This is a genomic window from Synechococcus sp. Minos11, assembly GCF_014279855.1.
Lineage (GTDB): Bacteria > Cyanobacteriota > Cyanobacteriia > PCC-6307 > Cyanobiaceae > RCC307.
This window is the reverse complement of sequence record NZ_CP047953.1, coordinates 1,833,699-1,885,582: the sequence shown is the minus strand read 5'-3', so window position 1 is coordinate 1,885,582 and position 51,884 is coordinate 1,833,699. Positions and strand designations below refer to the sequence as shown.

The following is a 51,884-nucleotide window of genomic DNA, read 5'->3' as shown; positions in this document are numbered from 1 at the left end:
CCATCGCGGCCGGTGCTGATGGTGGGGATGGAGTTGGAGCGGGTTAGGGGCACCTTGACCAGGTGCTTTTTGCCATCGGCAACCCCCTTTTTGACCGCACCGATGACATCACCGGCTTTGCCGACGCCGACGCCGACTTGGCCCTTTTCGTTGCCAACGACAACGATGGCCCGGAAGCTCATCTTCTTGCCGCCTTTGACGGTCTTGGAAACCCGGCGGATCTGAATCACGCGTTCCTGCCACTCGGAGTCACGCTCGTCGCGACCGCGGCCGCGACGGTCTCCACGACCACGGCGATCACCGCCGCGGCCACCACCGCCACCACGGCGTTCACCTTGGCCTTGGCCCTGCCCTTCAGCAGCGGCTGGAACATCGGCGGCGCCTGGGACGTCCTGGCCGGGAGTCTGGTTAGTTGCTTGAGTCATGGTTGCTCGGGATCAGAACTGCAGGCCCGCTTCCCGGGCAGCTTCGGCCAGGGCCTTGACCCGACCGTGGTACAGGTTGCCGCCGCGGTCGAAGACCACCTGTTGGATGCCTTTGGCGATGGCGCGCTTGGCGACCAACTGACCGACTGCGGTTGAAGCATCGCAGTTGGCACCATTGTTGAGGCTGGTGCGCAGGTCTTTATCGAGGCTGGAAGCTGCCGCCAGGGTGTGCTGGGCGGCATCGTCGATGACCTGGGCGTAGATGTGCTCGTTGGAGCGATACACAGCCAAGCGTGGACGCTCGGGTGTGCCCTCGAGGTGACGGCGCAGGCGCCGGTGGCGCTTCTGGGTTTGTTCCTTGCGTGGAGTGGACATAGCGGAATAGCGGTGGGCTGAAGGGCGGCCTTATTTCTTGCCGGTCTTTCCGGCCTTGCGGAGGATGCGTTCCCCCTGGTACTTGATCCCTTTGCCCTTGTAGGGCTCGGGCGGACGGATGCCGCGCACCTTGGCGGCTTCATTGCCCACCAACTCCTTGTCGGCCCCGCTCACGGTGACCAAGGTGTTGTTCTCTACCGCAAAGGTGACGCCTTCGGGGGCATCCATCTCAACGGGATGGCTGTAGCCGGCGCTCACCACCAGCTTCTTGCCCTTGACCTGGGCGCGGTAACCCACGCCAATGATCTCCAGCTTTTTACTGAAACCCTTGGAGACCCCTTCGACCATGTTGGCCACCAGGGTGCGGCACAGGCCGTGGCGCTCACGGGAACGGCGGCTGGTGTCGTTGGGGCTAACGGTGACGGCGTTGTCGGCCTGGCTGACGCTGACACCGTCGGGGAGCACTCGCTCGAGTTCACCTTTGGGGCCCTTGACCTTGACGGTCAGACCGCTGATCTCCACCGAGACCTTCTCGGGGATGGGGACCGGATTTTTGCCGATGCGTGACATGGTTCTGACCTCCGATCAGTAGACGTAGCAGAGCACTTCGCCGCCCACGCCTTCTTTGCGGGCGTCGCGGTCGCTCATCACACCTTTGGAGGTGGAGATGATGGCGACTCCGAGGCCGCCGAGCACCTTGGGCAGGTCGCGGCGGTTGGTGTAGATGCGCAAGCCAGGCTTGCTCACCCGTTGCACGGAACGGATGGTGGGCACCTTTTGCTTGCCGCTGTACTTGAGCGACAGCACCAGGTGCTTTTGAACCCCCTCGCCAGCCTCGGAGAACTGATCGATGAAGCCTTCCTGCTCCAGCACCTTGGCGATGCTGCGGTTCATCCGGGAAAGCGGGATGTTGGTGGTTTGGTGACGTTTCTCACACGCATTGCGGATGCGGGTGAGCATGTCGGAAATCGGGTCTGTGTTGGCCATAACGGTGTCCGGAACGTGAGCGATCAGTTGTTGCGGAACGGCATCCCCATCTCGCGAAGCAGGGCTTGCCCCTCTTCGTCGTTACGGGCGGTGGTCACGATGGTGATGTCCATGCCCCGGATGGCGTCGATTTTGTCGAAGGAAATCTCGGGGAAGATGATTTGTTCGCGAACCCCCAGGGTGTAGTTCCCGCGGCCGTCAAAGCTCTTCTCGCTCACACCGCGGAAGTCGCGGATACGAGGCAGGGCGAGGTTGATCAGGCGCTCGAGGAAGGCATACATCCGGTCCCCGCGCAGGGTCACGGCAACGCCGATTGGCATCCCTTGGCGGATCTTGAAGCCGGCGATGGCCTTTTTGGCTCGGGTCACCACGGGCTTTTGGCCAGTGATGGTGGCGATCTCTTCAACGGAAGCTTCTAGAGACTTGGCGTTCTGGGCAGCTTCACCAAGACCACGGTTCACGGTGACTTTCACCACCTTGGGAACCTGGTGCAGGTTGGAGAAGTTGAGATCCTTCAGCAGCTTTGGCTGGATCGCTTCCCGGTAGCGCTTTTTGAGTGACATGGCGGGGGTTGGGGGAAGTGTTTCTGGTCGGTGTCAGAAACGGGGGTGAACAGAGTGATTGGGCTCAGTCGAGCAATTCACCTGTTTTTTTGAGCTTGCGCTTTTTGTTGCCGTCTTTGTCGACAACGATTTCAACGCGGCTGGCCACCTTTTTGTCGGTGGAGTACACCATCACGTTGGAGGCATGCAGTGATGCTTCTTCGGTGACGATGCGGCCGCTCTCGCCTTCTTGGGCGGGCTTGACGTGGCGGGTGCGCAGGTTGACGCCCTGCACCACAACACGGTTTTCCCAGGGCAGGGTGCGCAGCACTTCGCCGGTCTTGCCCTTGTCTTTGCCAGCGATCACCTGAACGGTGTCGCCCTTACGAATCCGCATCTTGGTGCGGGTGGGTGAAGCGGTAGCCATTTCAGATCACCTCCGGAGCGAGGGACACGATCTTGGTGAAGCTGCGCTCGCGCAGCTCACGGGCAACCGGGCCGAAGACCCGAGTGCCGCGGGGATTTTTGTCGTCGTTGATGATCACGGCGGCGTTGTCATCGAAGCGAATGGCATTGCCGGTTTCGCGCCGCATGGTGTGCTTCGTGCGCACCACAACAGCTTTGACGATGTCCGATTTCTTGACGCCCATGTTGGGCATGGCGTCTTTGACGGTCGCCACAATCACGTCGCCGACATGGGCATAACGACGATTGGTGCCGAGGACGCGGATGCACTGGATGCGCTTGGCGCCGCTGTTGTCGGCAACGTTGAGGAAGGTTTCCTGCTGAATCATGGTGTGATCTCCTCAGCTCCCACTCTTGGTGGTCATGATTTCGGCCACTGCCCAGCGCTTGCTGCGACTCAGAGGACGGGTCTCAGTGATTCGGACCCGGTCGCCAACTTGGCAACGGTTGTCCTCGTCGTGGACCTTGTAACGGGTGGTGCGGCTAACCGTCTTCTTGTAGATGGGGTGAGGGAAGCGGTTTTCAACCGCCACCACCACTGTTTTTTCCATCTTGTCGCTGACGACGGTGCCGACCCTTTCTTTGACTGCCATGGTGATTCCTAGGGTCAGTTAGCGGGGGCGGCGGAGCGCTCGCGCTCCTGTTGCACCGTCAGCAGCTGGGCCAGCTTGACGCGGGCATGACGGAAGCGGTGCGGGTTCTCCAGCCGGCTGGTGGCCTGCTGAAAACGCAGATCGAACAGTTCGCGGCGGGTGCCGCTGATCTGTTCATTGATCTCGGTGTCGCTGAGCTTGCGGGTTTCAGCGATGTCAGGAAGGGCCATGGGTCAGGACTCCACTGCTGCGGTTTGCGCGGTGGCCTCGACAGCGGCCTCCTGCTCTTCTTTGACGAGGAATTTCGTCTTGACCGGCAGTTTGTACTGGGCCAGACGCATGGCCTCTTTGGCCAGCTCCTCAGTGATTTCGGGACCGCCGATTTCAAACAGGATGCGACCTGGCTTGATCACCGCGACCCAGAACTCCGGGTTGCCTTTACCGGAACCCATGCGGGTTTCGGCAGCCCGCATGGTGACGGGCTTGTCGGGAAAGATCCGGATCCAGATCTTTCCTCCCCGCTTGGTGTAACGGGTCATGGCTCGGCGGCTGGCCTCGATCTGGCGGGAGGTGATCCAGCCACATTCCTGGGCCTGCAGGGCAAACGTGCCGAAGGCAATGGTGTTGCCCCGGGTGGCGATGCCGCGCATGCGACCTCGCTGTTGTTTGCGGAATTTGACGCGACGTGGACTAAGCATGGTTCAGATCTCCCTCACTCCTCGTTGGAGCGATCTTCGAACTCTTGGGGTCGTCGGCTGGCCCGACGACGGGGCGCAGCGCCCACGGGGGGTTGCTGCTTCTGGCCCGGCAGTACCTCACCTTTGAAGACCCAGACCTTGATGCCCAGCACCCCGTAGGTGGTGCTGGCCACTTTGGTGGCGTAATCAATGTCGGCACGCAGGGTATGGAGCGGTACGCGACCCTCGCGGGTCCATTCCGTCCGGGCGATTTCGGCGCCGTTGAGGCGACCGCCCACCTGGATCTTGAGACCCAGAACGCCGGCCCGTTGGGCCCGCTGAACCGCCATGCGAATGACGCGGCGGAACGCCACGCGCTTTTCCAGTTGCTGGGCGATGTACTCGGCCAGCAGGAAGGCATCGGCATCGACCCGTTCCACCTCAACAACGTTGATGCGGACTTGGCGGCTCTTGTCGCCAAGGGTCTTTTGGATACCGGCGCGAAGCTCTTCGATGCCTGATCCTTGACGGCCAACGAGGACGCCAGGACGGGCGGTTTTGAGCTCGACCTCGAGCTGGTCAGCCTTGCGGGCGATCAGCACACTGCTGATGCCAGCGGAGGCGTACTTCTTGTTGACGAACTTCCGGATCCGTTCGTCCTCTTGAAGCAGGGTTGGATAGGTCCGGGCGGGGGCGTACCAGCGGGAGCGGTGTTCCTGGGTGATCCCCAGGCGCAGGCCGGTCGGGTTGATTTTGTGTCCCATCGGTCGTTAAGCGTCTTGGGGAGTCACACCAATGGAGATGTGACAGGTTTGCTTTTTGATCTGGTAGGCACGGCCCTGAGCGCGAGGGCGGTAGCGCTTCATGGTTGGTCCCATGTCTGCGCTGGCCATGGAGACCACCAGGTTGCTGGGATCGAGTCCCATGTTGTGCTCGGCGTTGGCAACAGCTGAGCGCAGAACCTTGGTGATCGGCCCTGTGGAGCGGTAGGGCATGAACTCGAGCATGATCAGCGCGTCGCGATAGCTGCGACCTCGGATCTGATCGAGCACCCGGCGAACCTTCGAGACCGAGCCGCGAACGAAGCGGCCATGGGCCAGGGCCTGGGGGGATGCGGTGGTAGCCATCTCAGCGTCCTCCTTTCTTGTCTTTGATGTGGCCCTTGAAGGTGCGAGTTGGCGCGAACTCCCCGAGCTTGTGGCCCACCATTTGCTCGGTCACAAAGACCGGAACGTGGGCCTTGCCGTTGTGTACGGCAATGGTGTGGCCGATCATCATCGGCAGGATGGTGGAGGCCCGAGACCAGGTCTTGATCACGGGCTTTTCGCCGGCTGCGTTCAGCTTCTCCACCTTGCGGAGGAGGCTGTCGGCGACGAAAGGTCCTTTTTTGAGTGAGCGTCCCATGGCGGTTTAAGCGATCAGCAAGAGGTGTTGGTTCATCAGGAATCCCGTCCGCCACGGCTCCGCTTGGAGGTCTTGCGACGCTTGCGGAGGACGAACTTGTTGCTGGGCTTGTTGCGCTTGCGGGTCTTGAGGCCCAGGGCGGGTTTGCCCCAGGGAGTCACAGGACCAGAGCGGCCGATGGGAGCGCGACCCTCACCACCACCATGGGGGTGATCGCAGGGGTTCATCACGCTGCCGCGCACCTCGGGGCGGCGACCCAGCCAGCGTTTGCGACCAGCCTTACCCAGGCTGGTGTTGCGGACCTCTGAGTTGCCCACTTCGCCGAGAGTGGCGTAGCACTCGCGGCGTACCAGGCGAACCTCGGTGGAGGGCAGCTTGAGAGCGACGTAGTCCCCCTCTTTCGCCATCACCTGAGCGCTGGCACCAGCGGTGCGAACCATTTGGCCGCCGCGTCCGGCATAGAGCTCAACGTTGTGAACGGCTGAACCCAGCGGAATCGCTGAAAGAGGCAGTGCATTTCCCACCTCGATGGGGGCCTCAGGGCCAGCCACCACTTCCTGTCCCACCTGCACGCCGGCGGGATGAAGGATGTAGCGCTTTTCGCCGTCGGTGTAATAGAGCAGCGCCAGCCGCGCATTGCGATGCGGGTCGTACTGGATGGCAGCCACGCGGGCGACCACACCGTGCTTGTCGCGACGGAAATCAACGATCCGGTAGAGCCGCTTGTGGCCACCACCACGGTGGCGGCAGGTGATTACACCGCGGTTGTTGCGTCCCTTGCGGCGGTGCTTGGCCACCACAAGGCTGCGTTCCGGCTTGCGCCGGGTGACTTCACTGAAGTCGCTGACCACCCGGGTGCGAGTGCCGGGGGTGTAAGGGCGGAAGCTACGAATTCCCATGACTAACGCTCCTTACGACTCAGGGAAAAGCTGGATGCTGTTGCCTTCGGCAAGACGCACCACGGCCTTTTTGACCTGGGAGCGGCGTCCGGCAAAGCGACCGACTCGGCGGGTGCGCCGGGGCGGATTCATGGTGCTAACCCCAATGACCTTGACGTCGAACAGATGCTCAACGGCGGCCTTGATGTCGGGCTTGGCAGCCCGAGGGTCCACCTCAAAGGTGTACTGATTCAGCTCGAGGGCTCGGGTGGCCTTCTCGGTGATCAGGGGCCTGCGGATTACATCCGCCAGGCGAGAGCTGAAACGCTCAGCCATTGCCGTACACCTCCTGGATCTTGGTGAGAGCGTCTTCACTCACCACCAACTTTTGGGCGTTGAGCAGATCGAAAACATTGAGCTGGTCGGCAGCGATCAGCTTGAGCTGCGGCAGGTTGCGGACCGAAAGCCTGACGTTGTCGCTGATGTCAGCGAGCACCATCAGAACCTTGCTGCCAGCGGGAACCCCCCAGCGCTCAAGGGCGGACAGCACCTCCTTGGTTTTGGGCTTGGCGAGCTTGTCGCCAAAGGCCTTCACCACCACCATGTCCTCGCTACGGCTCATCAGAGCCGTGCGCAGGGCTAGACGGCGCTCTTTGCGGTTCATGTCCAGCTCATAGGAGCGGGGCTTGGGACCGAAAACGATGCCGCCGCCGGGACGCAGGGGTGTGCGGATCGAACCCTGACGGGCCCGGCCGGTGCCTTTCTGCTTGTACGGCTTGCGGCCACCACCGCGCACCTCGGAGCGAGTCAGCGTGCTGGCGGTGCCCTGACGGGCGTTCGCCAACTGCCGCACCACGGCGCGATGGATGAGATCAGCAGCCGAAGTTTCCTTGGCCACTTTCAGATCGAGGGAGGCCTTGCCTGCCTCTTTGCCTTGCCAGTCTTGGATGACGCAATTCATGGTTCAGTCCCTCCTCAAGCCGTGGCCTTGGCACCGACCCGCACCGCGGGGCGAATGCTCAATAGGGCCCCCGGTTTGCCGGGCACGGACCCTTTCACCACGAGCAGATTGCGCTCGCTGTCGACCTTCAGCACCACCAGGCCTTTGACCGTGGTTTTGGTGCCGCCATAACGACCAGCCATGCGCTTACCGGGGTAAATGCGGCCGGGGGTGGTGCCGGCGCCGGTCGAACCGGGTTCGCGGTGGTTCTTAGAGCCGTGGGTCATAGGACCGCGGCTGAAGCCGTGACGCTTTTGGTAACCCGAAAAACCACGACCCATGGTGTCGCCGCTGACATCCACTTTCTGGCCGGGCTCAAAGGCATCAACGGTGACGCTGCTGCCGAGCTCGACGCCGTCGGTGGAATCGACGCGGTACTCCTTGAGGTGGCGAAGCAGGTCTTCACCTGACTTCTTGAGGTGACCCTTGGCGGGTTGATTAACGAGCTTTTCGCGCACGTCGCCAAAACCCACCTGAACGGCGCTGTAGCCGTCGTTGGTAGGAGTTTTGACTTGAGTGATGCGGCAAGGGCCCGCTTCGATCACGGTGACCGGAACGGCCCTGCCCTCGTCGTCGAAGAATTGGGACATACCCAATTTCTTCCCGAGAATGCCGATGGACATTGGGGAGGGGAAAGACGCCAGCTGGACAACCCCGCAGCAGCACAAGGCCAACTGGGGGCGGATGACTGAAGCGAAACAACGAGTGTTCCGTTCAGGTTTGGCTGGGACTGATCACCGCTGGTCGTGTGGACTGAGCAGCGCTAGTTTCCCGGCAGCACCTCGCCGTAGCGAGTCGCGGCACTGGCCAAAGGAGAAGTCATCAACCGTGATGACTCCCGGCATTTCCGCTGGAGGCCCGGCTGACGGTCGGGCACAGCAATAAATGCACAAGCAACGACCCTAACCCATCACCCTTCACTGGGACCCTGGGCGCCGTTCCTGCCAAACTTTGCAGAATCTGCCGACCTTGCTTCATGCCCCTGCTGCTCACCGGTCGCGCTTTCCGCCGGGACCTCGAGCGCGAACGGGCCTTGGCGGTTTACGCCCCATTGGAGGGCGGAGCTGAGACACGCTTGCTGCGCCGGCTGCGCGCTGCTGGCTATCGCACAGAGCTGACATCAGCCCGTGGGCTGGGAGACCCCGAAGCGTTTTTGCTCGGGCTTCATGGTGTGCGGCCACCCCATCTAGGACACCACTGTGTTGGTCGTGATGCCGCCGTTGGAGAGGTGCAGCTGGTGATGCCCCAGCTCGGCCCCGCCTTGGCCAGTGGTGCGCCGGTTGTGCTCTGGATGCTTGAAGGACAGGTGCTCTCCTCCGCGGAGCAAGCCAGCCTGTTGGCCCTCTGTGAGCGTGAGCCCCGCCTTCACATGGTTGTGGAACTCGGCGGTAGCCGCAGCTTGCGCTGGAAACCGCTGAGAGCTGCGCTTGCGGCCTAACCAGCCTGACGGGCCGCGGCACGCTCTCGCCGCTGGCCGTTGGGTCAAATGGATTGGCGGTGCCAGCAATCACGATCTGGCTGCGCTCGAGGATTTGGCCGCATTGGCGGCCCTGGCTGGAGCGGATTGCCTCGATGTGGCAGCCGATGCGGCTGTGGTTGCGGCGGTGCGCCGTGGCATGGATTGGGCCCAGCAACACGGGCGCCCATCTCGGCCCTGGTTGATGGTGAGCCTGAGTGATGGCGAGGACCCCCATTTTCGTAAGGCCTGGTTTGATCCCAGCCGCTGCCCAGCTGACTGCCCCCGGCCATGCGCCAAGGTCTGCCCGCCGCTGGCGATTCCCGCTCAGGGGCCCGTCTTGGCCGAGCGTTGTTATGGCTGCGGCCGCTGTTTGCCGGTTTGCCCCCTGGGGTTGATTGAGGAGCGCAGCATGGCCCTAGCTCCGCAAGCATTGCCCGCGTTGTTGCGGCAGTTGCAGCCCGATGCGATTGAGCTGCACACCCACCCAGGCCGGGCCAGTGACTTTGCTGAGCGCCTGCAGCAAATTGAGCTCAGCGGTGTGGCCCTTCAGCTGCTCTCGGTGAGCTGCCCTGAGGGCCCTGGCGATGCCATGCCGCACCATCTTTGGCAATTGCATCAGCTGCTCCAGGGCTGCCGCTGGCCCTGGCTTTGGCAGCTCGATGGCCGCCCCATGAGTGGAGATATTGGCGCTGGCACCGCCCAGGCGGCCGTCAACCTGCTACAGCGGCGCCGGGGCCAGTTGCCGCCTGGCCCCCTGCAGCTCGCTGGTGGCACCAATCACGACAGCAGGCGTCGCTTGGAGCGTGAGGGTTTGGCTGATGCGGTGGCTGGGATTGCCTATGGCGGCAGCGCACGCAAGCTGATCCAACCGCTGTTGCAGCAGGCGCAAGCCCGTGGCCAGGCGTTGCGCGCTTGCCCTGATTTGTGGGGTCAGGCCCTGGCGCAGTTGCAGAGCCTCTTCTGCCGCCCTGAGCTGGTCAGAAACTGCTAGAACCCAGACAGGGAGATGGATGTTGCACCTTGTTGGAGAAGGTTCCACCCCTGCATCCGTCGATCACCGTCAGTGAGCAATGCATCACCGACGATTTGGATCGCTTGTTGGTGCTGCTGCCGGAACGTTTACAGGTCTGTTTGGCGGCGCCCGAGCGCCGGGCTGACTTGCTGGAGGTGGTGCTGGATCTAGGCCGTTTGCCGGCTGCCCGTTATGCCGACCGCACCGACGATCTGGGGGATCAGCCCGTCAGCAGTGATGACTTGCAAGGGGTCATTGAACGGCTGGGTCCTTTCGGGGGCGACAACCGCGCTGGCATTGAGCGCACCCTGCATCGCATCAGTGCTGTGCGCAATCGCTCCGGTTGTGTGATCGGGCTGACCTGCCGGGTTGGGCGGGCTGTTTTTGGCACCGTGGCCATGGTGCGAGATCTGCTGGATACGGGTGAATCCCTGCTGCTGCTAGGCCGGCCAGGGGTTGGTAAGACCACGGCCTTGCGTGAGATCGCCCGGGTATTAGCCGACGACTTAGGCCGTCGCGTGATGGTGATCGACACCAGCAATGAAATAGCTGGCGATGGAGACATCCCGCATCCGGCCATTGGCCGGGCCAGGCGCCTGCAGGTGGCCCGGCCGCAGCTGCAACACCGCGTGATGATCGAGGCGGTGGAAAACCACATGCCCGAGGTCATCGTGATCGATGAAATCGGCACTGAGCAGGAGGCGCAGGCCGCCCGAACCATCGCTGAGCGCGGAGTTCAGTTGGTGGCAACAGCCCATGGCAATGCCCTCGCCAATTTGGTGCGCAATCCCACCTTGAGTGATCTGGTTGGCGGTGTGCAGGCCGTCACCCTTGGCGACGACGAAGCCCGGCGCCGCGGCAGTCAAAAGGCCGTGCTGGAAAGGGCTGCTGAGCCCACGTTCCCCTTGGCGGTTGAGATGCACAGCCGCAGCCGCTGGATGGTCCATGGCGATGTAGCGGCCACGGTGGATCAGCTCTTGCGGGGCCAGTCATCGGCCCCAGAGGTGCGCTCAGTGGGGCCTGATGGTGTTCTGGTGGTGGAACGGCCGATCTTGCAGGGACCAAGGCGTGGCGCGCCCAAACGTCCGCCGTTGGCCGCTCCAGTGGTTCCGCTGCCGGCCCCAGCCACGGCGCTTGAACGCCCGCTGCGGGTGTTCTGCTGCGGCATCGCGCCGCGCCTGGTGTTGCAGGCAGCGCGCACGCGCCGCTGGCCTGTTCAGCTCACCGATGAATTGCTGCGCGCTGATGCTGTTTTGGCGGGCCGCCATCAATTGGGCCGCCATCCCGAGCTGCGCAAGCGTGCCCGCGATGGTGCTGTGCCGATCCATGTGATCAAAGCCGACAGCCTTCCCCAGGTGCAGCGCGCTTTGGAGCGCTTGCTGCGCCGTCATGGAGAAGCTGAAATCGCCCAGGGTGTTTGACGTTTGGCGGGTCGTTGTGGCTAGATAAGAGCTCGCGCGAGCCATGGCCGCGCGCGTATCGATGGGCCGTCGCCAAGTGGTAAGGCAGCGGGTTTTGGTCCCGCCATTCCTAGGTTCGAATCCTAGCGGCCCAGTTTTTTTAGATCCCAGTGCTGATCTCGGATTTCGACGGCGTCATTGTCGATGGCATGGAGGAGTACTGGTGGTCGGCCCGCAGGGCTGCCGCTCAGTTGCTGCCCGCTGGCGTGCCGTTGCCTCAGGAGGTCCCTGAGGCGTTTCGCCAACTGCGTCCCCAGGTGCACCACGGCTGGGAGATGCCGCTGCTGGCCGCTGTCATCGCTGGTCATGGCCAGCCCCTAGCGGCGTTCCACATGGATTACGCCGCGGCGTTGGCCGCCAGCCTGCAGCAGTTGGCCTGGTCTGAGCATCAGCTCACAGAGGCCTTGGATGCTGTTCGCCAGCAGGCCATTGCCAGTGATCGTCAAGCCTGGCTGGCGCTGCACCGCCCCTATCCCTGGATGCTGAAGGCGTTGCAACGTTTTGACGCTGCCGGCGTGCCTTGGGGGGTGCTCACCACCAAAAGTGCTGGTTTTACGACCGAATTGCTCAGCAGTCATCAGTTGCATCCCCAGGTGATCTATGGCCGTGAGGACGGCCCCAAGCCCGAGGTCTTGCAGCGCCTCCTGGCCCAGGCTTCGGCTCACGGCCCGTGGCGCTTTTTGGAGGACAGGCGTTTGACCTTGGAGGCTGTGCGTGCGCTGCCAGCGCTGGATGCCGTGCACTGCTTGCTGGTCACCTGGGGGTATCTCCGCCCTGGTGATGATCAGGATTTGCCTTCTGGCATCAAGCTGTTCGAGCCCGAGGTGCTGGACCAACCCCTGGCGCAATGGCCCGCAGCCGCTATAGTACAAGCGAACTAATTTCTCTGGCGCACCGCCGATCGAAACACCGGGCGACGATCGTGGCATCTTGCTTTTTGTCATCGCACGATGCCCGGTAATTCCGTCTTCGGCGTCTTCTTTAACCGCTGCTAATCCGTTTTCTCCATGGCCGATCCCAAGTCCAACCAAGCTCCCGCTGCTGAGCGTGAAAAGGCCCTGGGTCTGGTGCTGAATCAGATCGAGCGCAACTTCGGTAAGGGTTCGATCATGCGTTTGGGGGATGCCTCCCGTATGCGGGTTGAAACCATCTCCACCGGTGCGCTCACCTTGGATCTCGCCCTGGGCGGTGGTTACCCCAAAGGCCGTGTCGTTGAGATTTACGGCCCGGAAAGCTCCGGTAAAACCACCCTCACCCTGCATGCCATTGCTGAAGTGCAAAGGAGTGGTGGCGTGGCGGCCTTTGTGGATGCTGAGCACGCGCTCGATCCTGTCTATGCCGCCTCGTTGGGGGTGGATATCGAGAACCTGCTGGTGTCTCAGCCCGACACCGGCGAAATGGCCCTCGAGATCGTTGACCAGCTGGTGCGTTCAGCGGCTGTCGATCTCGTGGTTGTCGACTCGGTTGCGGCGTTGACCCCTCGCGCTGAGATTGAAGGGGAGATGGGTGATCTGGCTGTCGGCGCTCAGGCCCGTTTGATGAGCCAGGCGATGCGCAAGATCACCGGCAACATCGGCAAGTCCGGTTGCACAGTGATCTTCCTCAACCAGCTCAGGCTCAAGATCGGCGTCACCTACGGCAATCCAGAAACCACCACCGGTGGCAATGCGCTGAAGTTCTATGCCTCGGTGCGTCTCGATATCCGTCGCATTCAGACCCTCAAGCGCGCCACGGAGGAGTACGGCATTCGGGCCAAGGTCAAGGTGGCCAAAAACAAGGTGGCACCACCCTTCCGCATCGCCGAATTCGACATCCTGTTCGGCCGTGGCATCAGCACCTTGGGATGCCTGTTGGATCTCGCTGAGGAAACCGGTGTGGTCGTCCGTAAAGGTGCTTGGTACAGCTACAACGGCGACAACGTTGGCCAGGGCCGCGACAACACCATCACTTGGCTTGAGCAAAACCCCGAGGCCTGCCAAGAGATCGAGCAGCTCACCCGCCAAAAGCTCACTGCTGGCGCTGATGTGACAGCCAATTCGATGAAGCCCCTGGCGGCGGTTGGCGCCAAGCGCAAGGAGGGAGCTGAGCGTCCGGCCGAGGCTCCCAAGCCCTTAGCCGAAGCCAGCTGAGCTGATCAGGCTTCGACGGCCTCGCTGCGCTGAAGGCTGCGCAGGTGGCAGCTGAGGCGATCCAGCTCTTGGATCGCTTCAGCGCCTTCAAGCTTCACCAGCTCAACGCCATTGCGCATTTCAACCCAGGAGATGCCGAGGCCAGTCACTAAAAACCGAACGGCATGGCCGTCAGTCATGTCGGCGACGAATGAAGCGCCGTGGCTTCCGTCGGTGCCGCAGCTGTAACAGCTCGCGGCGACGCCTTGCTGTTTCAGGCCCTCGGCTAAGGCTTCGAGGGTAAGCACCAAATCCTTGACCAGGTCTTGGTACTGGGCAGCCAGTCGCAGGAACACAGGATTAAGACTATTTGTCAGATTCTAAGGTTTGCTTCCCTTTCAGGGAGGTGTAAATACCTACCGGTTCGGGCCTTGTTAGCGAGCGCTGACGGATTGGGTTAGCCGTCAGCGAGGGTCCACCAGCCCGCTGCAGGGCCAATGAAGCGCAGCACAATCCAGAACACCACCAGGACTCCAATGCCCACCCAGGCGCCGCGGGTGGTGACTTTGACGAACTGATTGGCCTGGTTTCGAGTCAGCGGAAACCAGCTGACGATGCGAGGTGAGGTGTCTTTGGGGCTCTCGCGTTTGGGCTCCCGCGGCGGCAACCCCTGCTGAGCGCGACGTTTGGCTTCTCCCATAGAACCAGGCTAATCGGGTCTCAGTTGTTCGAGCCGCTCCCAGGGCTCAAGAGCGCTGAGCAGCTGTTGCCCCCAGCTTCGGCTCCGCAATCGGCCATCGAGGATGGCGAGACGAGGCTGAGGTTGCTGGCCGCGTAAGGGCGCAACGCTTCGCTGCAAGCGATCACAGGCATCGGGCAATAACCATTCGCGGAACCAATCGCGGCCGGCGCGGCGCAGGGCTTCCACCCTGGCTGCGGTGAGTGGGTCTTCCAGGCTCGCTATCGGCAGCGATCCCACCACCAACTGGCATGGCACTGGAAGTTGCTCATGGTTTTGCAGCCACCACTGCCAGCGGCAGACGACCACCCCATTGCTCTCTGGCGCCGTCTGCTCATGGTCCACACGCCTTCCAAATTCCGCTGCTAAGGCGCTGGTGAGCCATTGCCGTAGCGGGTTGTCGTCGATCACCACAATGCTTAAGCCCCCCTGCCCTAAGACCAGCCGACGGCATTGATCGAGCAGGTGGCCGGCGTATTCGGCGCTGTTGGGGAAGGGTTGTTGGCGTGGGGCAAATAGCGGCAGTGCCTCCTCCCGTTGGGCGTCCCCCAGGCTGATCACCACAGGGTCGTCGAGGCCTAACGCATCGAGACGAACCCCTTCGGGTGCCCAGCTGCCAGCCAGGACGGCACCGCGCTGCTCGAGCACGCCGTGGAGACTTTGCAATGGCTGAAGGGGTTGGCGCACCAAGCTCCAGCGCAGTTGCCCTGCATCGGGGATCGCCCAGCTGGTCCAGCTCTGATCGCCGCAATCAAGCCAGCGTTGCCAGGGCCCGGGGAGATCGGTTCGGCCTTGCAGCAGCAAGCGCAAGGGGGCTTCCTGCTCACGGCTGATGGCGAGTTTGGGCTGCCGTGCCAGGGGCCGGTTGAGCAGTTGCCGGCTGAGGCGCTCATGCAGTTGAACCAAGGCTTCGCGCAAGGGTGGCTGGCTGGCGGAGAGTTGATCCCAGTGCTCTGGCTCGATGCGGACCGCTTGCCCGTCGCCCAGCAATTCTTCGAGTTGTTCTGCTTCTGCGCACAGCAGCTGGTGCTCGCCGAGCTGGTTGCTTTGCCACACCTGCACGAGATCCCCTGGCGAGAGCATCCAGAGGCAGGGACTTGCGGGAGTTGTTGTGCCTTGCCAGAGGGGACGCACCAAGCCGGCACTGCGGAGCAGCGGTAGTTCGTGCTGCAGCAGCCGGCGTTGCAGTGGTTCGCTGGCCACCAGGGCGATGGGCGCTTCGCTCAGGACCGCTGGCAGCAGCAGGCTCAGCATCCACTCGCTGCGTTGCCCTTCGCGAATCGGGAAGAGGCTGTGGTCAGAGCGCCGCAGGCTGCGGGCGACCAGGCGAGTCAGCGTCAGCCCATGCGGCCACCCGGAGCCAGCCCGGCTGCCCAGCAGCTGCTTGAGCTTGTGGTGGGCCTGGGCTTCCTGCATCCGCCACTGTGGGTTGCCGGATCGTAGGAAGCTGATCTGAGCTGGAGGTGTGCTTGATGACAACTGCAAGGTCGTTGGCCGACTGTCTGGCTGGTCAAGCCATTGGCGTGGTTGGCCTCGGGCTGATTGGTGGCTCGTTGGGATTGGACCTGCGGCAGCGCGGCCATCGGGTGGTGGGCGTGGCCCATCGCCAGAGCACGGTGGAGCGTGCCTTGGAACGGTGCTTGGTGGATGAGGCCTCCAGTGATTTGAGCTGCCTGAACGGTTGCGGTTTGGTGTTGTTGGCGTTGCCGCTCAATCAGTTGGTGGAGCCAAAGGCGGCCCTGCTGCAGGCGCTCCCACCAGAAGCGTTGGTGCTCGATACCGGTTCGGTGAAGCAGCCGGTGCTGGCTGCCTGGCAGCCCCAGTTGCCAAGGTTTGTGGGTTGTCATCCCATGGCTGGCACCGCCGAAGCGGGTGTTGAGGCTGGTGTGGCTGGGTTGTTTCAGGGGCGCCCCTGGGTGATCACCCCCAGTGGGCAGGAGAGCACCGCTGATCTGGAGATGGCCCGCGCGCTTGGCCAAGACCTGGGAAGCACCGTCTTCGAGTGCGATCCGGCAGATCACGACCGGGCGGTGGCCTTCATTTCGCACATGCCGGTCTTGGTGAGTGCGGCCCTGTTGCAGAGCGCCGCGGCAGCCGAGCCCCAGGGACTGCTGCAAGCATTGGCCTCATCTGGCTTTGCCGACACCACCCGCATCGGTGGGGGCAATCCTGAGCTCGGCAGCCTGATGGCTCGCTGCAACCGGGAGGCTGTTCAGCAGGCCTTGGCTGCCTACAGCAAGGCGTTGCACCACTTGGCTGAGCAGGTGGAGGGGCAGGACTGGACTGGGTTACAGCAGGCGTTGGCCTCGGCTCAAGCCGTTCGGCCCTCGTTCCTTTGAGCGAGCAACTGACGCACTGCCATCTCCGCTGAGAGGCTCACCCCAGCGGTTCCTTCGCCGGGATAGATCGCATCACCGCAGAGCCAGAGCCCGGCTAAGGGGCTGCGGCTCGCCAGGCCGAAGGGGCCAAAGCGATCCGGTGCCTGACCGATGCCGCCAACGAAGCCAAAGGGGCGGCCTGTCCAGCGCGCAAATCCTCGCGGTGTGGCCAGCTCGCGGTGCAGCCAGTGACTGTCTTGAAGGCCGAGCAGTTGTTTCAGACCTGCCTCAATGCCCTGTTGGGCTTCGGCTTTGGCTGTTGTGTAGGCCGCAGGCTCAAGCTCAAACCAGCATTTGGCGCTAGTGAACACGCTGGCGATCACCGTTGCTTGCCCTGCTGGAGCGCGGCCATCGCCCTCTTGGCTGATGGAGATGAACAGTGAGCCGGGCTGTTGCCAATCCAATTGCAGGTGTGATGGGCAGTCAGCGGGCAGGGCATCGCGCGCCACTGCGCCATAGAGCACCAAGGCTCCGGAGGGATCACCTAGCCCTTCCACCCGCCGCTGCAGTCCTGTTGGCATTTGATCGCCCAGCAAGTTGGGCAAGCTTTGGGGCGGCAGGCTGCACACCACATCGGTAGCCCCGATAGAAAAGTTCTGCCCCTTGGGCCCTATCCCCTGCACCTGCCAGCCGTCGTTGGAGGCTTGCAGCGTCTCCACCCGATGCCGCAGGCGCAGCTCACCGCCGGCTTGGTGCAGCGCTCTTTCCAGGCTGTTGCTGAGCGCTTGCATTGAGCCGTGCAAGTGCCAAAGCCCGAGGGGCTCCTGCACCATCGCCAGCACCGTGACCCCGTAGAGCGCTGCGGTGCGATCGGCCGGCTCTTGGGAATAGAGCTTCAGCTGCAGATCCAAAAACCGACGCAGCCGCTGGTGCCTAGGGCCGCTGCAGCCGCAGAGCCGCAAGAGGTCGGCCACCGTGGCTGCAGTGAGCAGCCCGCTGAGCACATTGCCGGGGCCGATGGCTCCCAGCAGCTGGTTGAGATCCCAGCCGTTGCGAGGCGGGAGCACCGGACGTCGCGCAGCGAAGGCCCAGTTGCTGGTGTGCAATCGCTGGCATAGCTGCCAGAAGCGCTCACTGCCTGGGAATTGTTGCTCGCGTTCCTGCCGCCAACGTTCTGGATCTCTCCAAATTCGAACGGGCTGGTGCCCATCGGCGAGATCCACCACGCAGCCGGGGTCAAGGGGTGTGGCCTGCGGCAGCGGTACCCCTAGTTCGGCAAACAGGCGTTGATGGCTGCCGCCTGGCTCGAAGCCAGCCACCTGGGTGGCTCCGGCATCAAAGGTGTAAGGGCCACGCTGAAAAGTGCCGGCGCAGCCACCGCTTTGGTGGTGGGCTTCCAGCAGCACCACGTCACAGCCCTGACGGGCCAGCAGCGCTGCCGCGGTCAGGCCGGCGATTCCGGCCCCTAACACCACCACATCTGTTGAGCTCAGGGTCGTTCCGCCAGGCTTGCTGCAGCACAGTCTGGGAACTCAGGGCGTTGAGCGAGAGCAGCTTTGATCTGCAGTCCTGGCTGCAGCAGCAAGGGGTCAGTGCTGAGCACGCCAGGGGTCGCTTCTTTTGCAAATGGCTTGCGGCTGATCAGCTCGAGCGGTTGCAAGCGGAGGCCGAAGGCTTGCAAGCCTTGATCCCCTGCGCCGACTTCCTGGTGCTGCCAAGACCCTTGGCCCTGGGTTTGGCCCGCGGGCGGGCCCTGTTGGTGCTCGATTGGCTCGATTTGGCTGGAGGCGACCGCGACGGCTGGGAGCGCCTTGGTCGCGGCCTAGCCCAGCTGCATCGGCGCAGCCTGGAGCTCACACCCGCCCCTGGATTGTTTGGTTGGCATGACGACCGTTGGATCGGTGCTGGGATCCAGCGCGGAGGCTGGCAACGCAGCTGGGGAGCGTTCTTTTGCCAGCAGCGTTTGGCCGATCAATTCCAGCGGCTTGAGGCCCAAGGTCTGCGGTGGCCCCAGAGCGAGAGGTTGCTGGAGCTGTTGCCGCCTTGGCTGGAGCAGCACCAACCAGAGCCATGTTTGGTGCATGGCGACCTTTGGCCTGGCAACGCGGGCGTGCTTCGTGATGGCCGCCCCTGCCTCTATGACCCGGCGGTGTCCTACAGCGATCGCGAGGTGGACCTGGCCATGGCCCGAATGTTTGGCGGTTTGCCTGAGGCTTTTTTTGGGGCCTACAACGACGAATGGCCGCTGCCAGCAGGAGCTGAGCAGCGGCTCATCGCTTACAACCTTTTCCATCTCCTCAATCACGCCAACCTGTTTGGCGGCTCCTATATCGATCAGAGCCGCCGCAGTGTTGAGGCGTTATTGCGGTTGCTCTGAGCCTCAGCCCAGGTACTCCTGACGCAGTTTGGTGATGCTTTGGACTAGCTCTTCGCGTTTGGTGCTGGTGCGCAGGTTGTTCCAGCTCCAGCTGCCAACCACCACCAGGCCCAGCAGTTCCAGCAGTCCAGGAACCACAGGCAGCAGGTTGATGGTGTCCAGAACCCCTTTGATCAGGATCTGAGCCACGATCACGGCGATCAGGATGCCGGCGGCTTTGCCGATCCGGCCCATCTGATTCCAATCGACGCCGTCGAGAGCGGTGTTGATTTTGCCGAGGACTTCGGCGTAGCGCTCCTTGAACTCGCCTGCCTTGGCTTGCAGGTCGACGCCCCCATCGGCGGTCGTCTCAGCGACCACCTCCTGCGCCTCAGTTTTGACTTCGGTGGTCTCCGTCATGGAGGTTGGAAATGAATCTGCTGGTCAAGTTATCGAGCCCCAACCGGTTTCACCAGCTCTGCTGGAGCTCAATGGGCATTGGCTGATGGTTCTTGAGCGCGATTTGCGCAGCGCTTGGCCCAATGAGGGGTGTGCCCTGCTGCTTGGCGAGCCTGGTCGAGTGCACTGGGTCTGGCCCTGCCTCAATGCCTGGCAGCCGGGTGCGCATCAAGCCCCAGAGTTAAGTCGCCGCAACCGTTTCAGTATTGACCCCGCCGAGTTAGTGACAGCCCAGCGTTGGTGCCGTGATCGTCACTGGCAGCTGCTTGGAGCGGCCCATAGCCACCCCACCGGACCGGTGATGCCGTCGGCGGAGGACCTCAATTGGGGCTGGCCCGGGGCGCTGATGTTGATTCGCGGTTATGCCCCATTGGCTTGGGGCGCCTGGTCTCTGCAGGGTGAGCAGGGCCGCTTGCAGGCCCAATCGCTGCGCTTGCAGCTCACCGGTGACGGGCATTTGGGAAAGTAGAGGATCCGCTGGGTTGCTCCAGCGCTTGTGATCCACCCCCATGCTTCCCCCTGATATCAGCGGCGTCGAGCTCAGTCCCGACGAAATCGCCCGCTTCTCTCGGCATCTGATCCTGCCGGAAGTGGGGATGGAGGGCCAGAAGCGGCTCAAGGGGGCCTCGGTGCTGTGTGTCGGCACCGGTGGTCTGGGCTCGCCGCTGCTGCTGTATCTGGCGGCAGCTGGTGTCGGCCGCCTCGGCATCGTGGATTTCGATGTGGTGGATCACAGCAACCTGCAGCGGCAGGTGATCCATGGCACCAGCTGGGTGGGTAAGCCCAAGATCGAATCGGCCAAGGCCCGCATCCACGAAATCAATCCCCACTGTCAGGTGGATCTCTACGAGACCGCCCTCACCAGTGAGAACGCGCTGGAGATCATTCGTCCCTACGACATCGTTTGTGACGGCACCGACAACTTCCCGACGCGCTACCTGGTCAATGACGCCTGCGTGCTGCTCGGCAAGCCCAATGTCTATGGCTCGATCTTCCGTTTTGAAGGTCAGGCCACGGTGTTCAACCTGGATGCTGAAAGCCCCAACTACCGGGACCTCTTTCCCGAGCCGCCACCACCGGGATTGGTCCCCTCCTGCGCCGAAGGCGGCGTGGTGGGTGTGTTGCCGGGAATCATTGGGGTGATCCAGGCCACCGAAGCGGTCAAGATCATCACTGGCATCGGCACCACCCTCAGCGGCCGTTTGCTGCTGTTCGATGCCCTCAAGATGAGCTTTCGGGAGCTCAAGTTGCGGCCTAGCCCCGAGCGGCCGGTGATCGACAAACTGATCGACTATCAGGAGTTCTGTGGGGTGGGTGGAACCGCTCCCGGTCAAGAGGAGGCAGGTGCTGTGGAAACCATCAGCGTTGGTGAGCTCAAAACACTGCTCGATTCCGGCGGCGATGACATCGTGCTGCTGGACGTGCGCATGCCCCAGGAAGCCGAGATCGCCACGATCCCCGGGGCGGTGTTGGTGCCCCTCGATCAGATCGAAAACGGCACGGCGATTGAGCAGGTGCGCGAGCTGACAGCCGGCAAACGCCTCTACGCCCACTGCAAGTTGGGCGGCCGCAGTGCCAAGGCCTTGATTGCCCTCAAGCGCGAAGGCATCGAAGGCACCAACGTCTCCGGCGGCATTGATGCCTGGAGCCAGAAGATTGATCCCTCGGTTCAGCGTTACTGAGCCAGGCGGGCCGGGATTGGGTTAAGCAGGAGATGGTCGCCTGCAGCTGTGTTTCCTCTCCTGCTGCCCCTGCGCCTTTGGCCCCACCTGCGCCGTCAGCGTTGGCGGGTTGTCTTGGCTGTGCTCACGGTGCTGCCGGATCCCTTGCTGATGGTGGGGATCCCGGTGCTGTTGCAGCTGGTGATCGACCGGGTTCTGGCCGATCAAGGCGGCATCGACATCCTGCCGCTGCTGCTGTTGCCCTGCGCCTGGTTGCTGGTGGCAGTCGCCTGTAATGGGGCGTCGGTAAATCTGTTTGCGGCCCTGGGCAGTCGGCTCGGCACGGACTTTCGCCAGCGCTTGTTCAATCACCTGCTCGAGCAACCGCTGGATCGCCGCTGGACTCCCGGTGATGAACAAGCGCTGCTGACCCAGCAAATTCCCACCCTGGAAAACGTGGTGGTGGTGCAGCTTCCGCTGTTCATTTGGACCGTGGCGCAGATCCTGCTGGGGGTGTTGCTGCTGCTGCAAACCGACTGGCGCTTGGCCCTGGTGGCGGTGGTGTTGACCCCGTTGCTGCTGCTCTCTCAGGTGGCCTTTACTCCCGCCTTGGCCAGGCGTGAGCAGCAGCGGGTGAGCCGTGCAGCGCTGCTGCTGGCCTATGCCGCGGAGCGCCTGCGCGGCCGCGAAGTGGTGGATTTGTTTGGCTTGAAAGCCAGCACCAGTGAGGGATTCGCTGCTGGTAATGGCGCCCTGATGCGCGCGGCCCGCCGCGTCGGCATGGTGTCGGGGGTGCAGAGCGCCGCCCTGACGGCCTCGGCGTTGCTGACCTTGGTGAGCGTCTTTGCCTTGGGCTGTTGGTTGATGCTCGCCGGCCAGCTGAGTGTTGGCCAGTTGGTGGCGTCCATGGGCATTGCCACAGCAATGGTGAGCGGCATGTGGCAGCTCGGCAGCTCCCTGCTGCCGCTGCAAGCGGGCAGCACCGCCTTGGATCTGCTGCAACAGCAGTTGCAGCAGGCCAGCAGGCAATGCGCCCAGGCCGCCAGCGTCTTGCCAGCGCCGCCGCCGCTCAGCCAGGGGTTGGTGCTCGATCAAGTTCAGTTCCGCTACCCAGACGGTGGCGGTTTGACCGACCTCTGTTTGACCATCCCCGCCGGCAGTTCCTTAGCGCTGGTGGGCCCCAGCGGTGGCGGCAAAAGCACCGTTCTGCGGTTGTTGCTGCGCCAGCTGCAGCCCCAGTTTGGGAGCCTCAAAGTCGATGGCATCGATCTCAACAGCACGGGCCGTGAGCAGTGGCTGCATCAGGTGGCGCTGGTGCCCCAAGAGAGCGATTTGTTTGATCTCAGCATTGCCGACAACATTCGTCTGGGGCGGCTTGAGGCCAGTGATGCCGAGGTGGCGGCAGCTGCCGAAGCGGCCGAGTTGGGCAGCTTTGTGGCGTGCTTGCCCGAGGGCTTGAACACCGTGGTTGGCCCTGGCGGCGGGCGGCTGTCAGGCGGCCAGCGTCAACGCATTGCGATCGCCCGCGCGATCGTTCGCGACCCCAAGCTGCTGCTGCTCGATGAGGCCACCAGCGCTCTGGATCCTGGAACGGAAGAGGCCATCAATCGCACTTTGGCGCGCTTAGGCCAAGGGCGCACGGTGGTATCGGTCTTGCACCGGCTGCGGGCGGCCGCGGCGATGGATCAGGTGGCGGTGATCGCCGATGGGCGGGTTGTTGAGCTGGGACATCACAACGCGCTGCTGGCCGAAGGCGGCCTCTACGCCAACTTCTGGCACCGGCAGATGAGTGGCTTCGACATCAGCGCCAGCCATCGGGTGCGCATTACGGCCGACCGTCTTGCCTCGATTCCCCTCTTCCATGGGGTGGAGAAGGCTGTCCTGCGCTGGCTGGCAGCAGAGTTTGTGAGCGAGCGGGTGCGGCCTGGGGAAGAGGTGTTTCGTGAGGGCGATCCACCCGACAGTTTTTATGTGGTGGTGGCCGGCACCCTGGAGGTGCTTCAAGACGATCTCTGGGGCGGAGTGCCCATCAAGCAAGGGGTTGTGGAAGAAGGGGATTTCTTTGGCGATGCCGGACTGCTGGAGGACAGGCCGCGGGCGGTCACGGTGCGGGCGCGCGGAGAAGGTCTTTTGCTCAGGCTCGACCGTGACCGCTTTTTGGATCTGTTGGAGCGCGATCCGGATTACCGCCGCTTTTTCAACCACTCAGCGCAGGCCAGCGTTTAGCGATAGGGCGCCAGGCCAAAGCCTTCGGAGGCACTGCGTGAACCAGGTTGTGGAGCCCGCTGCACCACCTGGGGTTGCCGTTGCAGCGGCTGCCCGCCAGAGGCGCGCTGCAGCAACCGGCCGCAGCCACCGGCGTTGTTGATGGCGGCTTGGATTTGATTGGGACGAATCTGTTGGTACCAACCACTCGGCCAACCCTGCTTGGCACCCAACGCCTGCACAAAGCGGTAGGACTGCATTTGGGTGGCCCGTCCCTCGGAATGCAGGCAATAGCCAAGGGCTAAATCAACGGCGGCTTCTTGAGGCATGGCCATGGCCTGGGCTGGAAGCCACAGCGCCGGGGTGAGCAGAACGGGCAGAAAACGCATGGTGGGCATGGATCGAGGTCAACCGCAGTAACGCTGGAAGAGGCTCAACACCTGGTCCGGGTCGAGCTTGGCGGTGTAGCGCGCCTCCAGCTCGGAGAGCCGGCGCGAGGCCGGGTAGAGCTGCAGGGAGGCCAACTCCTGCGGATAGCGCCGAGCCAGGGTGCGAGCCATTTGGCGATGCAGGGCTGGTCGGGTCAGCGAGCGGCCGTAGCAGGCCTGCATGCGGTGGGCGGCTTCGTGGGCCAAGGTGTCCCACACCGCTGCCGGGTTCTGGTGGACCCGGCAGATCACGATTTGATCGCTGGGCCGGTGATACAGCCCCTGCACCCTGGGCAGGGAGTTGCAGTCCCGCTGAACGACGCGAGCGCCCTTGGCCTCCAGGCGTTGACGCAGCGCATCGATGGCCTGCCAGTTGCGGCTGTGGGCTGGTGTCGCTGAGCTGACACCAACACCGAGAACGGCAAGCAGGGAGAGAGCAACGCGCATCAGAAGAGCGTTGCTCAAAGTCGTGGCCAGGGTGTGACTGGGGAGCCGCTCAGATGTGACAGAACCTTGGCGTTTAGTAATCGACGCCCCGTTTGAGGTCGACGCCGCGTTCGGCGTAGTGCTTGTGGCAGACCATCTCGGAGTGAACGCTGGCTAGATCGAAGTAAGCCGGCAGGTTTTTGCAGCGGCCCGTGATGATCACCTCGGTGTCGCGTGGTTTGCGCAACAGGGTTTGCATGATCGGTTCGACGGGCAGCAGCTCGAGGTCCACCGTTGGATTGAGTTCGTCGAGGATCACCGTTTTGTAGAGCCCGCTGGCAATGGCAGCGCGGGCGATTTCCCAGGCCCGTTCGGCTTCCACGTAGTCGATTGGCTGCTGCTGACCGCGCCAGACGATGGCATCACGGCCGGAGCGCAGGTGATCCACCAGGTGGGGATAGCTCTCGCGCAGCGCTGCAATCGCGCTGTCCTCGGTGTAGCCCTTGCCGCCTTTGAGCCACTGCAGGATCAGCACGCGGTGGCTCTTGTCTTGGCTGATGCCTTTGCCGATGGCTTGCAGCGCTTTGCCCAGGGCACTAGTGGATTTGCCCTTGCCTTCACCGGTGTAGATCTCGATGCCCTCCATGCCCAGCTGGCTGGGCCCCTCGTGGAGATGGGGCCGCATCTCAGAGTGCAGATCGGCAAGGTTGACCAAGGAGCGCGGAGCTCCGCGGCCGGTGGCAATCACCTCAAGGCCCGGTGGCTTGGCCGCCAAGGTGCGCACCACGTCTTCTTCATCGAGCAGCCCCAGGTTGAGCAGGGGGTTGAGCTCATCGAGCACCACCACCGAATAGAGGGCACTGGCGAGAGCCCCTTTGGCGATATCCCAGCCCCGCTGCGCTTCTTGGCGGTCAAAACGGGTGACTTCATCGGCAGTGAAGAAGTCGGCGCGGCCAGTTCTAACCTGGTCGATGAGATGGGGGAAACCCTGTTGCAGCGCCTCAATGGCGGAGTCTTCGGCGTAGGCCCGGCCTGGCCCTTTGAGAAAGCGCAGCAGCAAAACGCGGGTGCGCTTTTTCTCGCAGATGCCAAGACCAATGGTGCGCAGCACCACGCCAAGGGCGGCCTGGCTTTTGCCTTTGCCCTCTCCGTCGTAGACGTGCAGTTGACCGCGCAGGCGCTCGTCGCCACCGGCTGCTGTGCGAATGCCGATGCCCCGGCCGGTGGTTGCTGTCACAGCGCCCTTTGTCGATGACCTGGGTTGGCCCAGCGAGCCTAAGCGGGCCTCTTGGGGCTTGCCGTGTTTTTTGATCCTCCTTGCATCAAAAACAGCTGGGATGTCCAGGTGCTCTGGATCGTCAGTAGCTGTGGGCTTGAGGACCTGCAGAGATGGTTAACAACGCTTTTGGTTAAGCCCTGATTTCGTACTACTTGGACTGCGATTGGCCGCATGGATGAAGCGCTTGACCTTGCTGGGATTGCTGAGCCCAGTGGCCTTGTTGGCGGCCTGTAATCAGCCCTCTCCCAAAGCGATGGCTCCCGCTCCTCAACCAGCACCCGCCCAGGCCCCTGCGCCGATGCCTGCCAACGCTCCCGTCGCGGTGTCTGCTGGAGAAGCCGAGCTGACAAAACAAGGGCTTTCTGCCTGCGCTGATGTGTTGCGCGGTCAAGGCTTTTTTGTGACTGATAAGGAGATTGATCGACCGCTGTATGAGTTTGATGCGATTAAAGAGAACCAGAAATGGAAGATTAAAATGAGTGGTAATTGCGAGATTGTTTTACAGAAACTTGATTGACCTTGGAGTTCTTCTTCGGGAGCTCTTGGCTGATATTCGGGGCCGATTATTTTGATGCCTCTTGAGCACCAAGCTCTGTTGTTTGTGGCGATTGCGGTTGTTGCTTGGATTTCCGCAACATTGCCTTGGCTGCGACTGCCAACGTCAGTCCTCGAGATAGCTCTAGGTGCTGTATTGGGCCCCCATGGGTTCAACTTTGATCAACCAGGTTCGGCATTGGAATTGCTGTCCAATCTGGGCCTGGGATTTCTATTTCTTCAGGCTGGGTTTGAGCTCGATCCCAAGGCCTTTTTGTCTGGTGGACTGCGCCTTGGTCTGACCAGTTGGCTGTTGTCGATTCCCCTGGCCCTAATGGTTGCTGGGCTCTTGATCGTGCTTGGTGAAATTTCCCATCAAGCCTTGCCTTGGGTGTCACTGGCGGTGATCACCACCTCAATGGGGATGGTGCAGCCCCTGCTGCGGGATCGCGAGCTGTTGCCGAAGGCCTATCGCTCGTTGGTGATGGTGCACGCCGGAATTGGAGAGGTGGTGCCGATCGTTTTGCTGAGCATCCTTGAGGGCCGCCGCTCACAGATGGGCTTCACCCTGCTTCACTTTCTGGGGTATTTGCTGATTGCCTTGGCGTTGATGGGGGTGGCGGCGTATTACCGCGGCAGCCTCAATCGTTTGTTGGTGCGCACCATGGATGGCAGCTCCCAACTGCCCATGCGCTATGCCATTGGCTTGTTGGTGGCCATGGTGGCGCTGGCCCATCTGCTCAATATTGATGCTGTGCTGGGCGCCTTGGTGGCTGGGGTGTTGCTTCGCTTCAGCACCAACGCCGATATTTGGCACAAATTGCAGGCCCGCATTGATGGTGTGGGCGCTGGCTTCTTGGTGCCGATCTTCTTTGTTGTCACGGGCATGAGCCTCGACTTTGCCCCGGTGCTGGCAGAGCCCCGACGCTTGGTTTGGATCCCCTGCTTGATGCTGTTGATGCTGCTGGTGCGCGGGGTGCCAGTGGTGGTGATGACCCGCAAGCACCTGCCTGATGTCCGGGCCCGCCTCGCCTTGGGGCTGGATATCGCCACCCAGTTGCCGCTGCTTTTGGCTGTGGTGGTGTTGGCGGAACGCCAAGGGGTGATTGAGATGTCGTTTGCCACCTTGCTGATTGCTGCGGCGATGGCCACCGTGCTCGTCTTCCCGGCGTTGGCGAGTGCGCTGTTGGCCCGTTGCGCTCCGCCCGACCAGCCCAATCCCCAAGTCACTAGCCTGATCTGACCAGCAGGTTCCTGTGGTGTTTCGGCAGCTGGAATCACTAACCGCGGCGGATCAAGGCCAGCTCGATCGGCTCAGGCAACGGATTCGCCAGTTTGGTCGTGTTTGCGTGGCCTATTCCGGCGGTGTCGATAGCGCGCTTGTGGCCGCGATAGCCCAGGAGCAACTGGCTGAAGCAGCCCTAGCCGTCACGGGTATTTCACCGGCTTTGGCGCCTCACTTGCGGGAGGAAGCCAGGCTGCAAGCTCAATGGCTAGGGATCGCCCACCAGGAGGTGTTGACCGCTGAGCTGCAGGATCCGGCGTATGCCACCAACCCCACGGATCGCTGCTACGCCTGCAAACGCGAGTTGCACCGCCATCTCGCTGAGATCAGCCGCGCGGCCGCGGGAGCGCAGGTGCTCGATGGCGTCAACCACGATGATCTCGGCGACCATCGCCCCGGCATTGATGCCGCCCGCGAAGCAGGTGTTTGCTCACCTCTTGCGGAGCTGCAGATTGATAAGGCGTCGGTGCGGCGCTTCTCGAAAGCGTTGGGATTTCCCTGGTGGGATAAGCCAGCGCAGCCTTGTTTGGCCTCCCGGTTCCCCTATGGCGAAGGCATCACGGCCTCGCGCCTCAGCCGGGTGGCCCAAGCCGAACGCTGGTTGCAACAGCGGGGCTTTGATCAAGTGCGGGTTCGCTCCCAAGGGGAGACCGCCCGCATTGAAGTGCCGGCCGTGCGGTTGGCGGAGCTGATGCAGGAAGACCTGCGCCAAGAGTTGGTGCAAGTCTTCCTGCAATTTGGATTCACCGCCGTGAGCTTGGATTTGGAAGGGTTGGTGAGCGGCAAGCTCAACCGCTCCCTTCAGCCAATCGGCACCGACGTCTGACGCTCACTGTCCACCAGGCTGGCGGGGGTACGACGCCGGAAGCTGCGCAAGCTTTGGTGGCCTGAGCCCAGCTCTTCACTGAGGACGGCGCATGCTTTCTCCGGCATGGTGTGGTCACCACAGGTGAACACATCCACAGCGGCATATCCCGCTTCAGGCCAGGTGTGGATTGAGATGTGGGATTCCGCCAGCAGGGCCAGGCCCGTTACGCCTTGGGGCTGGAATTGGTGGGTGATGAGATTCAGAAGTGTGGCGCCAGCCCGTTCGGCTGCTTGGGTGATGGCGCTTCTGAGAAAGACTTCGTCGTCGAGCTTGCTGGAGTCGCAGTCGTAGAGCTCGAGAATGCAGTGTTTTCCCACCATGTCCATGGGGACAGGCTGCGTGTTGGGGGAGGTGCTCGAGAGGCGTCCTGGATCAGGGTGCAGAACTGAGGGTTGTGCCAATTGAATCGGGCAAACAAAAGAGCTAATAACCTTACCTCCAGCTCAGCGCAAAATTGTGTTGCCAATAGCCAACAACCGCCGCACCTCTGCCACCACCGCTGGGTTGACCGTTGGGGAGCTGCTGTTGATTTTGTTGGTTGCAGGCGTGGCTGTCGGCGGCACGGTGTTGGCGTTCCTTGGCTTCTCCTCGCCGCCAGCTGAGCAGCAGGCTGCTCCGGTGCTTATGCCGCAGGAAGAACAGCCCCAGCCCTGACTTCCACCAGCTGCGCCCGTTGCTGCCAGTCGGCTACGCAACTTTGCAGGTGCGTGGCACTCACCAAACATTGATGGCCTTCGCCAACGGCCTCGAGCAGCAGTTGTTGCCGTTGGGGGTCCAGTTCGGCCAAGACATCGTCGAGCAGCAGCAGGGGCGGCACCCCACTGAGGCTGGTGACCAGCTCCAGTTCGGCCAGCTTGAGCGCGAGCACCAGGCAGCGTTGCTGGCCTGCGGAGCCGAGCCGACGTGCCGGCTCCCCCCCGAGCAGCAGGGCCACGTCATCCCGTTGTGGCCCAACGCTGCAATACCCCAAACGGGCCTCCTGCGGCCGTTGTTCTTGCAGTTGATTCAGCAGGCATTGCTGCCACACATGCTCGTCTTCGTCGCCGTTGAGCTGGGTGCCGGGTTGGTAGAGCAGTTGCAGCTGTTCGCGTCCGCCACTGAGCCGTTCTTGCCAAGGGGCAGCCAAGGGTTCCAGCCGTTTGAGGGCGCGGTGGCGGCGACGATGCAGGCGAGTTCCGATCACCGCCAACTGGTGGTCAAAGGCATCCAACAACTCATCGCGGTTGCTGAGTTGGCGTTTGAGCAGTTGTGAGCGTTGCCGCAGGAGCCGTCCATGGCGGCTCAGCAATTCGCCGTAGACGGGTTCGAGTTGTTGCACGACGCGGTCGAGCCAATCGCGCCGGCCCGCTGGTTCATCGCGCACCAAGCTCAGATCGAGGGCACTGAATCCAACGCAGCGCAGCGGCCCAATCAGATCAGCGTGGCGCTCCAGCAGCTTTCCGTTGCGCTGAACCCGGCGCCCCCCTTGGCGCCTGAGTTCGATCGCCAACTCATCTGCGGCTTCCTCTCCCACCCACGCTTTGAGCCTGCTGCTGGTCTCCCCGCGTTGGATCAGATCGCGATCTTGACTGCAGCGGTGGGAGCGCAGGCTGGCCAGCAGCTCAACAGCTTCCAGCAGGTTGGACTTGCCCTCGCCGTTATTGCCGAGCACCAGCAGCCGCGGCGCATCCAGCTCCAGATGCAGCTCCGCATAGTTGCGAAAACGGCTCAGCTCCAGGCGGTGGAGAAGGATGGGGGCAGGGCCACTCAGCAGCTAACGTAAGCAATGAGGGCATGTAGCTCAGTTGGATAGAGCGTCAGATTCCGGTTCTGAATGTCGGGGGTTCGAGTCCCTCCATGCTCGTGAGCCTTTTCCTCTGGTCTTTCGCTAAAGATCCAGGCCCATGACACGGATCCCATTGGGGTCCGTAATGAAGTCAAACGTCTCCAGCACCTCAATGGCTTGCGGTGGTGAGGCCAGCGAAATGCTGCAACCGGGGAGCTCTTTGCGCAGACGGCTTAAAGCGGCGTGCACCAACACAGCCAGCAGTCGTTTGGCCTGCGGCTCGTCGGGCACAACGCCCAGATCCCAAAGATTGGCGTTGAGGGCTTGATCACTGGTCACGCGCACAAATCCCACCAGCTGGTCGTTGCGCAGCAGCCGCACGGTCCAGGCACTGGCTTGCAATGCTCGGGCAATGGTGTTGTCGCTGCGCACCGGAGCGCCGCATTGCTGCAAGAAACGGTTGACCGCGGGTGCATCAGCGGGCTGATCTTCCATCACCAAGACAAACCCTTCAGGCAGGCGAGGGGCCGGCGGCTGACTGCGGAAGTAAGGCATCATCGCTGCTGCCTCAACCGGTGTTGCGCAGGCCAGCGGCAATTCCGTTGATGGTGAGCAAGGCACCGCGCAGCAGCTCACCTCGGCTGTAGGTGCGCGTATCGCTCAGATCGGATTCATTCATGGGGGGCTGGCGGTTCTGGTTGCGGAGCCTCCGCAGCAGGGCCACTTGCAAAAAGCCCAGGGGCACGATCGTCCGATTGCGCAACTCCACCGAGAGTTGCAGCGGTGGGTCGCCATCGAGCAGTCGTTCATGGCCGGTGATCTTGAGCACCAGCTCCTTGGTGAGGCTGTACTCGGCAGCGATGGTGGCGAAGATCTCTTGGAAGGCATCGGCGCGGTCAGTACTGCCAAGGGAGTCGACGTAGTACTTCGCCAAGGACAGGTCCACCTTCGCCAGGGTCATCTCCACCTTGCTGATCAGCATGCGGAAGAAGGGCCAGCGCTGGTAGAGGGTGCGCAGGGTGTCGAGCTGCTCACCGTCGTCACCCAATTCCTCGCGGATGGCGGCGCCCACACCAAACCAGCTGGGCAGCAGGAAGCGGCTTTGGGTCCAGCCGAACACCCAAGGAATGGCCCGCAGTGAGGACAGATCCCGGGCGCCCGTGCGGCGCCGGGCCGGCCTCGAGCTGATTTGCAGCTTGCTGATTTCTTCAATCGGGGTGACCTGCTCAAAGAAGGCCACCAGATCCGGGTGCTCATGCACCAGGGCGCGGTAGTGCTGACGCGAGCGTGAAGCCAGCCGTTCCATCAGCTCATTCCAGCTGGGGGTGTCGTCCACGCCACTGGAGAGCAAGCTGTTTTGAAGCACAGCGGTGGTCACCGTCTCGAGGTTGTAGAGCGCCAGTTCCGGCAAGGCGTACTTCGAGGCCAGCACCTCCCCTTGTTCTGTGATCTTGATCCGGCCTTTGAGGGTGCCGCTGGGCTGGGCCAGGATCGCTTGATAGGCCGGGCCACCACCACGGCTCACCGAGCCGCCGCGTCCGTGGAAGATGCGCAGGCTGATGTTGTGCTCACTGCACAGCGATTGCAGGGCGATTTGGGCCCGGTGGATTTCCCAGTTGCTGGAGAGGAAGCCGGAGTCTTTGTTGCTATCGGAGTAGCCGAGCATCACCTCCTGCAGCGGCACTTCCTCGTTGGCGAGCAGTCGCTTGTAGAAGGGCCGAGCCATCACAGCGCCCATCACCTCAGGGGCGCAGCGCAAGTCTTCCACCGTTTCAAACAGTGGAATCACCTGCAGGCGTGTGGTGCCTTCCACCGGATCTACCAAGCCGGCCTCTTTGGCTAGCAGCAGCACCTCCAGCAGATCCGACTCCGTGTGACTCATCGAGATCACATAGGTGCGGCAAATCCGCTGCCCAAATTCCTCTTGGAGCCGCCGCAGCATTTGGAAGACGGCAAAGGTTTCCGCCGTGGCATCACTCCAAAGCGGACCGGTGGGAATCAGTGGCCGCCTGGTTTGCAGCTGCTCCAGCAGCCACTCCACCCGCTGCGGCTCCTCCATGGCCTCATAGTCCTGGGGTAGTTGCAGGTAGCGGGTGAGCTCGGCAAGGGCTTCGCTATGGCGGGTGCTCTCCTGGCGAATATCGAGGGAGGCCAGACAGAACCCAAAGATCTGCACCTGGCTGAGCAGGCGATTCAGCGGTTCGCAGCTCAAGCCGGTGGCTTCCAGGCTGGTGCGAACCAGTTCCAGATCACTTCGGAAGTCCTGGTAGGTGCTGTAGTGCAGCTCCTGCTGCGGGGTCAGGCTGCTGCTGAGGGTTTGTTCCTCCGGCTCGGTGGCGCTCAGGGGAGATTCCCAGCCCAATTCAGACAGTTGCGCGTTGCGCTCGTGGGTGAGCTCCAGGCGCTGCAGCACGTAGCAGAGCTTCAGCCGGTAGGGCTCAAGCCGGTAGCGAGCCGCCAGTTTTTCGTAGATCTCCGGGAACCGCAGCCGGTCCATCTCCAGGGACTCCAGCAGTGCCGGACTCACCTGGCTCCATTGCATGGAAATGCTCAGCTGGTTACGTAGGTTGCGCACCGAGCTCAGGTAGCGCTCCAGCATCAACTGGCGCTGGTAACAGGCGGTGCGCCAGGTGATCTCCGGTGTGACCGAGGGGTTGCCATCGCGGTCGGAGCCCACCCATGAGCCGAAGGTGCAGAACCCGTCTTCCGGCGGTGTCACATCGGGGTAGGAGTCCTTCAGCGCCTTGCGGATGCGTTCATGTAGCAGTGGCATCGCCTGGAACAGCACCTGCTGGAAGAAGTGCAGGGCGTAATCCACCTCATCGAGCACCGATGGTTTGAACTGATGCAGTTCATCGGTGCGCCACCAGACGCGGATCTCTTCGAGCAGCTGCTGGCGCAACCCCTGGCGATCATCAAAGCTGTCGTTTTCGTCGTTCAACCCTTCCAGGCGCTGAATCAGATGGGCGACGCGGCGGTGCTTGTGGCGCACCGTGTGGCGAACAATCTCGGTGGGGTGCGCGGTGAACACCAGCCGCACATCAAGCTCCCGCAGCAGGGGCTCGAGTAGCCCGGGGGGCACATTGAGGGCGCGCAGCCGCTGGAACAGCCGCTGGAAGGTGGCGGGCTGGTCGTGGTTGGCCAGGTGGCCATTGAGGGTGTCGCTGATCGCGGCTTCCGCGATGTTGTCCTGGCTCATCGTGGCCAGGTAGCGGTCTTCCTCGATGTGCTGCTCGAGGATGTTGACCAGTTGGAAATAGAGGGAAAAAGCCCTGGCAGCAGCGATCGCTTCCGAGAGATCCATCGCCACGATCAGGTCGATGATCTGATCGGAAGTCTCGTCTTCGCGGCAGAGCTGCTTGAGCTGCAGCACCCGTGCGGCCTGCTCAGGCGGGCATTCGCTGCGCAGCACGTTGCCCCACAGCTCTTCGACCAGCTCCAAGCGTTCGTTCAGCTGACGCAGCGTGCGGCGACCGACGGGCTGGACTGTCTCGGTCTGCGAAGCCGGCATGCGCGAGGTCGAAGCAGTGGAAGACGTTTCGATCATCCCAAACCGTCCATCAGCAAGTCCTGCTCAAGGGCCGCCAGCGCCGCAATATCCGCGCTGAGGATGGCGGAGATGCTCTCACCGCTCTGCTGGCGCTGCAGCCATTGCATGGCGGTGTTTCCGCGCTCGAGCAGTGCTGGCAGGCGATCAAGCCAGGCCATGGCGGGCTGTTGGTCTCCCCAGGCGTTGAGGTCTTGGAGTTGGTCTTGGATCCACTGCCGCGCGCTGATGGAGCGGCCATCGCGCCAGTGGCGCAGCTCAGCATCCAGGCTGGTCAGGGCGGCTTGCTGGTCGTTGTGGTCGGCCAGCTCAGCCAGCTCAGCGGCGCTCAGCTCACTGCTGAATAGGGGATCTTCGCTCTGGCCCCGATCGATCAGTTGCAGCAGCCGCAATTCCGCAAACGCAGTGATGGCGAGTAGATCGCGCGGATCACTCACCAAATCGCAGACCCGCAGCTCGACGCGATTGAGCTGCTGCGGTCGCTCCGGTCCATTGGGACGCACCGATCCCCAGAAGTGACGCACGTTGCGCATCTGCCGTTGTTCCAGCTGGGTATGCATCCAATCGATGTAGTGCTGATGGTTTTCAAACAGCGGCACCTGCTGTGGGGTGATGGGGAATTGCCGCCAGCGTTGGGAGTGGGCCCCTGTGGCTTGGCCATCAAGGAACGGGGAGCTGGCACTGAGGGCCAGCAGCAGTGCGGCTTCGCAGCGCAGCAGCCGGCAGGCCGCCATGATCGTTTCGCTGCTCTCCAGACCAAAGTTGATGTGAACGCTGGCGGTCACCACACGGGTGCCGTAGCTGTCCTCGATGAACTGGTGATAAGGGTTGTCGGGATTGGAGCGCTCAAAGTGTTGGCTGTTGCCAAGGCTCAGGCTGCTCCCCGGCAGCAAGGTGAGCTGACGCTGTTGCAACCACTGGCGTAGGCGCTGGCGAGGCTCCAGCAAGTGCTGGAGTTGCGCTGCATAGGAGGCTTCGGGCGGTGTGATGTATTCCAGGTTGCGGCGGTCGGGCTCGGTGACGATCCCGTCGATGGCCGCGGCGGCTTCGCTGGAGCAGCCCACCACCGTGCCGTCGGGGCGGCCGGTGTACATCTCCACTTCAAAGCCCTTGAGCAAGCTTTGGCTCATGGCTGTTGGCCGGGCTCGAGGCAAGCCAGGGCCTTGAGCATGCCGCGGGCTTTGTTGAGGGTTTCCTCGTGCTCGGCGGTCGGCTGAGAGTCGGCCACAACGCCGGCTCCGGCTTGCACTTGCACCCGCCAACGCCCGTTGTCTCCGGGTTGCACCACCATCGTGCGGATCGTGATGGCGGTGTTGAGGGCACCACAGAGGTCCATCGAGCCATAGACCCCTGAGTAGGGGCCGCGGGCATCGGGTTCCAATTCATGGATCAGCTGCATAGCCCGAATCTTGGGTGCTCCGCTGACGGTGCCTGCTGGGAAGGACGCCCGCAGGAGATCCCAAACATCGTGCTGCGGCTGCAGATTGCCTTCCACCTGGGAGACGATGTGCATCACGTGGGAATAGCGCTCAATCAGCATCAGCTCCTTGACCGCAACGCTGCCGGGCTGGCAGACCCGGCCCAGGTCATTGCGGCCGAGATCCACCAACATCACGTGCTCGGCCCGTTCTTTGGGATCGGCGAGCAGCTCCGCTTCGAGGGCTTGATCCTCGGCGGCTGTGCTGCCGCGGCGACGGGTTCCAGCGATCGGCCGCAGCGACGCCACCACCCGGCCATCGTCTTGGGGGTCGGCTTTCACCATCACCTCGGGGCTGGAGCCAATCAGATGCCAGCCGTTGAAGCTGAAGAACCCCATGTAGGGCGATGGGTTCACCATCCGCAGACTGCGGTACAGATCGAAGGGGTCGTGGCTGACCTCCGCCTCCAAGCGTTGCGACAGCACCAGTTGGAAGACATCACCGGCGCCGATGTGGTCGCGAGCTTGGCGGACAGCGTCTTCAAAGGCGCTCTGGGAGGTGTTGCTGACCACCTTGAGCGATTGGGCGTCCTGCTCTTTCCAGGCCAGTGGCGTCAGGCCCGCCGGTAGGGGCTGCTGCAATTGGGTTTCTAGGGCATCCAGCCGCTGTTCAGCCGCCGCTCTGGCGGCTGCTTGATCGTCGTTTTGGCTGTGATCGGCGTAAGCCACAGCCGTCACTTGGCGCCGCACCTGGTCAAACACCAGCAGGGTGTCGCAGAACATCCAGCAGCCATCGGGCTGGTCGTCATCGCTGCGGGGATGCACCGGAACACTGGGCTCGACCCAGTGGATGAGTTCGTAACCCCAGAAGCCAAACAACTGACCCACCGGTGGAAGCCCAGGGATTGGGGCGCTTTTGTAGGGGGCGAGGCGTTGGCGCAGCAGTTCAAAGGGGTCGCCTTGGAGCGATTCGCGGCGCCCATCGCGGTGTTCCAGCCAGGCTTGATCGCCGCGCACACTCAGCACCCAAAGAGGGTCGCTGGCGACAAAACTCCAGCGGCCTAGATGCTCTCCGCCCTCGACCGACTCCAGCAAAACGCCATAGGGCCGGCCCTGGCCCACCTTCAGCCAGGTGCTCAGCGGCGTGTCCAGGTCCGCCGGCCAACGCCGCCACAGCGGCTCGAAGTTGGTAGTCGGATCGGGACTGGCCATCACAGGGCTTGGCAGAAAAAAAGGCGGGTCGTTCGACCCGCCTTTCTAAAGGATGTGGCGCCAAGCGCCGTTGGTTCAGCTGTCGAAGGTGTTGCGGCCGCTGAACTTGATCGTGGACGGATTGGTGTTTTGGCCGATCCGGCGGGGGTTATGGCCCACCATGGGGCGACCTTCGTTCACCTTCTCAGGGAACACACCATCGGCTGGGTGTAGGAATTCCATGTCACCACCGGGGTAGATCCGGTAGATCTTGTAGTCCTCGATCCGGGGCTTGAACTGGGTGCGCAGCTGGGTGCCCAGAGCCAGGCATTGCTCTTTGCGCGCGAAGTACATGATGTTCTCGCCAGAGTTCATCATCGCGGCACCACCGGTGGGCAACTCAAAGGCCTGAGCTGAGTCGCTGTTCCAGGTGATCGCGTACTTCTCTTCGGTTTCAGCAGCGTTCAGAAGGCCGCCTGTGCTGCCAATGAACTGCGGGAGCTGGCCGCTGAGAGTGGATGCCGTGGACATTAAGCCACTTGGTTAGGTATGGCTGGAAGCTAGCACTCATCTGCGATCTGCCTGCTTCAGGCGCCGTTCTCTTCACAGCCTTCAACATTGGCGAGGGGCAAATACAACGTCAGGCTGCTGCCAGGTCGTTCGGTGAGGCGCCCGCCAAGGCTGCTGAACAGCTTCTGGGTGGCGGCTTGACTGAGTTGCAGGCTGCCGGTGGCTGGGTCCCAGCTCAGTACCGGACCCACGCTGGCGGTGTCGCCGGGGCTGTCGTCGTCATCGCGCCCGCCGCTGAAGCGCAGCTTGAGCTGCTCACCTGCTGAGGCCAGCTCAACCCGAACACTCTCGCCCCGGCGCAGTCCGCGGCTAAAGCGGTCCATCAGGCCAATCAGCATCGATTCGAGCAACACCGGATCGCTCATCACCGCAGGCAGCTGCTCGGGTTGCTCCAGCTCCAGGGTCAGATCACGCCGCTGCAGTTGGCGTTGCCAGATCTGCTCGAGCCCGGGCAGTAAGGCGCCTAGATCGGTCCGCGCCAGGGCCCGCTGTTGGCTGGGTTGGCGCTGCAGTTCGGCCGCCTGAAAAATCAAGCCAAAGCGATCGATCTGCTCACTGCATTCGTGGTCGATTTGTCCCAGGCGCTTTTGCAGCGGGGGAGATAGGTCTGAGCGCCTTTGCAGTGAGCGAATCAGGGTGCGGATCGTTGCCAGCGGTGTGCGCACTTCATGGGCAATGGCCTCCAGCAGCCCCAGCTGTTGATCGGAGTCGTCGGTTTCGTTGCTGGCAGCACTCACCAGGGTCAGGCTCGGAGTGGCCTTGGCCAATTGGGCGGCCACGCGCGGCCAAAACTGCTCAGCCAGTTGCGGCGAATTTTCCAGGCTGCCCAGTTGTTGGATTTGGTGCTTGAGGTCGCTGGCGGCGTCGCCCTGCTCGCTGGCCAAGCGATTGCCCAGCGATTGCAGCAGTTCGGCGATCAAAGGTTGCTCAAAACGAACCAAGAGCTGCCGTTGGGCGCCACTGCCATGCAGCGCCATCGCCACTTGCAGTGGGCCCGTGATCAGCAGCAGCAAGGGATCGGTGCCGTCCCCTGTTTGCAGCGGCAGCTGCCAGAGGCTGCGCTCGCTGGCTGGGTTGTTGGCGGCACTGCCCGGGAGCTCGGGGGCCCGGCCACTCCATTGCGGCGGGGTCCACACCCAGCCATGGAAGCGGCTAATGAGCAGGGGTTCATGCAAGGCAGGAAGTGGCGCTGCCAGCCACAGCCCCTGCTGGCAGCCCTGCTCCAGCAGCAGCTCCTGCACAACTGTGAGCGCTGCCCACCACTGGCGCCTGGCACTGGCGTCATCGCCGCCTGAGGCGGGAACCCCTGCTGCCAGGCGTTGCCGCAGCGTCTGCAGGGAATCGTTGGCGCTCACTGCAAACGCATGCGAGCCCGCCGGGCCTCTCGCTCAACGGAGGCCACCAGGCCAATGCCCATGAAATTCACCAGCAGGGCAAAGCGCCCATAACTGAGCCAGGGCAGGGGGATGCCCGTCACAGGGCCCAGGCCGATGGTCATGTTGATGTTGATCACCACCTGGAACATCACCATCGCCAGCACGCCGATCACCACCAGCGACTCGAAATCACTGCGGGCTTGACCCGCGATTTGCAGCAGTCGCCAGGCCCAAACGAGGTAGGCCACCAAGACCACAAGGCAACCGATGAACCCGGCCTCTTCGCCCAAGGCGCTGAAGATGAAGTCGGTGTGTTGCTCAGGAATGAACTGCAATTTGGTGAGCTGACCCTGCATCAAGCCGGTGCCGAAAATTTGCCCAGAGCCAATGCCAACGGTGCTTTGCAGCAGGTGGTAACCGCCACCAAGGGGGTCTTTGGTGGGATCCAAAAACAGGATGAGGCGATCGCGCTGATAGTCCTTCAGTCCGTGCTCCCAGAGCAGGGGGGTGATCCAGGCAAAGATCCCATTGATGGCCAGGGTCGCCACCACGGCGATGGATTTCCAGGGCAGGCTGCGCCAGGCCAGCAGCACCAATAGGGCACCCCAAGGGATTAATCCCCAGGGGAAGAGACCAGCGATCAGGGCTGTGGGTAGCGGCGAGATCAACAGAACCAGCCACTCCAGTGGCAGGCCGGCCCAATAGAGCATCGCCAGCAGCACGGCGCCAAAAACCAGGGATGTGCCGAGATCGGGCTGGATGAACACCATCGCCCAGGGCACCGAGATCACAGCCATGGGGCGCAGCAGATCCACCGGGCGCTCGATCGGGTGCTTGGCCAGGATTCCAGCCAGCAACAGGATGGCGGCGAGCTTGGCGAACTCCGATGGCTGGATATTGAAGCCGCCGATCGAGATCCAGCGCTGGGCCCCCAGGGCGCTGGTGCCCACCAGCTTCACCGCCAGCAAACTCACCAGAGTCGCGATGTAGACCGGCAGCAGCAGTTGCTGCAGATGCTTGAGCGCAACCCGGGAGAGGCCCACGGCTGCGCCGATGGCCACCACGGCGGTGATCCAGTGGTTTTCCCAGTCGGCCAACGGTGATTGACGTTGGGTACTGGCGATCAGAACACCAGCGAGCAGGGTCAAAAAGACCGGAATTCCCCAGAGAACCGGATCAAAACGAATCCGTTGGCGCCGCTGGCCCCGCGCTTTGGCTCCCAGTCGCGTGGCTCGGGTCCCCTGGTAGGTGGGCATCGGGTCAGATCTTGAGCGCAGCTATCAGGCCGCTGGCCAGGTTCTTGAAGACTGCCGCAGTGACACTGTCTGGCTGGCTGATCGTGACAGGGCGGCCACTGTCTCCCCCCTGTTGCACCGGCAGTTCGATCGGGATTTGGCCCAGCAATGGCACCTGGCTTTCATCGGCCAGTTGGCGCCCACCACCACTGCCAAAAATGGCGTAACGCTGCTCGGGCAGCTCGGGGGGAGCAAACCAACTCATGTTCTCCACCACCCCCAGCACGGGAATGCCCATCTGCTGGAACATCGCTAGGCCGCGGCGCGCGTCCTGCAGCGCAACCTGCTGGGGCGTCGTCACCACGACAACGCCCGCCATGGGAACCGCCTGCGCCAGGCTCAGTTGGGCATCACCGGTGCCTGGCGGCAGGTCCACCACCAGCACATCGCGTTCGCCCCAATCCACTTGATAGAGGAATTGGCGGATGATCCCGTTCAGCATTGGGCCGCGCCAGATCACCGGTTGATCGGGGCCAATCAGCAGACCCATCGACACCATCGCCAGCCCACAGCTCTCAATCGGTGTCAGCCGTTGACTCTCACCCTCGCCTTCTACCTCTGGGGTGCGATCGGCAACGCCGAGCATGGTGGGGGCATTGGGCCCGTAGATGTCCGCATCGAGTAGGCCAACGCGCAGGCCTTGTTGCGCCAGGGCGCAAGCCAAGTTGACGGCCACGGTGCTTTTCCCTACTCCGCCTTTGCCGCTGCTCACGGCAATCACCTGCTTAACGCCCTCAATGGGGTGGCGCGGCTGACTTTGGCCATGGCCGGCGGCACCAATGGGTGCTCCCCCGCCAGGCTGGGCTAGTTCGATTTGCACGCTGTCAATGCCGTCGAGGGCTTCGAGGCGGTTGCGCGCCTCCGACGCAATGCTGTCGCGTTGACTCTGGGCAAAGCCTGGAAGCGCTAGGCGAAACACCGCCCGGTTGCCCTCCAGCCTGAGTCCTTGAATCCAGCCGAGCTCCACCAAGCTGCGGCCGCTGCCGGCATCGGTCAGCTCAGCGAGCTGGCTGAGCGCGTCCTGCTGGCTGGCCATGGGGTTGAGTCTCTGGCGCCGGATCCTAGTGACAGCCCCTTACAGACACTTGCCGGCGGCACCGGTCAACTGAAAAGGTGTTGGGCTACTGCTGTGCAGGTTCCTTTGAGCGCCGTTACCCCGCCTGCTGATTCCCGCAGCCGTATGAAGGCCCTGTTGATGGGGCTGCAAGACAGCATTTGTGCTGGGCTGGAGCAGCTCGATGGGGACGGTCGCTTCCAAGAGGAGAGCTGGGTTCGCCCCGAAGGCGGCGGCGGTCGCTCCAGGGTTCTGCGCGAAGGCTCACTGCTCGAGCAAGGCGGTGTGAATTTCTCCGAGGTGCAGGGCAAAAACCTGCCTCCCTCCATCCTCAATCAGAGGCCTGAAGCGGCGGGCCATCCCTGGTATGCGGTGGGAACGTCGATGGTGTTGCACCCACGTAACCCCTATATCCCCACGGTTCACCTCAATTACCGCTACTTCGAAGCCGGTCCGGTGTGGTGGTTTGGCGGCGGCGCCGATCTCACCCCTTACTACCCCTTCCTGGAGGACGCCAAGCATTTCCACCAGACCCTCAAGGGGGCTTGCGACAGCGTGAACCCGGCCTATTACCCGGTGTTCAAGCCCTGGTGCGACGAGTACTTCTTCTTGAAGCACCGCAATGAGACCCGCGGCATTGGCGGCATTTTTTATGACTACCAATCCCCCGGCGGTGCCATTTACAAAGGCCCTGATGCCCAGGGTCCAGCTGCTGCTGTGGGCAGCGAGCAGGTTCCTGAGCGCGATTGGGAGAGCCTGTTCCAGCTGGCGTCTGCCTGTGGCAATGCCTTTTTGCCCAGCTACGTGCCGATCGCTGAGCGGCGCAAAGGACTCAGCTATGGGGATCGCGAGCGCCAGTTCCAGCTCTACCGCCGCGGCCGTTATGTGGAGTTCAACCTGGTGTTCGACCGCGGCACGATTTTTGGTCTGCAGACCAATGGCCGCACTGAATCCATCCTGATGTCGCTGCCACCGTTGGTTCGTTGGGAATATGGCTACACCGCTGAAGAGGGCAGCCGAGAGGCCCTACTCACTGACGTCTTCACGAGGCCCCAGGACTGGCTCGGTGATGCTGCCCTTGAGCAGCGTTGTGCCCTCCACGGGGCTGTTGGCTAAGACCATCCCCTGCCGGAGCGCTCGCACCACGCGGCGAGCAATGGTTTGAAGCGATTGTTGGCGCGTGGAGGGATTGCGGAGCCCGGCTTCTAGCGCCCCTTCCAGCTGGCCAATTTCCAGCATCGCCACGCCGCGGCGGGGGCCTCCGAGCATGCCCCGGTAGTCATAGGGGTAAGCGCCAAATTCCTCAGCTAGGGCTTCATCCATCACCGAGAAGCCATAGAGCACCGCCGGGATGATGCCGGGGCCGATGCCATGGGGTGAGTAGGCGTCGTAGTGGATTTCAACGGCGTATCCGCCGTTTGAGACATGCTCACGACCCACGCTCCAGTTGGTGCGTGGATCATCGGAATCGCGAATGGTGCGCACGCCGGGGTCGTAGAAGTGCATCTTCAACCCTTGCCGCTGGCCCTCGGCCACAACCGCTTTGGCGGTGAGCAGGTTCCAGAACAGCTCATCGGTGATGCCGGGCTGCATGGGCCGGGCACCGCGCATGCCAACGGCGCGTCCAGGGGTGCCAGAGCCGGCCATCCTCTGGGAATCGGCATGGCCTGCCAGCACCAAGATCGGTAGATCGGGTTTGGGGATCTCCGTGCCAATCCAGTTTTTGCCTTTGCCGGGTTCGTCCGGCAACGGTGGTAACTCAGGGCTTTCTTGCAGGGGCGATTCGATGCTGTCGAGCAAGTCCATGAGTCCTGCTTGGGCAGGGGTGGCTAGCAACAAAAAGCCGCCCAAGAGCAGAGCGATGCGACCCATGGGATTCAAAATGGGTCCCCCATGCTGCCCGGTTAAATCTGATTTGCAAAGGCAATTGCCTTAAACCGGGGAACTCAGCAACTCGCCATCGCTGTGGAGATTCAGTGGGCGACCGAGTTCTTGCTCGACGGCAATCAATTCATCCCGGTGTCCCCTGAGCCTCAAGGTTGTGGGGCAGAAGTCCTGGGGCGGCAGCAGCCGCAGCTCAAAGGTTTCAACGCGCTCGGCCTTGCGGCGATACAGCAGGCCAGCCATGGGTCCCAGCAGAGCCAGGAGCAGGGGCCAGAAGCCAAGTTGGGGGAGCAGCTGACGCAAAACGAGCCCCAGGCTCGCGGCACCCACGGCGCCCAAGCTGCTGAGCAGCAGGGCTAGCGGCAGGCTGGAGGCCACAGCGCCTTCAAAGCGCATCACCTGGCGTTCTGGGTCGCCGCCACTGGCTTGCCAGCCTCGAGCTAGCAGCCAGTGGTTGAGGCCATCGAGAACCTCTACAGGAGGCCGGGAGCTGTTGACATCCACCGTAGTGGTGCGGTCCTTGCTGGCGGCCCTGAGAAAGAAACCCAGGCCAATGCCCATCAGCGAGGTGAGCAGCAGCGTGGAGCTGAGAACAGGATCCATTGCGGGGCTTTGAGCCCCGCCATTCTCAACGGCTCAGCACTTCTGCTGTGACCTTCTGGGGAGCAGCCGAGGTGGACTCGGTGTCCTTCAGCCAGCGATGCCAGGCGGGCATGAGCTCTTCAGCTTCGGCCCGGTAGGACTCCTCCAAGTGCAGCATGCGGCGGGGGCGACCGCGGCTGGGGCAGCGCTGGGAGTAGCTGCCAATGGCGCCTTGCTGGTCAAGGAAGGCAATCGCTTGCTGCAGCACGGTTTCCGACAGGCGCAGGCGCGGATGGCGCTCGGCCAGCAGATTCATCAGGGCTGTTGGATAGGAATCGGCTGCCAGCAGGCAGTCGAGGATCCAGCAGACGGCCAGTTCCAGTCCGAGGTACTGGAGCGGGGGCTGATCAAAGAAGCGTTTGATGTCATTCAAGCCATGGTTGGCTTGGGCTCGCCGGTGCGACATGGCCGATCGTGTGGTTTTGCTCTCAACGAGCACTAACCCAGTCTCGTTTTGATTTTCAAGTGAGATAGCCGAGTCATCGGGCAGATTGGGGCTGATTTGCCCTGCCGATGCCCCAAGACATCCCCGCTTCACCCACCCACTTCGCTGTCTTTGACGGGGATCTCAGCCCTGAGTGGTTCGGACATTACAAAAATGCAAAGGCTTTGGCGGTTGACACCGAAGCCATGGGTCTCATCCATGGCCGCGACCGCCTCTGCTTGGTTCAGATCTGCGATGACCAGGACCGGGTGTGCTGCATTCGTATCGCCCGTGGCCAGAGCGAAGCCCCGCTGCTGAAAGAGCTGATGGAAGCCACCGGCATCGAGAAGGTGTTCCACTACGCCCGCTTCGATGTGGCAGCGATGGCCAGTGGCCTTGGGATTGCGGTGAATCCGATCTTCTGTACCAAGGTGGCAAGCCGCCTGGCGCGCACCTACAGCCCCCGTCATGGGTTGGCGGCTGTGGTGAGTGAGCTGGTGGGCGTGGATCTCGACAAGCAGGCCCAAAGCAGTGATTGGGGCCGGGTCGAGGAGCTCAGCGAGCAACAGCTGGCCTACGCCGCCAACGATGTGCGGTATTTGCTGCCGGCCCGTGACCGCCTCGAGCAGATGCTGGTGCGGGAGGAGCGCTGGAGCTTGGCGCAGCGCTGCTTTCTCTGCATTCCCGTGTTCTCTGATCTCGACCGCTTCCAATACGGCTCAATCTTTGAGCACCGCGCCTGAGTGGCCTAGGGCAAGAGGTGGTGCTGAATCGCTTGGGCGCTGGCGAGGCTGCCGCCGGCTGGCCCCATGCGGCGGCGCCCAATCCGCCCAAGTTCTGCGCGCAGTTGTGGCTCGTTGAGCAAGAGCTGCAACCCGGTCGCCAACGCCTCGGGGCTTTGGCACACCCGCACGGCCCCGCCAAGCAGGCGGCTTTGGCGTTCGGCAAAGCCGCGCTTGAACTGCGGGCCTTGACCTGGCAGCGAGAGGGCCGGGCAGCCCAGGCCCACCAATTGTTCGGTGGCGGTGCCGGCGCAGGCCAGGCCCAGCTCGGCCCAGGGGGCCCAGGTTTCAAAGCGGCCGCGGCCGAGCAGCAACAAGCCGCCGGGCCCGTTCCAGGCCGCATCGGCATCGCTGCCAGCCGGGACCTCAGTGTGTTGGTAACCGAGGGGCTCCATCAGGGCCCGCAGGCTGGCGTCATCGGGCTGATGTCCGCAGGCCAGCAGCAGCACATGCTCGCTCGATGGTGGCAGCGCTTTGAGCAGGCGCCGCAGGTTGCGCCGGGCTTCCGGTGCCCGTGAGCCGGGCAGCAGCAGCAGGCGCCGAAGGCCTGTCAGGGAAGCCGGAATCGAGCGGGGCAGGAAGCCATCCATCATTGGATTGCCAGGGGCCAGGGCGCGCACGCCATGGCGGCGCAGGCCCCGCGCTGTCAGCCGGTCGCGGCAGATCACCAGCCGGCAGTGGCTGCCTTGCATCAAGGCCCATTCCCAGGGATCCCATTCGCTGCCTTTGCAGCGGTGGTAGGCGTCGGCTGGCCAGGCGGATCCTGGTCCGCTGCTCCAGGTGTAATCGCTTTTCGGGGTGCCGATGAAGCCGTAAGGCAAGCCGCTGGCCCAGGCCATGGCCAAGGGGAGCAGGTCGCCCACCGCCAAGATCCGGCCGCCTTGATGGCTCCACTGCCGCAGGCTTTGCCACTGCTTCCAGGTGTTGCCCAGTAGCCCAGCCTTGAGGTCTTGCGCCAAGCCGCCAGCGCTTTGGTTGCTAAACCCGCCGCTGGGCAAGGTGAGCCGAGGCCCTATGGCGCTGATGCCCTCCAGCTGCCGGTAGCTGCTGCCCTGCCCCACCAGGGGCAGCACAGCGATCGCCAAGCTGGGCTCGAGCCGTTGCAGCGGCTCAAGAATGCGGCGGGCGATGAGGTCTTCCCCATGGCCATTGCTCAGCACCAGCAGGCGATTGGTGGGCATGGAGCGGCTGATACGATCCGTTTTCGGGAGTTTGCTCCCCGGCCGGCGGCATGGCCAAGTGGTAAGGCAGAGGACTGCAAATCCTTTATCCCCAGTTCGAATCTGGGTGCCGCCTTGGGTCAGCTGAGACCCAAATTGCGACAAAAACCTGTTTTTCCCATCAGCGAGCGGAAATCCTGGCCATCAATGGGATGCGTCTCATGAGGATCATCCGTGGACCTGCTCGTTCTGGTGGCACCACTGCTGATGGCCCAAACGCCTGCGTTGCAGGTGGGGACTCCAATGCCTCAGGTGCATCATCAGCTGCTCACAAGCGGTTGGAGTGTGTCCAGCGAGGCGCAAACTAGCGAGCCGCTCTCGCCTCGCCAGAGCCATCTCAAGCAGCGGATTCCGGCCTTGATCACCTGCAGTGGCACCGGTTCGGGCTACTGCGCCTATGGCTACAGCCGCCAGGGGCAAAATCTCAAAGTGGTGGCCAGCTCCGATGGCCCGCTGCTGCGCTGGCAGCTTGGCGAAGCCTGGTATGGCGAGGGGCTATCCCAGCAGTAGGGCGGTATCAGAAGCTCGCTTTGGCCTGCCATTCGGCCTTAAACATCGAGCGTGCTGAGCAGCTGATGGCCTCCGGACTGAGCTGACAGCTCCCCACGGCGGGCCAGGCACTGGGCAGAGAACTCTCAATTCCTTCGCTGTCATACGCCACCTCTTTGGCGTTATCGAGCTCCAGCTGCAACGGTTGGCTTAGCCGGCACTTGTTCAGCCGGCAGCTCAAGGGTGTGGTGGTGGTTCCCCCCAGGCTGAGGCTGTTGCTGCTGCCTCGCTCGCTGCCTCGCGCCAAAAAGGAGACGGTGATGTAGTTGCCATCGACCTGCTCAAGCACAACTCGGGCACAAGGGCCTTGGTTGGGTTGCCGCTTGAGCTTGTTCATCATGCGGCTGCGCTGGCAGCTCTTGGGTTCCAGTACCAATTGGCCGTCCCCTTGGGCGGCGGCGGGTTGGCCGAGCAGGCTTGCCATCAGCGCCATGGCGATGGCCCATTGGTTTCTCACAACACCCTGGTCAGGTGCTGCATTGTGGCCACCTCAGTACTCGTTGTCAGCGACGCACATCCCAATGCAGCTCAGGCCGTTGTTGGCCGTGCGTCCGCAGTGCTGACAAAGCACGCGATCGCCTTCGCTCGCGGTGGCATCGCTCGCTGGTTGCTGCGTTGGTGAGGGGGCGCCCGCTGGTTCCTGCATGGTGGTGCCGGGATCGGAGTTGATCATGGCGGTTGAAGCGCCTGGAGTGGGGGCCGGCACTTGGGCTTGGGGAAATCGCTTCCTTTGGGGGTACGAACCCCAAAGGGATGATCCGGTGATTGAGGCCACGGTGGCCGCGGCAGTTGCCGCTGGCGTGCGTTTTTTTGATAGTGCGGATTCCTACGGGACCGGCGCCTACGCCGGACGTAGTGAGCGCTTATTGGGACAAGCCATCGCTGCCTTGCCCCCTGATCAGCACCATGGCCTCACGGTGGCCACCAAGCTCGCTCCCTTCCCTTGGCGCTGGGGCCGGCGCGGCTTTGACCGTGGCTTGGCGGCCTCCCGCGCTCGCCTCCAGGGGCGTCTGGATCGGGTGCAATTGCATTGGAGCACCGCCCGCTATGCCCCGTGGCAGGAGGGTCCGCTGTTGCAAGGTCTCGGCGATCTTGTCGAGGCTGGCGTGGTGCCTGAGCTGGGGATTTCCAACATGGGTCCCCGCCGTTTGCGCCGCTGGCATGGCCTGTTGCAGCAGCGCGGCTTGCGCATCAGCAGCCTTCAGGTTCAGTTTTCGCTGTTGGCCACCGAGCCTTTGGCACCTGGTGGTGTGCTGGAGGTGTGCCGTGAGCTGGGCATTGAGTTGATTGCCTACAGCCCCTTGGCCTTGGGGCTGTTGAGTGGCCGCTGGAGCCTCGATGGGCCGCTTCCCAGAGGGCCGCGGGGCGCCTTGTTTCGGCGTTTATTGCCGGCATTCAAGCCGTTGCAAGCCCTCATGGCTGAACTGGCTGCGTGCCATCAGATCTCACCGGCGGCTTTGGCCCTGAGCTGGTGCCGCAGCCATGGGGCCATGCCGATTCCGGGATTGCGCCGCGTCGAGCAGGTGCACGCGGTGCGTGAGGCTTTGGGCTGCTCGCTGCCTGATGACGATCGGCGGCGCCTCGATGAAGTCGCTGCCATGCTGAACGTGAGCATGCCGGCCAACCCCTTCAGTAGTTCCTGATGGCGCCGATCCCCCCACCCCTGTTGCGCCGCGCGCTGATCCTCGATGTGGTGCTCACCCTGCTGATGCTGGGGTTATCACTGATGGCTGATCAGCAGCTCTGGCGAGTGATCTGGTCTGTGGGCGCTCTGGTGGCGGTGCTTGATGCCCTGCTGGCATCCCGTTTGCTCGATCTCAAAGATCGGGGCTAAGCACCACAGGCAGCACCATCGGATCGTCGCCAGTGGGATCGCTCAGAGCTTCTGAAGGAATGCTCTGCAGGCTGGCCTGGGGCGGCGCAGCGGCTGGCTGGGTCTCGCAGGCGTTCAGCGCTTCTTGCAGCAGTGAATCAAAGGTGGCGCCGGACAGGCGGTGGCGCGCCAGCTCCAGAAAGGCCCGTGCCAGGGATTCGCCAGCAGCAGCTTGCAAGTGGGGGTTTTCGCGGCGTCGCTCTTGCTCTTGGCTGATCGCCCGCAGAAAACGGTCGGTGACATCGCGTTTGGTGCGCGCCCGAATGATGCTGTCGTCGCTGGGATTGCTGCCCAGTTGTTGTTCGAGGTCAGCGATGCGGCGCTCGAGGCTTTCGAACACATCAGCAGCCTCGCGGCCAACATTTTGCAGCTGACCATCCGACATCTGCGGTAGATCAGCCACAAACACCTTGCCGTGGTCGGGAAGGGTTAAGTAAGTAGCGCGTGGACCGCTGCGGTGATAGCCCTCGGCTCCGAAGCGTTGAGGGCGATTCGGGGGGACTGGACCAGCAGAACTACGGCGACGGGTTAAGCGATTGGACTCGTTAAAAGGCACGTAACAAAGACGACTGTTTTTTCTCTTTGCCGACCATCTTGCCAGCCTTGTCGAGCTGCAGCCTGCTCTAGGCCCCTGCTGGTAGGCCGAGAACCCCCTGTCCAACAACGATTTCGCCGCATATCCAGCCTGTAAAGCCACTGTTGTGCACCACCTCAAGCGCCTGCTGGCAGCTGCTTTCAGGGAGCGCCAACACGTAGCCAATCCCCAGGTTGAAGGTGTGCCAGAGATCGCGCTCAGGCACCGATCCCAGCTCCTGAAGCCAGTGGAACAGTGCGGGCCTCTGCCAGCTGCCTGGATCGATCTGAGCGGCGAGTCCTTGGGGAAGGGCCCGCGGCAGGTTTTCAGGCAATCCTCCGCCAGTGATGTGGGCCATGCCCCGCAGCTCCAGCTCTGGGCTCTGCAGCAGGGCCTTCACCAGTGGTGCATACAGCAGGGTTGGCTCCAGCAGGGCTTCTGCCGCACTGCGCCCGCCCAGGGCCGCTTGGCTGGTTTCCAGTGGGACCTGATTGGCTTCCAAGATGCGCCGCACCAGGCTGAAGCCATTGCTGTGCACGCCGCTGCTGGCGATGGCCAGCAGCTGATCACCGGCCTGAATGGTTTGACCGTCGATCAGCCGCGGCTCATCGACAACGGCCACGCAGAAGCCCGCCAGGTCGTAGCGACCGGCTGGGTAGAAGCCAGGCATTTCGGCGGTTTCGCCCCCCAGCAGGCTGCAGCCGCTTTGGCTGCAGCCACTGGCGATTCCTTCCACCACTTCGGCCATGGCGGCCGGGCTGAGCTTGCCGGTGGCGATGTAGTCGAGGAAGAACAGCGGCTCAGCGCCGCAGGTGATCACGTCGTTGGCGCACATCGCCACCAGATCGATGCCCACCCCGTGGTGCCGGCCGCACTCCTGGGCGAGTTCGAGCTTGGTGCCCACGCCATCGGTGCCAGCCACAAGCAGGGGCTTTTCAAGTCCGGCTGGCAAGCGGCAAAGCCCGCCAAAGCCGCCCAATCCTCCGAGGACTTCTGGGCGGTGGGTGGCCTCCACGCTGGTGCGGATGCGTTCAACGAAATGGCGTCCGGCTTCGACGTCAACGCCGGCGCTCTTGTAATCCATCTCCTCAGGCTGCTGCCGTTGATCCCATCGTCGCGCAAGGGCTGTCCGATAAGGCTGGCTGATCAGGGGGATTGCTGTTGCTGATCAGAGGTGCGCCATTTTTTTGGCGAGTTGTCTGCGGTGGCAAGCGAACTCAGCAGAGATTCGATTTTCTGATCAACGACTGATTCAGTTGGGTATGTGGAACTGTTCGGTGCTTTCCATTACGTTTTGACCGTAAATAAATCCTCTTAGGAATCTCCGAATCACCGATTCGGCTTTGGAAGGTTCATCGATCGGCCATTTCTCTCGATTGGCTGAGTCAATGACGACCTTCGATTCCGTCTGTGATGTCTGTTCAAGCCCTCAAGCGAATCGTTGCTGTCGCGACCCTGGCCGCCTTGCCCCTGCAAGCCGCGGCTGTGGCCCAGGAGTTGACGCAGCCTTTGCTCAAGCTCACCGCTGTTGGTGGTATCGATTACCTGCCTGAGCTTTTTGAGGAGACTGTCGCGCCAGAGCCTGTTGTTGCTCCTCTCCCCGCGCCAGCTCCCGTGAAGCCTGTCGTCGTCAAGCCCGCTGAGCCCCAGGTGCGTTCCGTTTCCCAGGGAGAAGCCAGCTGGTACGGCCCTGGCTTTTTCGGCAACCTCACCGCCAATGGTGAGATCTACAGCCCCGGCACGATGACCGCCGCCCATCGCACGCTGCCCTTCGGTACCCGGGTGCGGGTAACCAACCTCTGGAATGGCCGCAGCGCTGTGGTTCGCATTAATGACCGCGGTCCTTATGTCGGTCAGCGCGTGATTGATTTGGGCCATGGCGCGGCTGGTGAACTGGGTTTGTTCCATAGCGGCATTGCCCAGGTGAAACTCGAGGTGCTGCAGTAGGAGCTCCACGACGCTGACTTGGGCGTTGAAGCTTCAAACCTCAGCGGATCTGCAGCGTTGGCTGCAAGCAGGCGGGCCTGGCCCTTTGCATTTGGTTCCCACCATGGGGGCGTTGCATCTGGGCCACGCGGCCTTGATTCGCGCTGCTAGGCAGCAGGGCGGACGGGTGTTGGTCAGCGTGTTCGTCAACCCGCTGCAGTTTTCTCCCAATGAGGATTTCGCCCGCTATCCGCGCCGCTTGGAGGAGGACCATGCCCTGGCTTTGGAGGCTGGCGCCGATGCCCTGTGGGCACCCCAGCCTGAAGACGTTTTCCCTGCTGGGGCTGCGGGATTAACCCAGTTGGCCCCGGCGCCTGAGCTGGTGGCCAATCTTTGTGGTCCAAGCCGCCCAGGGCATTTCGAGGGGGTGTGCACTGTGGTGAGCCGCTTGCTGGCTCTGGTGCAGCCCAGCCACCTGCATCTCGGTGAAAAGGATTGGCAGCAGCTTCAGGTGCTGCGCCGCTTGGTGCGTGATTTGCGCTGGCCTGTTCAGATCGTTCCCTGCCCCACCCTGCGTGAGCGCGATGGGTTGCCCTTGAGTTCCCGCAACGCCTATCTCAGCGTCGAGCAGCGTCAGCAGGCCGCGCTGTTGCCGCAGGCCTTGGCCCAGGGGCAGCAACTGTTGGATGCCGGCCAGCGGCAGGCGGAGCCTTTGCTTCGGGCCGTGCGCGCCTTGATGGAAGATGGCGGCTTGGCTGTGGACTACCTGCAGCTGGTGGATCTGCCCCGGCTGCAAGAGCTGGAGCAGGTCACAGGACCTGCGCTATTGGCGGCTGCTGTCCGCTGCGGCGAGGCCCGCCTGATCGATCACCGCGTTCTCATGAGCCGTTTGCCAATCCTTGCCATTGATGGTCCTGCTGGTGCAGGGAAAAGCACGGTGACCCGTCAGGTGGCCCATGAGCTTGGGCTCACCTACCTCGACACCGGCGCCATGTACCGCGGTGTGACCTGGCTGCTGCAACAACGGGGCTTTGAGCCCCATGAGGGGGAGCCGCTGCAGGCCCTGTTGGCTGATTTGGAGTTGCGTTTTGGTCCCGCCAGTGGCACGGAACAAACCCTGCTGGTCAATGGCTTGGATGCCACCAGTGCGATCCGCACCGCCGAGGTGACGGCCTCGGTGTCAGCGGTGGCCGCCCTGCCCTCGGTGCGCGCTGCCCTAACGCAGCAGCAGCAGCAATTGGGCCATCAGGGCGGGCTGGTGGCGGAAGGCCGCGACATCGGCACCGCCGTGTTCCCGGATGCGGAGTTGAAGATCTATCTGACGGCCACCGTGGCTGAGCGGGCGCGCCGGCGGGCAGCCGATCTCGCGGCTCGTGGTTTGCCGGTGCCGGAGCTCAACCAGCTCGAGCAGGAGATCGCTGATCGCGACCACAAGGATTCCAGCCGTGAGGTGGCTCCGTTGCGTCAAGCCAGTGACGCAGTTGAGTTGCTCAGTGATGGCCTCAGCATCGATGAGGTGGTGGCTCAGATCGTGGCCCTATTCCGCGAGCGGGTGCCCGTGGAGGCACTCAACGCAGACGCTTGAGCAGTCCGCTGCAGGCATCTTCGAGTAAATCGAGAACATGCTCAAACCCCTGCTCGCCGCCGTAGTAGGGGTCGGGCACTTCGCTGGCCTGGTGGCGGCTGCAGTGGCTGGTGAGCGGCACGATGTGGTCGTGGCTGCTGCCACTGGGATCAAGGGCCCGCACGTTGGCCAGATTGCTGTCATCCATGGTGATGATCCAATCGAAGCGGTTGAGGTCCCCGGGCTCGATTTGACGGGCGCGGCTCGGCAGGTCGATGCCGCGGCGTT

65 protein-coding genes and 3 tRNA genes (2 of these 68 cut by a window edge) are annotated in these 51,884 nt (G+C 62.8%); 24 read left to right on the top strand and 44 right to left on the bottom strand.

Features of this window, described 5'->3' with window-relative positions; translation table 11 throughout:
• The 17 genes from rpsE to rplC form a co-directional block, all read right to left on the bottom strand.
• Nucleotides 1-425: the 5' portion of a 30S ribosomal protein S5 gene (gene rpsE, locus SynMINOS11_RS10710; RefSeq protein WP_011936546.1), read on the bottom strand. It extends 232 nt beyond the left edge of the window; 425 of the gene's 657 nt are visible here — the first part of the coding sequence; it begins with the start codon at nt 423-425; its stop codon lies beyond the left edge, outside the window.
• Between the two features lie 12 nt (nt 426-437).
• Nucleotides 438-800, bottom strand: coding sequence for a 50S ribosomal protein L18 (gene rplR, locus SynMINOS11_RS10705; RefSeq protein ID WP_011936545.1), 363 nt, complete (start codon nt 798-800; stop codon nt 438-440).
• Between the two features lie 30 nt (nt 801-830).
• Nucleotides 831-1,370, bottom strand: a complete 540-nt coding sequence (gene rplF, locus SynMINOS11_RS10700) for a 50S ribosomal protein L6 (RefSeq protein WP_186548450.1) — start codon at nt 1,368-1,370, stop codon at nt 831-833.
• A gap of 15 nt (nt 1,371-1,385) precedes the next feature.
• Nucleotides 1,386-1,787: a 30S ribosomal protein S8 gene (gene rpsH, locus SynMINOS11_RS10695; RefSeq protein ID WP_011936543.1), complete on the bottom strand. Its 402-nt coding sequence runs from the start codon at nt 1,785-1,787 to the stop codon at nt 1,386-1,388.
• A gap of 23 nt (nt 1,788-1,810) precedes the next feature.
• Nucleotides 1,811-2,350 (bottom strand): 50S ribosomal protein L5, encoded by a 540-nt coding sequence (gene rplE / locus SynMINOS11_RS10690; protein WP_011936542.1) that lies wholly within the window; start codon nt 2,348-2,350, stop codon nt 1,811-1,813.
• Nucleotides 2,351-2,414: 64 nt separating this feature from the next.
• Nucleotides 2,415-2,726 carry a 50S ribosomal protein L24 gene (gene rplX / locus SynMINOS11_RS10685; protein ID WP_370586203.1) on the bottom strand — a complete coding sequence of 104 codons (312 nt, stop codon included), beginning with the start codon at nt 2,724-2,726 and terminating at the stop codon, nt 2,415-2,417.
• A gap of 31 nt (nt 2,727-2,757) precedes the next feature.
• A complete protein-coding gene (rplN, locus tag SynMINOS11_RS10680) occupies nt 2,758-3,123 on the bottom strand; it encodes a 50S ribosomal protein L14 (protein ID WP_011936540.1) in 366 nt (121 codons plus the stop codon).
• 12 nt (nt 3,124-3,135) lie between these two features.
• The gene (rpsQ, locus tag SynMINOS11_RS10675; protein WP_011936539.1) at nt 3,136-3,387 is read right to left on the bottom strand and encodes a 30S ribosomal protein S17; all 252 of its coding nucleotides are present in this window, start codon (nt 3,385-3,387) and stop codon (nt 3,136-3,138) included.
• A gap of 14 nt (nt 3,388-3,401) precedes the next feature.
• Nucleotides 3,402-3,617 carry a 50S ribosomal protein L29 gene (rpmC, locus tag SynMINOS11_RS10670; RefSeq protein WP_011936538.1) on the bottom strand — a complete coding sequence of 72 codons (216 nt, stop codon included), beginning with the start codon at nt 3,615-3,617 and terminating at the stop codon, nt 3,402-3,404.
• A gap of 3 nt (nt 3,618-3,620) precedes the next feature.
• Complete coding sequence (gene rplP / locus SynMINOS11_RS10665) at nt 3,621-4,085, bottom strand: 50S ribosomal protein L16 (protein WP_011936537.1); 465 nt, start codon at nt 4,083-4,085, stop codon at nt 3,621-3,623.
• Nucleotides 4,086-4,099: 14 nt separating this feature from the next.
• Nucleotides 4,100-4,828: a 30S ribosomal protein S3 gene (rpsC, locus tag SynMINOS11_RS10660; RefSeq protein ID WP_011936536.1), complete on the bottom strand. Its 729-nt coding sequence runs from the start codon at nt 4,826-4,828 to the stop codon at nt 4,100-4,102.
• Between the two features lie 6 nt (nt 4,829-4,834).
• The gene (gene rplV / locus SynMINOS11_RS10655) at nt 4,835-5,191 is read right to left on the bottom strand and encodes a 50S ribosomal protein L22 (RefSeq protein WP_011936535.1); all 357 of its coding nucleotides are present in this window, start codon (nt 5,189-5,191) and stop codon (nt 4,835-4,837) included.
• A gap of 1 nt (nt 5,192) precedes the next feature.
• Nucleotides 5,193-5,468: a 30S ribosomal protein S19 gene (gene rpsS / locus SynMINOS11_RS10650; protein ID WP_011936534.1), complete on the bottom strand. Its 276-nt coding sequence runs from the start codon at nt 5,466-5,468 to the stop codon at nt 5,193-5,195.
• Between the two features lie 35 nt (nt 5,469-5,503).
• Nucleotides 5,504-6,367, bottom strand: a complete 864-nt coding sequence (gene rplB / locus SynMINOS11_RS10645) for a 50S ribosomal protein L2 (RefSeq protein WP_011936533.1) — start codon at nt 6,365-6,367, stop codon at nt 5,504-5,506.
• A 12-nt stretch (nt 6,368-6,379) separates the two neighbouring features.
• A complete protein-coding gene (locus tag SynMINOS11_RS10640) occupies nt 6,380-6,682 on the bottom strand; it encodes a 50S ribosomal protein L23 (RefSeq protein WP_186548448.1) in 303 nt (100 codons plus the stop codon).
• Complete coding sequence (gene rplD / locus SynMINOS11_RS10635) at nt 6,675-7,307, bottom strand: 50S ribosomal protein L4 (protein ID WP_011936531.1); 633 nt, start codon at nt 7,305-7,307, stop codon at nt 6,675-6,677. Before rplD ends, SynMINOS11_RS10640 begins: the two co-directional genes overlap by 8 nt.
• Nucleotides 7,308-7,321: 14 nt before the next feature.
• Nucleotides 7,322-7,969 (bottom strand): 50S ribosomal protein L3, encoded by a 648-nt coding sequence (gene rplC, locus SynMINOS11_RS10630; RefSeq protein WP_011936530.1) that lies wholly within the window; start codon nt 7,967-7,969, stop codon nt 7,322-7,324.
• A gap of 353 nt (nt 7,970-8,322) precedes the next feature.
• Here rplC and SynMINOS11_RS10625 point away from each other — a divergent pair, with 353 nt between their 5' ends.
• From SynMINOS11_RS10625 to recA, 6 genes are all read left to right on the top strand, one after another.
• Nucleotides 8,323-8,784 carry an NAD(P)H-quinone oxidoreductase subunit N gene (locus SynMINOS11_RS10625; protein ID WP_186548444.1) on the top strand — a complete coding sequence of 154 codons (462 nt, stop codon included), beginning with the start codon at nt 8,323-8,325 and terminating at the stop codon, nt 8,782-8,784.
• The gene (locus tag SynMINOS11_RS10620) at nt 8,774-9,796 is read left to right on the top strand and encodes a Light dependent period protein LdpA domain-containing protein (RefSeq protein ID WP_186548442.1); all 1,023 of its coding nucleotides are present in this window, start codon (nt 8,774-8,776) and stop codon (nt 9,794-9,796) included. Before SynMINOS11_RS10625 ends, SynMINOS11_RS10620 begins: the two co-directional genes overlap by 11 nt.
• Nucleotides 9,797-9,825: 29 nt before the next feature.
• Nucleotides 9,826-11,238, top strand: coding sequence for an AAA family ATPase (locus SynMINOS11_RS10615; RefSeq protein ID WP_186548440.1), 1,413 nt, complete (start codon nt 9,826-9,828; stop codon nt 11,236-11,238).
• A gap of 62 nt (nt 11,239-11,300) precedes the next feature.
• Nucleotides 11,301-11,372 (top strand) — tRNA-Gln (locus tag SynMINOS11_RS10610).
• A gap of 15 nt (nt 11,373-11,387) precedes the next feature.
• Nucleotides 11,388-12,158 carry an HAD family hydrolase gene (locus SynMINOS11_RS10605; protein WP_255445400.1) on the top strand — a complete coding sequence of 257 codons (771 nt, stop codon included), beginning with the start codon at nt 11,388-11,390 and terminating at the stop codon, nt 12,156-12,158.
• Nucleotides 12,159-12,284: 126 nt separating this feature from the next.
• Nucleotides 12,285-13,406 (top strand): recombinase RecA, encoded by a 1,122-nt coding sequence (gene recA, locus SynMINOS11_RS10600; RefSeq protein ID WP_011936525.1) that lies wholly within the window; start codon nt 12,285-12,287, stop codon nt 13,404-13,406.
• Between the two features lie 5 nt (nt 13,407-13,411).
• Here the strand turns inward: recA and SynMINOS11_RS10595 are convergent, their stop codons facing one another.
• The 3 genes from SynMINOS11_RS10595 to SynMINOS11_RS10585 all read right to left on the bottom strand — a co-directional run bounded on the left by SynMINOS11_RS10595 (nt 13,412) and on the right by SynMINOS11_RS10585 (nt 15,540).
• Nucleotides 13,412-13,741: a DUF1815 family protein gene (locus SynMINOS11_RS10595; protein WP_011936524.1), complete on the bottom strand. Its 330-nt coding sequence runs from the start codon at nt 13,739-13,741 to the stop codon at nt 13,412-13,414.
• Between the two features lie 101 nt (nt 13,742-13,842).
• The gene (locus SynMINOS11_RS10590) at nt 13,843-14,085 is read right to left on the bottom strand and encodes a DUF2839 domain-containing protein (RefSeq protein ID WP_011936523.1); all 243 of its coding nucleotides are present in this window, start codon (nt 14,083-14,085) and stop codon (nt 13,843-13,845) included.
• Between the two features lie 9 nt (nt 14,086-14,094).
• On the bottom strand, nt 14,095-15,540 hold the full coding sequence (locus SynMINOS11_RS10585) for a helicase (protein ID WP_186548439.1): 1,446 nt from the start codon (nt 15,538-15,540) through the stop codon (nt 14,095-14,097).
• 56 nt (nt 15,541-15,596) lie between these two features.
• Here SynMINOS11_RS10585 and SynMINOS11_RS10580 point away from each other — a divergent pair, with 56 nt between their 5' ends.
• Complete coding sequence (locus tag SynMINOS11_RS10580; RefSeq protein WP_186548437.1) at nt 15,597-16,463, top strand: prephenate/arogenate dehydrogenase; 867 nt, start codon at nt 15,597-15,599, stop codon at nt 16,461-16,463.
• Here the strand turns inward: SynMINOS11_RS10580 and crtD are convergent.
• Complete coding sequence (crtD, locus tag SynMINOS11_RS10575; RefSeq protein WP_186548435.1) at nt 16,436-17,920, bottom strand: C-3',4' desaturase CrtD; 1,485 nt, start codon at nt 17,918-17,920, stop codon at nt 16,436-16,438. The genes SynMINOS11_RS10580 and crtD overlap by 28 nt on opposite strands.
• A 62-nt stretch (nt 17,921-17,982) precedes the next feature.
• Between crtD and SynMINOS11_RS10570 the strand changes: the two genes are divergently transcribed.
• Nucleotides 17,983-18,819: a fructosamine kinase family protein gene (locus SynMINOS11_RS10570; RefSeq protein ID WP_255445399.1), complete on the top strand. Its 837-nt coding sequence runs from the start codon at nt 17,983-17,985 to the stop codon at nt 18,817-18,819.
• Between the two features lie 3 nt (nt 18,820-18,822).
• On the opposite strand, the gene SynMINOS11_RS10565 is transcribed toward SynMINOS11_RS10570, so the two are convergent.
• Nucleotides 18,823-19,218, bottom strand: a complete 396-nt coding sequence (locus tag SynMINOS11_RS10565) for a CAAD domain-containing protein (RefSeq protein WP_011936518.1) — start codon at nt 19,216-19,218, stop codon at nt 18,823-18,825.
• A gap of 85 nt (nt 19,219-19,303) precedes the next feature.
• On the opposite strand from SynMINOS11_RS10565, the gene SynMINOS11_RS10560 reads away from it, so the two are divergent.
• From SynMINOS11_RS10560 to SynMINOS11_RS10550, 3 genes are read left to right on the top strand one after another with little or no spacing between them, the layout of a single operon-like run.
• Nucleotides 19,304-19,726 carry a M67 family metallopeptidase gene (locus SynMINOS11_RS10560; protein WP_255445398.1) on the top strand — a complete coding sequence of 141 codons (423 nt, stop codon included), beginning with the start codon at nt 19,304-19,306 and terminating at the stop codon, nt 19,724-19,726.
• Nucleotides 19,727-19,766: 40 nt separating this feature from the next.
• The gene (moeB, locus tag SynMINOS11_RS10555) at nt 19,767-20,939 is read left to right on the top strand and encodes a molybdopterin-synthase adenylyltransferase MoeB (RefSeq protein WP_186548429.1); all 1,173 of its coding nucleotides are present in this window, start codon (nt 19,767-19,769) and stop codon (nt 20,937-20,939) included.
• 48 nt (nt 20,940-20,987) lie between these two features.
• Nucleotides 20,988-23,144, top strand: a complete 2,157-nt coding sequence (locus SynMINOS11_RS10550) for an ATP-binding cassette domain-containing protein (protein ID WP_186548427.1) — start codon at nt 20,988-20,990, stop codon at nt 23,142-23,144.
• On the opposite strand, the gene SynMINOS11_RS10545 is transcribed toward SynMINOS11_RS10550, so the two are convergent.
• The 3 genes from SynMINOS11_RS10545 to SynMINOS11_RS10535 form a co-directional block, all read right to left on the bottom strand.
• Nucleotides 23,141-23,521 (bottom strand): hypothetical protein, encoded by a 381-nt coding sequence (locus tag SynMINOS11_RS10545; protein WP_186548425.1) that lies wholly within the window; start codon nt 23,519-23,521, stop codon nt 23,141-23,143. The genes SynMINOS11_RS10550 and SynMINOS11_RS10545 overlap by 4 nt on opposite strands.
• 9 nt (nt 23,522-23,530) lie before the next feature.
• On the bottom strand, nt 23,531-23,998 hold the full coding sequence (locus tag SynMINOS11_RS10540; protein WP_186548423.1) for a hypothetical protein: 468 nt from the start codon (nt 23,996-23,998) through the stop codon (nt 23,531-23,533).
• 73 nt (nt 23,999-24,071) lie between these two features.
• Complete coding sequence (locus SynMINOS11_RS10535; RefSeq protein WP_043737344.1) at nt 24,072-25,247, bottom strand: cob(I)yrinic acid a,c-diamide adenosyltransferase; 1,176 nt, start codon at nt 25,245-25,247, stop codon at nt 24,072-24,074.
• 184 nt (nt 25,248-25,431) lie between these two features.
• Between SynMINOS11_RS10535 and SynMINOS11_RS12785 the strand changes: the two genes are divergently transcribed.
• From SynMINOS11_RS12785 to larE, 3 genes are read left to right on the top strand one after another with little or no spacing between them, the layout of a single operon-like run.
• Nucleotides 25,432-25,773, top strand: a complete 342-nt coding sequence (locus SynMINOS11_RS12785) for a hypothetical protein (RefSeq protein WP_222929708.1) — start codon at nt 25,432-25,434, stop codon at nt 25,771-25,773.
• A gap of 54 nt (nt 25,774-25,827) precedes the next feature.
• Nucleotides 25,828-27,033, top strand: coding sequence for a cation:proton antiporter (locus SynMINOS11_RS10525; protein WP_255445397.1), 1,206 nt, complete (start codon nt 25,828-25,830; stop codon nt 27,031-27,033).
• Between the two features lie 16 nt (nt 27,034-27,049).
• Nucleotides 27,050-27,901: an ATP-dependent sacrificial sulfur transferase LarE gene (larE, locus tag SynMINOS11_RS10520; protein ID WP_186548419.1), complete on the top strand. Its 852-nt coding sequence runs from the start codon at nt 27,050-27,052 to the stop codon at nt 27,899-27,901.
• Here the strand turns inward: larE and speD are convergent.
• On the bottom strand, nt 27,877-28,344 hold the full coding sequence (gene speD / locus SynMINOS11_RS10515) for an adenosylmethionine decarboxylase (protein ID WP_043737337.1): 468 nt from the start codon (nt 28,342-28,344) through the stop codon (nt 27,877-27,879). The two genes, larE and speD, sit on opposite strands and share 25 nt — an antisense overlap.
• Before the next feature lie 58 nt (nt 28,345-28,402).
• Here speD and SynMINOS11_RS10510 point away from each other — a divergent pair, with 58 nt between their 5' ends.
• Nucleotides 28,403-28,597 carry a hypothetical protein gene (locus tag SynMINOS11_RS10510; RefSeq protein WP_186548417.1) on the top strand — a complete coding sequence of 65 codons (195 nt, stop codon included), beginning with the start codon at nt 28,403-28,405 and terminating at the stop codon, nt 28,595-28,597.
• On the opposite strand, the gene recF is transcribed toward SynMINOS11_RS10510, so the two are convergent.
• Entirely contained in the window at nt 28,566-29,660 is a 1,095-nt protein-coding gene (gene recF, locus SynMINOS11_RS10505; RefSeq protein WP_255445551.1) for a DNA replication/repair protein RecF, read from the bottom strand. The two genes, SynMINOS11_RS10510 and recF, sit on opposite strands and share 32 nt — an antisense overlap.
• Before the next feature lie 52 nt (nt 29,661-29,712).
• On the opposite strand from recF, the gene SynMINOS11_RS10500 reads away from it, so the two are divergent.
• A tRNA-Arg gene (locus SynMINOS11_RS10500) sits at nt 29,713-29,786 on the top strand.
• Nucleotides 29,787-29,810: 24 nt separating this feature from the next.
• On the opposite strand, the gene SynMINOS11_RS10495 is transcribed toward SynMINOS11_RS10500, so the two are convergent.
• The 8 genes from SynMINOS11_RS10495 to SynMINOS11_RS10460 form a co-directional block, all read right to left on the bottom strand.
• On the bottom strand, nt 29,811-30,263 hold the full coding sequence (locus SynMINOS11_RS10495; protein ID WP_370586165.1) for an N-acetyltransferase: 453 nt from the start codon (nt 30,261-30,263) through the stop codon (nt 29,811-29,813).
• A 13-nt stretch (nt 30,264-30,276) separates the two neighbouring features.
• Complete coding sequence (gene ppc / locus SynMINOS11_RS10490) at nt 30,277-33,219, bottom strand: phosphoenolpyruvate carboxylase (protein WP_255445396.1); 2,943 nt, start codon at nt 33,217-33,219, stop codon at nt 30,277-30,279.
• Between the two features lie 32 nt (nt 33,220-33,251).
• Nucleotides 33,252-34,385: a glutamate--cysteine ligase gene (gshA, locus tag SynMINOS11_RS10485; protein WP_186548413.1), complete on the bottom strand. Its 1,134-nt coding sequence runs from the start codon at nt 34,383-34,385 to the stop codon at nt 33,252-33,254.
• Complete coding sequence (locus SynMINOS11_RS10480; protein ID WP_186548411.1) at nt 34,382-35,884, bottom strand: anthranilate synthase component I family protein; 1,503 nt, start codon at nt 35,882-35,884, stop codon at nt 34,382-34,384. The genes gshA and SynMINOS11_RS10480 overlap by 4 nt, the downstream gene beginning before the upstream one ends.
• A 75-nt stretch (nt 35,885-35,959) precedes the next feature.
• Nucleotides 35,960-36,394 carry a photosystem I reaction center subunit II PsaD gene (locus SynMINOS11_RS10475; RefSeq protein WP_011936501.1) on the bottom strand — a complete coding sequence of 145 codons (435 nt, stop codon included), beginning with the start codon at nt 36,392-36,394 and terminating at the stop codon, nt 35,960-35,962.
• Between the two features lie 56 nt (nt 36,395-36,450).
• Nucleotides 36,451-37,788, bottom strand: a complete 1,338-nt coding sequence (locus SynMINOS11_RS10470) for a sensor histidine kinase (protein ID WP_186548409.1) — start codon at nt 37,786-37,788, stop codon at nt 36,451-36,453.
• Nucleotides 37,785-39,065 carry a rod shape-determining protein RodA gene (gene rodA / locus SynMINOS11_RS10465; RefSeq protein WP_186548407.1) on the bottom strand — a complete coding sequence of 427 codons (1,281 nt, stop codon included), beginning with the start codon at nt 39,063-39,065 and terminating at the stop codon, nt 37,785-37,787. Before rodA ends, SynMINOS11_RS10470 begins: the two co-directional genes overlap by 4 nt.
• A gap of 4 nt (nt 39,066-39,069) precedes the next feature.
• Nucleotides 39,070-40,140: an Mrp/NBP35 family ATP-binding protein gene (locus SynMINOS11_RS10460; RefSeq protein ID WP_186548405.1), complete on the bottom strand. Its 1,071-nt coding sequence runs from the start codon at nt 40,138-40,140 to the stop codon at nt 39,070-39,072.
• 144 nt (nt 40,141-40,284) lie between these two features.
• Between SynMINOS11_RS10460 and hemF the strand changes: the two genes are divergently transcribed.
• Nucleotides 40,285-41,274, top strand: a complete 990-nt coding sequence (gene hemF / locus SynMINOS11_RS10455; protein ID WP_255445550.1) for an oxygen-dependent coproporphyrinogen oxidase — start codon at nt 40,285-40,287, stop codon at nt 41,272-41,274.
• On the opposite strand, the gene SynMINOS11_RS10450 is transcribed toward hemF, so the two are convergent.
• From SynMINOS11_RS10450 to SynMINOS11_RS10440, 3 genes are read right to left on the bottom strand one after another with little or no spacing between them, the layout of a single operon-like run.
• Nucleotides 41,185-42,030 carry a dehydrogenase gene (locus tag SynMINOS11_RS10450; protein WP_186548401.1) on the bottom strand — a complete coding sequence of 282 codons (846 nt, stop codon included), beginning with the start codon at nt 42,028-42,030 and terminating at the stop codon, nt 41,185-41,187. The genes hemF and SynMINOS11_RS10450 overlap by 90 nt on opposite strands.
• A 60-nt stretch (nt 42,031-42,090) precedes the next feature.
• Entirely contained in the window at nt 42,091-42,645 is a 555-nt protein-coding gene (locus tag SynMINOS11_RS10445; RefSeq protein WP_186548400.1) for a cofactor assembly of complex C subunit B, read from the bottom strand.
• A 25-nt stretch (nt 42,646-42,670) separates the two neighbouring features.
• Nucleotides 42,671-43,090 (bottom strand): Pex protein, encoded by a 420-nt coding sequence (locus SynMINOS11_RS10440; protein ID WP_011936494.1) that lies wholly within the window; start codon nt 43,088-43,090, stop codon nt 42,671-42,673.
• 107 nt (nt 43,091-43,197) lie between these two features.
• Between SynMINOS11_RS10440 and SynMINOS11_RS10435 the strand changes: the two genes are divergently transcribed.
• On the top strand, nt 43,198-43,851 hold the full coding sequence (locus SynMINOS11_RS10435) for a ribonuclease D (protein ID WP_011936493.1): 654 nt from the start codon (nt 43,198-43,200) through the stop codon (nt 43,849-43,851).
• Nucleotides 43,852-43,856: 5 nt separating this feature from the next.
• Here SynMINOS11_RS10435 and SynMINOS11_RS10430 read toward each other — a convergent pair whose 3' ends face one another.
• Nucleotides 43,857-45,071, bottom strand: coding sequence for a lipid-A-disaccharide synthase-related protein (locus SynMINOS11_RS10430; RefSeq protein ID WP_186548398.1), 1,215 nt, complete (start codon nt 45,069-45,071; stop codon nt 43,857-43,859).
• A 44-nt stretch (nt 45,072-45,115) separates the two neighbouring features.
• Here SynMINOS11_RS10430 and SynMINOS11_RS10425 point away from each other — a divergent pair.
• Nucleotides 45,116-45,186: transfer RNA gene (locus SynMINOS11_RS10425), tRNA-Cys, on the top strand.
• Between the two features lie 98 nt (nt 45,187-45,284).
• Entirely contained in the window at nt 45,285-45,620 is a 336-nt protein-coding gene (locus SynMINOS11_RS10420) for a hypothetical protein (protein WP_186548396.1), read from the top strand.
• A gap of 7 nt (nt 45,621-45,627) precedes the next feature.
• Here SynMINOS11_RS10420 and SynMINOS11_RS10415 read toward each other — a convergent pair whose 3' ends face one another.
• Nucleotides 45,628-46,083 (bottom strand): hypothetical protein, encoded by a 456-nt coding sequence (locus SynMINOS11_RS10415; protein ID WP_186548395.1) that lies wholly within the window; start codon nt 46,081-46,083, stop codon nt 45,628-45,630.
• Between the two features lie 66 nt (nt 46,084-46,149).
• Complete coding sequence (locus SynMINOS11_RS10410) at nt 46,150-46,332, bottom strand: hypothetical protein (protein ID WP_011936489.1); 183 nt, start codon at nt 46,330-46,332, stop codon at nt 46,150-46,152.
• Between SynMINOS11_RS10410 and SynMINOS11_RS10405 the strand changes: the two genes are divergently transcribed.
• Together SynMINOS11_RS10405 and SynMINOS11_RS10400 are read left to right on the top strand one after the other, a co-directional pair.
• The gene (locus SynMINOS11_RS10405; protein ID WP_186548393.1) at nt 46,331-47,302 is read left to right on the top strand and encodes an aldo/keto reductase; all 972 of its coding nucleotides are present in this window, start codon (nt 46,331-46,333) and stop codon (nt 47,300-47,302) included. The genes SynMINOS11_RS10410 and SynMINOS11_RS10405 overlap by 2 nt on opposite strands.
• Complete coding sequence (locus tag SynMINOS11_RS10400; protein ID WP_011936487.1) at nt 47,302-47,493, top strand: hypothetical protein; 192 nt, start codon at nt 47,302-47,304, stop codon at nt 47,491-47,493. Before SynMINOS11_RS10405 ends, SynMINOS11_RS10400 begins: the two co-directional genes overlap by 1 nt.
• Here the strand turns inward: SynMINOS11_RS10400 and SynMINOS11_RS10395 are convergent.
• Together SynMINOS11_RS10395 and purM are read right to left on the bottom strand one after the other, a co-directional pair.
• Nucleotides 47,477-48,088 (bottom strand): histidine phosphotransferase, encoded by a 612-nt coding sequence (locus SynMINOS11_RS10395; protein ID WP_186548391.1) that lies wholly within the window; start codon nt 48,086-48,088, stop codon nt 47,477-47,479. The genes SynMINOS11_RS10400 and SynMINOS11_RS10395 overlap by 17 nt on opposite strands.
• Nucleotides 48,089-48,155: 67 nt before the next feature.
• Entirely contained in the window at nt 48,156-49,190 is a 1,035-nt protein-coding gene (gene purM / locus SynMINOS11_RS10390; protein WP_186548389.1) for a phosphoribosylformylglycinamidine cyclo-ligase, read from the bottom strand.
• Between the two features lie 329 nt (nt 49,191-49,519).
• Between purM and SynMINOS11_RS10385 the strand changes: the two genes are divergently transcribed.
• Together SynMINOS11_RS10385 and SynMINOS11_RS10380 are read left to right on the top strand one after the other, a co-directional pair.
• Entirely contained in the window at nt 49,520-50,053 is a 534-nt protein-coding gene (locus SynMINOS11_RS10385; RefSeq protein WP_011936484.1) for a septal ring lytic transglycosylase RlpA family protein, read from the top strand.
• Between the two features lie 25 nt (nt 50,054-50,078).
• Entirely contained in the window at nt 50,079-51,617 is a 1,539-nt protein-coding gene (locus tag SynMINOS11_RS10380) for a bifunctional pantoate--beta-alanine ligase/(d)CMP kinase (protein WP_186548387.1), read from the top strand.
• Here the strand turns inward: SynMINOS11_RS10380 and SynMINOS11_RS10375 are convergent.
• Nucleotides 51,601-51,884: the 3' portion of a low molecular weight protein-tyrosine-phosphatase gene (locus SynMINOS11_RS10375; protein WP_186548385.1), read on the bottom strand. Its footprint extends 190 nt past the window's final position; 284 of the gene's 474 nt are visible here — the last part of the coding sequence; its start codon lies beyond the right edge, outside the window; the stop codon is at nt 51,601-51,603. The two genes, SynMINOS11_RS10380 and SynMINOS11_RS10375, sit on opposite strands and share 17 nt — an antisense overlap.

Bases quoted from the DNA above. Each gene is read 5' to 3' on its own strand.
- rplR (WP_011936545.1), bottom strand. From the start codon at position 800: ATGTCCACTCCACGCAAGGAACAAACCCAGAAGCGCCACCGGCGCCTG.
- rplF (WP_186548450.1), bottom strand. From the start codon at position 1,370: ATGTCACGCATCGGCAAAAATCCGGTCCCCATCCCCGAGAAGGTCTCG.
- rpsH (WP_011936543.1), bottom strand. From the start codon at position 1,787: ATGGCCAACACAGACCCGATTTCCGACATGCTCACCCGCATCCGCAAT.
- rplE (WP_011936542.1), bottom strand. From the start codon at position 2,350: ATGTCACTCAAAAAGCGCTACCGGGAAGCGATCCAGCCAAAGCTGCTG.
- rplX (WP_370586203.1), bottom strand. From the start codon at position 2,726: ATGCGGATTCGTAAGGGCGACACCGTTCAGGTGATCGCTGGCAAAGAC.
- rplN (WP_011936540.1), bottom strand. From the start codon at position 3,123: ATGATTCAGCAGGAAACCTTCCTCAACGTTGCCGACAACAGCGGCGCC.
- rpsQ (WP_011936539.1), bottom strand. From the start codon at position 3,387: ATGGCAGTCAAAGAAAGGGTCGGCACCGTCGTCAGCGACAAGATGGAA.
- rpmC (WP_011936538.1), bottom strand. From the start codon at position 3,617: ATGGCCCTTCCTGACATCGCTGAAACCCGCAAGCTCAGCGACACCGAG.
- rplP (WP_011936537.1), bottom strand. From the start codon at position 4,085: ATGCTTAGTCCACGTCGCGTCAAATTCCGCAAACAACAGCGAGGTCGC.
- rpsC (WP_011936536.1), bottom strand. From the start codon at position 4,828: ATGGGACACAAAATCAACCCGACCGGCCTGCGCCTGGGGATCACCCAG.
- rplV (WP_011936535.1), bottom strand. From the start codon at position 5,191: ATGGCTACCACCGCATCCCCCCAGGCCCTGGCCCATGGCCGCTTCGTT.
- rpsS (WP_011936534.1), bottom strand. From the start codon at position 5,468: ATGGGACGCTCACTCAAAAAAGGACCTTTCGTCGCCGACAGCCTCCTC.
- rplB (WP_011936533.1), bottom strand. From the start codon at position 6,367: ATGGGAATTCGTAGCTTCCGCCCTTACACCCCCGGCACTCGCACCCGG.
- SynMINOS11_RS10640 (WP_186548448.1), bottom strand. From the start codon at position 6,682: ATGGCTGAGCGTTTCAGCTCTCGCCTGGCGGATGTAATCCGCAGGCCC.
- rplD (WP_011936531.1), bottom strand. From the start codon at position 7,307: ATGAATTGCGTCATCCAAGACTGGCAAGGCAAAGAGGCAGGCAAGGCC.
- rplC (WP_011936530.1), bottom strand. From the start codon at position 7,969: ATGTCCATCGGCATTCTCGGGAAGAAATTGGGTATGTCCCAATTCTTC.
- SynMINOS11_RS10625 (WP_186548444.1), top strand. From the start codon at position 8,323: ATGCCCCTGCTGCTCACCGGTCGCGCTTTCCGCCGGGACCTCGAGCGC.
- recA (WP_011936525.1), top strand. From the start codon at position 12,285: ATGGCCGATCCCAAGTCCAACCAAGCTCCCGCTGCTGAGCGTGAAAAG.
- SynMINOS11_RS10590 (WP_011936523.1), bottom strand. From the start codon at position 14,085: ATGGGAGAAGCCAAACGTCGCGCTCAGCAGGGGTTGCCGCCGCGGGAG.
- SynMINOS11_RS10585 (WP_186548439.1), bottom strand. From the start codon at position 15,540: ATGCAGGAAGCCCAGGCCCACCACAAGCTCAAGCAGCTGCTGGGCAGC.
- SynMINOS11_RS10580 (WP_186548437.1), top strand. From the start codon at position 15,597: ATGACAACTGCAAGGTCGTTGGCCGACTGTCTGGCTGGTCAAGCCATT.
- SynMINOS11_RS10565 (WP_011936518.1), bottom strand. From the start codon at position 19,218: ATGACGGAGACCACCGAAGTCAAAACTGAGGCGCAGGAGGTGGTCGCT.
- SynMINOS11_RS10560 (WP_255445398.1), top strand. From the start codon at position 19,304: ATGGTTCTTGAGCGCGATTTGCGCAGCGCTTGGCCCAATGAGGGGTGT.
- moeB (WP_186548429.1), top strand. From the start codon at position 19,767: ATGCTTCCCCCTGATATCAGCGGCGTCGAGCTCAGTCCCGACGAAATC.
- SynMINOS11_RS10545 (WP_186548425.1), bottom strand. From the start codon at position 23,521: ATGCCCACCATGCGTTTTCTGCCCGTTCTGCTCACCCCGGCGCTGTGG.
- SynMINOS11_RS10540 (WP_186548423.1), bottom strand. From the start codon at position 23,998: ATGCGCGTTGCTCTCTCCCTGCTTGCCGTTCTCGGTGTTGGTGTCAGC.
- SynMINOS11_RS12785 (WP_222929708.1), top strand. From the start codon at position 25,432: ATGAAGCGCTTGACCTTGCTGGGATTGCTGAGCCCAGTGGCCTTGTTG.
- SynMINOS11_RS10525 (WP_255445397.1), top strand. From the start codon at position 25,828: ATGCCTCTTGAGCACCAAGCTCTGTTGTTTGTGGCGATTGCGGTTGTT.
- SynMINOS11_RS10495 (WP_370586165.1), bottom strand. From the start codon at position 30,263: ATGCCTTACTTCCGCAGTCAGCCGCCGGCCCCTCGCCTGCCTGAAGGG.
- ppc (WP_255445396.1), bottom strand. From the start codon at position 33,219: ATGCCGGCTTCGCAGACCGAGACAGTCCAGCCCGTCGGTCGCCGCACG.
- gshA (WP_186548413.1), bottom strand. From the start codon at position 34,385: ATGAGCCAAAGCTTGCTCAAGGGCTTTGAAGTGGAGATGTACACCGGC.
- SynMINOS11_RS10480 (WP_186548411.1), bottom strand. From the start codon at position 35,884: ATGGCCAGTCCCGATCCGACTACCAACTTCGAGCCGCTGTGGCGGCGT.
- SynMINOS11_RS10475 (WP_011936501.1), bottom strand. From the start codon at position 36,394: ATGTCCACGGCATCCACTCTCAGCGGCCAGCTCCCGCAGTTCATTGGC.
- rodA (WP_186548407.1), bottom strand. From the start codon at position 39,065: ATGCCCACCTACCAGGGGACCCGAGCCACGCGACTGGGAGCCAAAGCG.
- SynMINOS11_RS10460 (WP_186548405.1), bottom strand. From the start codon at position 40,140: ATGGCCAGCCAGCAGGACGCGCTCAGCCAGCTCGCTGAGCTGACCGAT.
- hemF (WP_255445550.1), top strand. From the start codon at position 40,285: ATGAAGGCCCTGTTGATGGGGCTGCAAGACAGCATTTGTGCTGGGCTG.
- SynMINOS11_RS10450 (WP_186548401.1), bottom strand. From the start codon at position 42,030: ATGGGTCGCATCGCTCTGCTCTTGGGCGGCTTTTTGTTGCTAGCCACC.
- SynMINOS11_RS10445 (WP_186548400.1), bottom strand. From the start codon at position 42,645: ATGGATCCTGTTCTCAGCTCCACGCTGCTGCTCACCTCGCTGATGGGC.
- SynMINOS11_RS10440 (WP_011936494.1), bottom strand. From the start codon at position 43,090: ATGTCGCACCGGCGAGCCCAAGCCAACCATGGCTTGAATGACATCAAA.
- SynMINOS11_RS10435 (WP_011936493.1), top strand. From the start codon at position 43,198: ATGCCCCAAGACATCCCCGCTTCACCCACCCACTTCGCTGTCTTTGAC.
- SynMINOS11_RS10430 (WP_186548398.1), bottom strand. From the start codon at position 45,071: ATGCCCACCAATCGCCTGCTGGTGCTGAGCAATGGCCATGGGGAAGAC.
- SynMINOS11_RS10415 (WP_186548395.1), bottom strand. From the start codon at position 46,083: ATGGCAAGCCTGCTCGGCCAACCCGCCGCCGCCCAAGGGGACGGCCAA.
- SynMINOS11_RS10405 (WP_186548393.1), top strand. From the start codon at position 46,331: ATGGCGGTTGAAGCGCCTGGAGTGGGGGCCGGCACTTGGGCTTGGGGA.
- SynMINOS11_RS10410 (WP_011936489.1), bottom strand. From the start codon at position 46,332: ATGATCAACTCCGATCCCGGCACCACCATGCAGGAACCAGCGGGCGCC.
- SynMINOS11_RS10400 (WP_011936487.1), top strand. From the start codon at position 47,302: ATGGCGCCGATCCCCCCACCCCTGTTGCGCCGCGCGCTGATCCTCGAT.
- purM (WP_186548389.1), bottom strand. From the start codon at position 49,190: ATGGATTACAAGAGCGCCGGCGTTGACGTCGAAGCCGGACGCCATTTC.
- SynMINOS11_RS10385 (WP_011936484.1), top strand. From the start codon at position 49,520: ATGTCTGTTCAAGCCCTCAAGCGAATCGTTGCTGTCGCGACCCTGGCC.